The organism is Corallococcus sp. AB038B, assembly GCF_003668955.1.
GTDB lineage: Bacteria > Myxococcota > Myxococcia > Myxococcales > Myxococcaceae > Corallococcus > Corallococcus exiguus.
The window spans coordinates 1,261,743-1,318,513 of the sequence record NZ_RAWO01000001.1 but is presented as its reverse complement, the minus strand read 5'-3'; the positions used below and the strand labels follow the sequence as shown (position 1 = coordinate 1,318,513).

The 56,771-nt window shown below is 70.2% G+C and carries 49 protein-coding genes (2 of these 49 cut by a window edge); 26 read left to right on the top strand and 23 right to left on the bottom strand.

Annotated elements, in window-relative coordinates:
- Nucleotides 1-15 carry the final stretch of a DNA repair protein RadA gene (gene radA, locus D7Y04_RS05485; protein ID WP_120597360.1) on the top strand. 1,347 nt of this gene lie to the left of the window's left edge, so the window shows 15 of its 1,362 coding nt (coding positions 1,348-1,362); the start codon falls outside the window, past its left edge; the stop codon is at nucleotides 13-15.
- A gap of 11 nt (nucleotides 16-26) precedes the next feature.
- On the opposite strand, the gene D7Y04_RS05480 is transcribed toward radA, so the two are convergent.
- Nucleotides 27-806: a hypothetical protein gene (locus D7Y04_RS05480; RefSeq protein ID WP_121758534.1), complete on the bottom strand. Its 780-nt coding sequence runs from the start codon at nucleotides 804-806 to the stop codon at nucleotides 27-29.
- A gap of 9 nt (nucleotides 807-815) precedes the next feature.
- Nucleotides 816-2,534 carry a hypothetical protein gene (locus D7Y04_RS05475; RefSeq protein WP_121758533.1) on the bottom strand — a complete coding sequence of 573 codons (1,719 nt, stop codon included), beginning with the start codon at nucleotides 2,532-2,534 and terminating at the stop codon, nucleotides 816-818.
- 235 nt (nucleotides 2,535-2,769) lie between these two features.
- Between D7Y04_RS05475 and D7Y04_RS05470 the strand changes: the two genes are divergently transcribed.
- Nucleotides 2,770-4,251, top strand: a complete 1,482-nt coding sequence (locus D7Y04_RS05470; RefSeq protein WP_121758532.1) for a HAMP domain-containing sensor histidine kinase — start codon at nucleotides 2,770-2,772, stop codon at nucleotides 4,249-4,251.
- Here the strand turns inward: D7Y04_RS05470 and D7Y04_RS05465 are convergent.
- From D7Y04_RS05465 to D7Y04_RS05455, 3 genes are all read right to left on the bottom strand, one after another.
- Nucleotides 4,202-6,049, bottom strand: a complete 1,848-nt coding sequence (locus tag D7Y04_RS05465) for a methyl-accepting chemotaxis protein (RefSeq protein ID WP_121758531.1) — start codon at nucleotides 6,047-6,049, stop codon at nucleotides 4,202-4,204. The two genes, D7Y04_RS05470 and D7Y04_RS05465, sit on opposite strands and share 50 nt — an antisense overlap.
- Nucleotides 6,050-6,153: 104 nt before the next feature.
- On the bottom strand, nucleotides 6,154-6,960 hold the full coding sequence (locus D7Y04_RS05460) for a TenA family transcriptional regulator (protein WP_120597365.1): 807 nt from the start codon (nucleotides 6,958-6,960) through the stop codon (nucleotides 6,154-6,156).
- A 225-nt stretch (nucleotides 6,961-7,185) separates the two neighbouring features.
- Nucleotides 7,186-7,758 (bottom strand): NUDIX hydrolase, encoded by a 573-nt coding sequence (locus tag D7Y04_RS05455; protein WP_121758530.1) that lies wholly within the window; start codon nucleotides 7,756-7,758, stop codon nucleotides 7,186-7,188.
- A 152-nt stretch (nucleotides 7,759-7,910) separates the two neighbouring features.
- Here D7Y04_RS05455 and D7Y04_RS05450 point away from each other — a divergent pair, with 152 nt between their 5' ends.
- Nucleotides 7,911-9,320, top strand: coding sequence for a sigma-54 dependent transcriptional regulator (locus D7Y04_RS05450; protein WP_120597367.1), 1,410 nt, complete (start codon nucleotides 7,911-7,913; stop codon nucleotides 9,318-9,320).
- A 200-nt stretch (nucleotides 9,321-9,520) separates the two neighbouring features.
- A complete protein-coding gene (locus D7Y04_RS05445) occupies nucleotides 9,521-10,567 on the top strand; it encodes a TetR family transcriptional regulator (protein ID WP_121758529.1) in 1,047 nt (348 codons plus the stop codon).
- Nucleotides 10,568-10,585: 18 nt separating this feature from the next.
- Here D7Y04_RS05445 and D7Y04_RS05440 read toward each other — a convergent pair whose 3' ends face one another.
- Complete coding sequence (locus D7Y04_RS05440; protein WP_171809940.1) at nucleotides 10,586-11,128, bottom strand: hypothetical protein; 543 nt, start codon at nucleotides 11,126-11,128, stop codon at nucleotides 10,586-10,588.
- 135 nt (nucleotides 11,129-11,263) lie between these two features.
- Between D7Y04_RS05440 and D7Y04_RS05435 the strand changes: the two genes are divergently transcribed.
- Nucleotides 11,264-12,319, top strand: coding sequence for a hypothetical protein (locus D7Y04_RS05435; protein ID WP_121758528.1), 1,056 nt, complete (start codon nucleotides 11,264-11,266; stop codon nucleotides 12,317-12,319).
- A gap of 22 nt (nucleotides 12,320-12,341) precedes the next feature.
- Here the strand turns inward: D7Y04_RS05435 and D7Y04_RS05430 are convergent, their stop codons facing one another.
- Nucleotides 12,342-12,656, bottom strand: a complete 315-nt coding sequence (locus D7Y04_RS05430) for a tetratricopeptide repeat protein (RefSeq protein WP_120581195.1) — start codon at nucleotides 12,654-12,656, stop codon at nucleotides 12,342-12,344.
- Nucleotides 12,657-12,717: 61 nt separating this feature from the next.
- Between D7Y04_RS05430 and rsfS the strand changes: the two genes are divergently transcribed.
- The 4 genes from rsfS (at nucleotide 12,718) to D7Y04_RS45060 (ending at nucleotide 15,713) form a co-directional block, all read left to right on the top strand.
- Nucleotides 12,718-13,263, top strand: a complete 546-nt coding sequence (gene rsfS, locus D7Y04_RS05425) for a ribosome silencing factor (RefSeq protein WP_171809943.1) — start codon at nucleotides 12,718-12,720, stop codon at nucleotides 13,261-13,263.
- Between the two features lie 4 nt (nucleotides 13,264-13,267).
- Nucleotides 13,268-13,732, top strand: coding sequence for a 23S rRNA (pseudouridine(1915)-N(3))-methyltransferase RlmH (locus D7Y04_RS05420; RefSeq protein ID WP_121758527.1), 465 nt, complete (start codon nucleotides 13,268-13,270; stop codon nucleotides 13,730-13,732).
- A gap of 77 nt (nucleotides 13,733-13,809) precedes the next feature.
- Nucleotides 13,810-14,955 (top strand): RNA ligase RtcB family protein, encoded by a 1,146-nt coding sequence (locus D7Y04_RS05415; protein WP_121758526.1) that lies wholly within the window; start codon nucleotides 13,810-13,812, stop codon nucleotides 14,953-14,955.
- A 56-nt stretch (nucleotides 14,956-15,011) separates the two neighbouring features.
- Entirely contained in the window at nucleotides 15,012-15,713 is a 702-nt protein-coding gene (locus tag D7Y04_RS45060) for a ComF family protein (protein WP_171813930.1), read from the top strand.
- Nucleotides 15,714-15,723: 10 nt separating this feature from the next.
- Here D7Y04_RS45060 and D7Y04_RS05400 read toward each other — a convergent pair whose 3' ends face one another.
- Complete coding sequence (locus D7Y04_RS05400; RefSeq protein ID WP_120599674.1) at nucleotides 15,724-16,560, bottom strand: Uma2 family endonuclease; 837 nt, start codon at nucleotides 16,558-16,560, stop codon at nucleotides 15,724-15,726.
- 216 nt (nucleotides 16,561-16,776) lie between these two features.
- On the opposite strand from D7Y04_RS05400, the gene D7Y04_RS05395 reads away from it, so the two are divergent.
- On the top strand, nucleotides 16,777-17,148 hold the full coding sequence (locus D7Y04_RS05395; protein ID WP_121758525.1) for a hypothetical protein: 372 nt from the start codon (nucleotides 16,777-16,779) through the stop codon (nucleotides 17,146-17,148).
- A gap of 4 nt (nucleotides 17,149-17,152) precedes the next feature.
- Here D7Y04_RS05395 and D7Y04_RS05390 read toward each other — a convergent pair whose 3' ends face one another.
- On the bottom strand, nucleotides 17,153-17,470 hold the full coding sequence (locus D7Y04_RS05390) for a DUF3817 domain-containing protein (protein WP_120599676.1): 318 nt from the start codon (nucleotides 17,468-17,470) through the stop codon (nucleotides 17,153-17,155).
- A gap of 226 nt (nucleotides 17,471-17,696) precedes the next feature.
- Between D7Y04_RS05390 and D7Y04_RS05385 the strand changes: the two genes are divergently transcribed.
- The 5 genes from D7Y04_RS05385 (at nucleotide 17,697) to D7Y04_RS05365 (ending at nucleotide 28,310) form a co-directional block, all read left to right on the top strand.
- Nucleotides 17,697-18,743 carry an SIS domain-containing protein gene (locus D7Y04_RS05385; protein WP_233601278.1) on the top strand — a complete coding sequence of 349 codons (1,047 nt, stop codon included), beginning with the start codon at nucleotides 17,697-17,699 and terminating at the stop codon, nucleotides 18,741-18,743.
- Nucleotides 18,743-19,915, top strand: a complete 1,173-nt coding sequence (nagA, locus tag D7Y04_RS05380; protein ID WP_121758524.1) for an N-acetylglucosamine-6-phosphate deacetylase — start codon at nucleotides 18,743-18,745, stop codon at nucleotides 19,913-19,915. The genes D7Y04_RS05385 and nagA overlap by 1 nt, the downstream gene beginning before the upstream one ends.
- A gap of 57 nt (nucleotides 19,916-19,972) precedes the next feature.
- The gene (locus tag D7Y04_RS05375) at nucleotides 19,973-22,009 is read left to right on the top strand and encodes a glycosyl hydrolase family 18 protein (protein ID WP_121758523.1); all 2,037 of its coding nucleotides are present in this window, start codon (nucleotides 19,973-19,975) and stop codon (nucleotides 22,007-22,009) included.
- Nucleotides 22,010-22,267: 258 nt separating this feature from the next.
- Nucleotides 22,268-25,930 (top strand): DUF3857 domain-containing protein, encoded by a 3,663-nt coding sequence (locus D7Y04_RS05370; protein ID WP_120595968.1) that lies wholly within the window; start codon nucleotides 22,268-22,270, stop codon nucleotides 25,928-25,930.
- A gap of 85 nt (nucleotides 25,931-26,015) precedes the next feature.
- A complete protein-coding gene (locus tag D7Y04_RS05365) occupies nucleotides 26,016-28,310 on the top strand; it encodes a hypothetical protein (RefSeq protein WP_171812311.1) in 2,295 nt (764 codons plus the stop codon).
- Between the two features lie 21 nt (nucleotides 28,311-28,331).
- On the opposite strand, the gene D7Y04_RS05360 is transcribed toward D7Y04_RS05365, so the two are convergent.
- Together D7Y04_RS05360 and D7Y04_RS05355 are read right to left on the bottom strand one after the other, a co-directional pair.
- Nucleotides 28,332-30,503, bottom strand: a complete 2,172-nt coding sequence (locus D7Y04_RS05360) for a bifunctional alpha,alpha-trehalose-phosphate synthase (UDP-forming)/trehalose-phosphatase (RefSeq protein ID WP_120595969.1) — start codon at nucleotides 30,501-30,503, stop codon at nucleotides 28,332-28,334.
- Nucleotides 30,504-30,516: 13 nt separating this feature from the next.
- Nucleotides 30,517-31,659: a hypothetical protein gene (locus tag D7Y04_RS05355; RefSeq protein WP_121758522.1), complete on the bottom strand. Its 1,143-nt coding sequence runs from the start codon at nucleotides 31,657-31,659 to the stop codon at nucleotides 30,517-30,519.
- Nucleotides 31,660-31,789: 130 nt separating this feature from the next.
- On the opposite strand from D7Y04_RS05355, the gene D7Y04_RS05350 reads away from it, so the two are divergent.
- The 3 genes from D7Y04_RS05350 to D7Y04_RS05340 all read left to right on the top strand — a co-directional run bounded on the left by D7Y04_RS05350 (nucleotide 31,790) and on the right by D7Y04_RS05340 (nucleotide 35,149).
- Nucleotides 31,790-32,659, top strand: a complete 870-nt coding sequence (locus D7Y04_RS05350; protein ID WP_121758521.1) for a DUF2381 family protein — start codon at nucleotides 31,790-31,792, stop codon at nucleotides 32,657-32,659.
- Nucleotides 32,656-34,470, top strand: a complete 1,815-nt coding sequence (locus D7Y04_RS05345; RefSeq protein ID WP_121758520.1) for a serine/threonine-protein kinase — start codon at nucleotides 32,656-32,658, stop codon at nucleotides 34,468-34,470. The genes D7Y04_RS05350 and D7Y04_RS05345 overlap by 4 nt, the downstream gene beginning before the upstream one ends.
- Before the next feature lie 247 nt (nucleotides 34,471-34,717).
- On the top strand, nucleotides 34,718-35,149 hold the full coding sequence (locus D7Y04_RS05340) for a cupin domain-containing protein (protein ID WP_120595972.1): 432 nt from the start codon (nucleotides 34,718-34,720) through the stop codon (nucleotides 35,147-35,149).
- Nucleotides 35,150-35,222: 73 nt separating this feature from the next.
- On the opposite strand, the gene D7Y04_RS05335 is transcribed toward D7Y04_RS05340, so the two are convergent.
- The 7 genes from D7Y04_RS05335 to speD are packed head-to-tail and all read right to left on the bottom strand — an operon-like array spanning nucleotide 35,223 to nucleotide 42,321.
- On the bottom strand, nucleotides 35,223-36,488 hold the full coding sequence (locus D7Y04_RS05335) for a low specificity L-threonine aldolase (protein WP_121758519.1): 1,266 nt from the start codon (nucleotides 36,486-36,488) through the stop codon (nucleotides 35,223-35,225).
- Nucleotides 36,489-36,514: 26 nt separating this feature from the next.
- Nucleotides 36,515-38,146: an FAD-dependent oxidoreductase gene (locus D7Y04_RS05330; protein WP_171812309.1), complete on the bottom strand. Its 1,632-nt coding sequence runs from the start codon at nucleotides 38,144-38,146 to the stop codon at nucleotides 36,515-36,517.
- A complete protein-coding gene (locus D7Y04_RS05325; RefSeq protein WP_121758517.1) occupies nucleotides 38,137-39,633 on the bottom strand; it encodes a polyamine aminopropyltransferase in 1,497 nt (498 codons plus the stop codon). Before D7Y04_RS05325 ends, D7Y04_RS05330 begins: the two co-directional genes overlap by 10 nt.
- A 13-nt stretch (nucleotides 39,634-39,646) precedes the next feature.
- Nucleotides 39,647-39,874: a DUF350 domain-containing protein gene (locus D7Y04_RS05320; RefSeq protein WP_014393984.1), complete on the bottom strand. Its 228-nt coding sequence runs from the start codon at nucleotides 39,872-39,874 to the stop codon at nucleotides 39,647-39,649.
- A complete protein-coding gene (locus tag D7Y04_RS45055) occupies nucleotides 39,874-40,035 on the bottom strand; it encodes a hypothetical protein (RefSeq protein ID WP_014393983.1) in 162 nt (53 codons plus the stop codon). The genes D7Y04_RS05320 and D7Y04_RS45055 overlap by 1 nt, the downstream gene beginning before the upstream one ends.
- Nucleotides 40,036-40,057: 22 nt before the next feature.
- Nucleotides 40,058-41,974 (bottom strand): DUF4178 domain-containing protein, encoded by a 1,917-nt coding sequence (locus tag D7Y04_RS05315; RefSeq protein ID WP_121758516.1) that lies wholly within the window; start codon nucleotides 41,972-41,974, stop codon nucleotides 40,058-40,060.
- The gene (gene speD / locus D7Y04_RS05310) at nucleotides 41,971-42,321 is read right to left on the bottom strand and encodes an adenosylmethionine decarboxylase (RefSeq protein ID WP_120577377.1); all 351 of its coding nucleotides are present in this window, start codon (nucleotides 42,319-42,321) and stop codon (nucleotides 41,971-41,973) included. Before speD ends, D7Y04_RS05315 begins: the two co-directional genes overlap by 4 nt.
- Before the next feature lie 75 nt (nucleotides 42,322-42,396).
- On the opposite strand from speD, the gene D7Y04_RS05305 reads away from it, so the two are divergent.
- Genes D7Y04_RS05305 through D7Y04_RS05295 form a run of 3 tightly spaced genes read left to right on the top strand, consistent with a single transcriptional unit; the run spans nucleotide 42,397 to nucleotide 44,268 of the window.
- Nucleotides 42,397-43,098, top strand: a complete 702-nt coding sequence (locus D7Y04_RS05305; RefSeq protein WP_121758515.1) for a peptidylprolyl isomerase — start codon at nucleotides 42,397-42,399, stop codon at nucleotides 43,096-43,098.
- Nucleotides 43,095-43,829, top strand: coding sequence for an alpha/beta hydrolase (locus D7Y04_RS05300; protein WP_120577375.1), 735 nt, complete (start codon nucleotides 43,095-43,097; stop codon nucleotides 43,827-43,829). Before D7Y04_RS05305 ends, D7Y04_RS05300 begins: the two co-directional genes overlap by 4 nt.
- Before the next feature lie 22 nt (nucleotides 43,830-43,851).
- The gene (locus D7Y04_RS05295) at nucleotides 43,852-44,268 is read left to right on the top strand and encodes a secondary thiamine-phosphate synthase enzyme YjbQ (RefSeq protein WP_120548280.1); all 417 of its coding nucleotides are present in this window, start codon (nucleotides 43,852-43,854) and stop codon (nucleotides 44,266-44,268) included.
- A 15-nt stretch (nucleotides 44,269-44,283) separates the two neighbouring features.
- Here the strand turns inward: D7Y04_RS05295 and D7Y04_RS05290 are convergent, their stop codons facing one another.
- The 5 genes from D7Y04_RS05290 to D7Y04_RS05270 form a co-directional block, all read right to left on the bottom strand.
- Complete coding sequence (locus D7Y04_RS05290) at nucleotides 44,284-44,667, bottom strand: hypothetical protein (RefSeq protein WP_147477037.1); 384 nt, start codon at nucleotides 44,665-44,667, stop codon at nucleotides 44,284-44,286.
- An 81-nt stretch (nucleotides 44,668-44,748) separates the two neighbouring features.
- Nucleotides 44,749-46,452: a L,D-transpeptidase family protein gene (locus D7Y04_RS05285; protein ID WP_233601277.1), complete on the bottom strand. Its 1,704-nt coding sequence runs from the start codon at nucleotides 46,450-46,452 to the stop codon at nucleotides 44,749-44,751.
- Nucleotides 46,453-46,662: 210 nt separating this feature from the next.
- Complete coding sequence (locus tag D7Y04_RS05280; protein ID WP_120595980.1) at nucleotides 46,663-48,024, bottom strand: sigma-54 dependent transcriptional regulator; 1,362 nt, start codon at nucleotides 48,022-48,024, stop codon at nucleotides 46,663-46,665.
- Nucleotides 48,021-49,436: an ATP-binding protein gene (locus D7Y04_RS05275; RefSeq protein WP_121758513.1), complete on the bottom strand. Its 1,416-nt coding sequence runs from the start codon at nucleotides 49,434-49,436 to the stop codon at nucleotides 48,021-48,023. Before D7Y04_RS05275 ends, D7Y04_RS05280 begins: the two co-directional genes overlap by 4 nt.
- 73 nt (nucleotides 49,437-49,509) lie before the next feature.
- Nucleotides 49,510-49,971 (bottom strand): hypothetical protein, encoded by a 462-nt coding sequence (locus tag D7Y04_RS05270; RefSeq protein ID WP_120577369.1) that lies wholly within the window; start codon nucleotides 49,969-49,971, stop codon nucleotides 49,510-49,512.
- A gap of 336 nt (nucleotides 49,972-50,307) precedes the next feature.
- Here D7Y04_RS05270 and D7Y04_RS05265 point away from each other — a divergent pair, with 336 nt between their 5' ends.
- The 5 genes from D7Y04_RS05265 to D7Y04_RS05245 form a co-directional block, all read left to right on the top strand.
- Nucleotides 50,308-50,565, top strand: a complete 258-nt coding sequence (locus D7Y04_RS05265; protein WP_126934640.1) for a hypothetical protein — start codon at nucleotides 50,308-50,310, stop codon at nucleotides 50,563-50,565.
- Nucleotides 50,566-50,835: 270 nt separating this feature from the next.
- Entirely contained in the window at nucleotides 50,836-51,132 is a 297-nt protein-coding gene (locus D7Y04_RS05260; protein WP_121758512.1) for a hypothetical protein, read from the top strand.
- 242 nt (nucleotides 51,133-51,374) lie between these two features.
- Nucleotides 51,375-51,959: a GAF domain-containing protein gene (locus D7Y04_RS05255; RefSeq protein WP_120581614.1), complete on the top strand. Its 585-nt coding sequence runs from the start codon at nucleotides 51,375-51,377 to the stop codon at nucleotides 51,957-51,959.
- Nucleotides 51,960-52,130: 171 nt separating this feature from the next.
- Complete coding sequence (locus D7Y04_RS05250) at nucleotides 52,131-54,005, top strand: serine/threonine-protein kinase (protein WP_121758511.1); 1,875 nt, start codon at nucleotides 52,131-52,133, stop codon at nucleotides 54,003-54,005.
- Between the two features lie 85 nt (nucleotides 54,006-54,090).
- Nucleotides 54,091-56,771: the 5' portion of a tetratricopeptide repeat protein gene (locus D7Y04_RS05245; protein ID WP_121758510.1), read on the top strand. 1,096 nt of this gene lie beyond the right edge of the window; the window shows 2,681 of its 3,777 coding nt (coding positions 1-2,681); the start codon lies at nucleotides 54,091-54,093; its stop codon lies beyond the right edge, outside the window.

Here is a 56,771-nt window from a genome sequence, read left to right as displayed (position 1 = left end):
GCGATGTTCGACTGACGTCTGGGGCGTCAGTGTTTGTGCAGCATCCAGGACACGTCCGGCACGCGCGTGGGCTTCGTGAGGGTCGGCAGGTCGAAGAAGGACTCGCGGCCCAGGGTGGCGATGAGCTGGCCTTCCGCGGCGTCGCCTTCCGGGGTCATGGCGTGGGTGGGGAGCTCATAGGGCTGGACGAGGACAAGTCCGCCGTCGAGTGACTGGCGCTGGGACGCGGGGATGGCGTCCAGGCGCGGGCCGAAGAGGTCCACGAAGGGGGCGCCGAAGACGTTGCGCCAGTAGAGGCCGGAGAGGCCTTCGCTGTAGTCGCGCACGTTGAAGACGCGCTCGGAGCCGATGCCGTACTCGGTCGGCACCAGGCGGTAGTTCTTGCGCTCGAAGTCGTCATCGAGCCCGGACTGCGCGAGAGGGGAGCCCAGCAGCTGCATGATTTCGACGATCTGCCGCAGCTGGGCCTCGCGCCAACCCACCTTCCGGGCATCCACGACAGAGGTCATCCAGGCGAATGACCCGGCGAACGGATACTTCCCAAAGCGCTCAGGGGCGAAATGAATGAAGTCCCGATCCGTCTTGGCCCCGATGAAGAGGTATTTGAACTCGTCGTAGAAGGCCGCAGGGGCATCCGGATTGAAGGGGCCAGGCTCCAACAGTTCATCCATGCCGACGCTTCCGTAGCGTACGGGGTGAAACCAGAGGCCCTGCGAAAAGAACCGACTGACGAGTTCGCGGATGATGTTCGCCGGGGGAACGCCGGGAGGCAGCGCGAAGAACGTGTTCAGGTATCGAATGGCCACGAGACGTTCCTATGGGAAGGAGATGATTCTCGCGCCACCTTTCTCTCCGAGGGCATCCAATTCCCTCTTCAGAGACCCCGTAAGCCGTGTCGCGCCTTCGGGATGTTTGGCGGAACGGATCCAGAGTTCGATGGAACCACCGTATTGCTTCACATAGTCGATCATGGCCTTGAGGTTCCCGGTGAGCGCCAACTCCGCACACCCCTTCACCTCCACAAGATCGTAGGGGCTGCCCCAGAACAGGTCGCCTTTGTGTCCCGTGACGGAATCGGGGACGAAGCCCTGGGCCTTGCTGCCGGGTGGCGGCAACAAGAGGTCCGTGTTCTTCGGCAGCTTCCGGCTCTGGAGCACGGACTGTTCGAACGCACTGCCCGCGCCCTTGTTCTTGATGACCGTCTGGTAGAGCCGCTCCCACTCCGGATCCACGGCGTAGTTGAAACGCGGGTACTTGCCCGGGTGACGGAACTGGTAGTCCACCCACGCCTGAGCCAGGTGCTCCGCGCTGCCCGGCACCAATCGCGCGCCCTCCGCTGTCGCACGTGAGCCCACCAGCGCCACGCGCTTGCCCCGGGCCAATACGCGCCCCGCTTCCGCGAGCGGCGCCTCCAACCTCTTCGCCAAAGCCCGCAGCTTCTCCACATCCTCCACGGACACGGACTCACCGCGTCCCGCCGCGCGCAGCACCTGGCGAAGCTCCTGGGCCTCCAGCGGCGACAGGTGCTGCACCACCCGCTGCAACACCTGCACCTCGCGCAGGCTCCGGCCCGTGAGCAACGCGACGCGCTCCGCCCCCTGCACGCCTTCCGACAGCAAGCGCCCTGACACCACCGGCAGCGCCACGCCCACCGCGCACAGCAGCCGCTCGCCGTCGGTCAACGGGTGTCCCAACAGGCTCAGCCCCAGCACCACGCCGCTCACGTCCCCCGTCTCGCCGGTGACGGGCAACAGCCCCAGGGCGATCTCCAGCACCACCTCTTCCGGAGGGATGGGCGGAGGCTCAGGGGCTGGGTCCCAGACCGGAGGCGCGAAGCGGCCCGCCTCCACCGCCGATGCGAGGAGGCTGTCGCGCGCCAGCAGGTAGAGCGCCACCTCACTGGGGCTCTTGCGCGGGAAGTCCGGGTCCTCCGTGTGCGTGTAGGCCCAGTCCAGCACCGCCTCCAGCAACGCCTGCTGCGTCTCCTCGTAGAGCGCGCTCTCGGTGAGCAGTCCGTCACTCCCGAGCCGGCGGAAGTGCGCGTCCGCCAGGACCTGACGGCGCGCATCCGCCCAGCGGTGGAACTCCTCCAGCTTCGCCTCCGCCCGCGCGGACCGCTTGCCGTCCTCAAGGAGCGCCTGCGCGTGCTTCGCCTTCAGCCGCAGGTACACCTCCAGCGGCTCGTCCTTCGCGAGCTCCTCCTCCGTCCGCGCGGACGCCCAGAGCATCAGGTCGTTGAGCGCGGCCTGGCCCACCTGACGATCCGTCTCCATCACCGCGGGCTGCTTCAACGCGGCTCGCTTCTGGTGGATGAACGCGAGATAGCGGCCCAATTCCTCTCCACCCACGGTGCCGTTCGAGCCCGCGCCACCCCAGGCGGAGTCGCGCGTGAACGAAGCCGGGGATGCACTGTGATAGCGCCCGTAACCGTGCATCCCCACCGGCAGGGACCGGGAGCCCGGCGTCCCGCAGGCCGTGAGCGACAGGACCAGCACCAGCCCCGCGCTGAATCGTCCCAGCCATCCTGTCAGCATGACGCGCCCCCTCAATCACTCATCACATCTACCAGCCGTGTCTGACGTGTTTCGTGAGCCGCTTCCTGACGCGCATGGGGCCGCGCACGCCCCTCCAGTCACGGAGCACGGACAACGAGTTCCAGCGGCAGGTTCCACGGCATGTGCCCCACCTCCTCGCGCGGCTCGCGGAACGAGGACTGGCCACGGACGGGGGCATGCCGTTTGATGCGGGGGTGTCAGGAGCACCGCCCGGATGACGCATCGCCCCCATTCCTCCCGTCTGCGGGACGCGCTGGGCTCCCTGTCCGCGCGGCTGCTGCTGGCGTTCCTCCTGCCCACCCTGCTCTTCCTGTCGCTCGCGGGCGCCTCCATGTACGCGCTGGCCCGCGCGAGCCTGGAGGACGAGCTGGGCGCGAGCCTTTCCGCGCTCGCCGCCGCCACCGCCAGCCAGGTCAGCGGAGAGCGCATGCTCACCATCGAGCCCGGCGACGACGTGTCCGGCACCCGCACGTGGCGCAACCTGGTGCGCCTGCTGGACGGCGTGCGCACCGCGAGCGGCGTGCGCCGGGTCTACGCCGTGGACGCGCGGGGCCGCGTGCGAGCGGACGCGGGCGGCAGCCTGCCCGTAGGCACGGAGCTCCCGGACCTCGCGCGCGACCGGCTGGAGCTGACGCGCGTCCTCGCCGGCAAGCGCGCCGCCAGCCAGGTGCTCTTCACCGGCTCCGATGGGCTGCTCTACAAGACAGGCTACGCCCCCGTGGTCCAGGACGGCCAGGTGGTGGGCGCCATCGGCGTGGAGGGCAGCGCGGCCTTCTTCGGACCGCTGCGGCGGCTGTGGCGCACCTTCGTCATGGCCAGCGCCGTGGCGCTCGTCGCGCTGGCCATCATCGCCGTCATCACCGCCCGGGGGCTGGCCCGTCCGCTGCGGCGACTGATGGACTCCGCGCTGAGAATCGGCCGGGGAGACCTGACCACGCCCGTGCCGCCGGAGCCCACCCGCGAAATCGGCGTGCTCGCGCGCGAGCTGGAGGTCATGCGCGGCGCACTGGAGAGCCGGGACCGACAGCTCAAGCTCATGCTCGCGGGCGTGGCCCACGAGGTGCGCAACCCGCTGGGCGGCATCGCGCTCTTCTCCGGCCTGCTGCAGGAGGACCTGCGCGCGGGCGCCCACGCGGACGCGAACAGCCACGTGGACCGCATCCAGCGCGAGGTCGCCTACCTCCAGCGCATCGTCGAGGACTTCCTCGCCTTCGCCCGCGAACAACCGCTGGCGCGCGCGCCCATGGAAGCGCCCGACCTGGTCTCCAACGCGTGCGAGCTGCTCTCCGCGGAGGCGCACAACAAGGGCGTGGCCCTGGACATGGCCGCCTCGCCCGCGCACCTGGAGGCGGATGGCAGCCTGCTGACCGCCGCGCTCGTGAACCTGGTGAAGAACGCCGTGCAGGCCGCGCCCGCCGGAAGCCACGTGCGGATCCGCGGCGCGCTGCGCGACGGGCGCTATGCCATCGACGTCCAGGACTCGGGCCCAGGCGTGCCCGAAGCCGAGCGCGAGCGCATCTTCGAGCCCTTCTTCACCACCCGCGAGCAGGGCACAGGCCTGGGCCTGCCGCTCGCACGGAAGATCGTCCGCGCCCACGGCGGTGAGCTCTCCCTGCGCTCCACGCCCGGCGAGACCGTCTTCACGCTCACGCTGCCTTGCCCTGCCCCCGGAGCCGTGGCGGCACCGGAGTACTGACGGACTCCGCCTCCTGGACGTCGAACTGCAGCGCCATCTGCCCCACCTCTCCAGAGACGACCTGCAGCGTCCGCGTGGCCTCCTGCGTGGAGGACAGCCGGTGCAGGGTGCCGTCCATCAACTGCGACAGGTCCGCGATGGCGGTGGTGATTTGCGAGAAGGCGGCGTTCTGCTGCGTCACCGCGTTGGCGATCTTCCGCGCCGCCTCTGAACTCTCCTGCGAGCTGTGCGACAGCGCGCGCAGGGACTCGCCGGAGGCGCGCATCTGGTCCAACCCGGCGGCCACCTGACGGCCACCCTGCTCGCTCATGGACGCCGCGTCGCGGATGCCCTGGCTGATTTCCGCGAGGATGTTGCGGATGCGCCGGGTGGCCTGGACGGACTGGTCCGACAACCCGCGGATCTCCTTCGCCACCACCGCGAAGCCCCGCCCCGCCTCGCCCGAGCGCGCCGCCTCGATGGCCGCGTTGACGGCGAGCAGGTGGGACTGGTCCGCCAGGTCCTTCACCGCGCCGGTGATTTCTCCAATCTGCACCGTGCTCTCTTCCAGACGCGACAGCCGCTGCTGGATGCCGGACACCGCGCTCCGGATGGCCGACAGTCCCTCCAGGCTCAGGACCACCGCGGCCTCGCCCTGCTGCCCCATGGTCTCCGCGCGGCGGGCCACGCGCAGGACCTCCTCCGCGGAGTCGGCGGCGATGCGCGACGCCCGCCGCAGTTCTTCCGAAGTCACCTGCGCCTCGTGCAGCGCCGCTGCCTGCCGGGTGAGGCCCTGCTGCTGCTCTTCGCTCGACACGCGCAGCTCCGTTCCCGCCTGGCCCAGCCGCTGCGCGGAGGTCTGGAGCAGCCGGGGAAACCTCCGCAGCCGGGACAGCGCCCCGTTCATCCCCGACGCCAGGTCGCCCATTTCATCCGTGGACACCCAGCGCGGTGAGCGGATCCGCCCGGACGCCAGTCCGGAGATGGCCCCGTGCACCGCGCCCGCGCTCGTCGCCTGCCGCCTCGCCAGCATCCACGTGGTGAAGGCCGGCAGCACGAACACCAGCGCGCCCACCCAGGGCAGCGCGAAGCCCAGGTCCGCGAACAGCGAGCTGCCCACGTCATCCAGCCGCGCCGCGGCCTGCGTCGCCCCATCCGCCAGCAGCGCCTCCTTCAACTGGGCGCGCACCCCCAGCAGCTTCACCCCCACCACACACGAGCTCAGCACCACCGTGGCGAAGATGGTGGACAGGAACGTGAGCGGTAGGAACCACGACTGCCGCGGCCAGAAGAGGCCCGAGCCCGCGGGCGCCGTCTCCGGATGCGCGTCCTGTTCGCGCAGCGCCCACGGCAGCACCAGCCGCTCCAGCCCCAGCGCGATGGGGAACGCCACCACCACGCCGAAGCAGAACGCGATGAGCGTGCCCAGCCCCAGCCGGAACCAGTCCTTGCCGAACCACAGACACACCGGGAGGCTGAAGAAGAAGCCGCCCAACGTCCACGCCGCGCAGGTGGTGAAGACCATGGAGCGCCAGGGCAGCTCCAGGACGCGCCGCAGCCGGTCCCCCGGTCCGTCCCCAGGGCGACGCCGCAAGGCCCGGCTCGCCAGCCACCGCAGCGTCACATAGGGGTGCAGCAGCCCGAACACGAGCACGATGAACGGCAGGACCGTGGCGGTGACGAGCAGCCCCTCCTGGCTCGACAGCCCCATCGCCATCGCGATGAGGTAGGCGCAGACGATGGAGGGCGGCAGGACCCACCGCAGGAACAACCACATCCCACGCCAGGCCAGCTCCCGGATGTCTTCTGTTTCATTCATGTGCGTACGCCCCCCCCGTCCGGTCCAGCGGAAGGCCGGACCGGCGTGCATCGCGACTGTGTCGTCACCACCGATGAAACGGCTGCTTCAACCCGCGCGGGGGCTCACGCCTCGCAGCAGGACTCGAACACGCGAGCCAGCAACATCAGGGACCGGTGCGCCGCGACCTCCACGCGCACCGGCTCTCCCGCCGTCACGTCCGTGGACAGCTTGATGATCTCCAGCGCCTCGTCCGGGTGCGCGTCGTCGTAGCGGGCATGTGCCCGGAGCCAGCGCAGCGCGTTCGCGTCCACGCGCACGCCGTCCCGGGCATACGCGGTGAAGGGCTCCACCACGGCGCGCGTCCAGACGCCTGTCACACCCTCGATGGCCCAGTTGGACGCGGCGATGCCCTCCGCCAGCGTCCCACCGAGGCAGGTGGCCAGCAGGTGCTGGTGGAGCGCCCGGACGTCCGGCGTCAGCGGCGTCTCGAAGGCCCTGGGGGCGTCCACGCCCGACGCCTGCATCCAATCAATCCACCACTCGGCGTGACGGGCCTCCACGCCCAGGTTCTGCAAGAGCCAGCGGCGGATGCTCGCGTCGCCCGGGCGTACGCCGTAGGTCGTCTTCGCCAGGGACAGCCCCATGTACTTGGGGAAGTTCTCGACGATGGGGAAGCAGCGCTCCAGGAACCGCTGCCAGGCGCGCAGGGGCGGATGCCGTCCCTCCGCCGTCTCCCGGAACAGCGTGGGCGCGCAGGCCGCGTCCCACGCGGGCTTGAGCGCCCCCAGCATCGTCTCCATCCAGGGAGGGTGCGGCGTGCGCTTCAAGGCGGCGGGCTGATAACGCCGGAAGACCTCCTCCTGTCTCATTGACGAAACAGGAAATCCCTCCACGGCGGCGCCCTGGGACACTGCGACCGGAGACGACATGAGACGTGCTCCTGCTCCCGGGTGGACGACAAGCCGTCATGGCCGCCCCCCTCCACCCTGAGCAGCGTCAGGGTGACGGGATGTCTGTGTTTCATCCAGTGCCCCCTGAAAAATGAAGCGAGCCTCAAGCCTTTATTTGTCTCAAATCTCGCGGTTTACATTCCCCGCATTCAGGATTTCAGCCCTTGGACGTTCATCCAATAGACACTCCCAGTTTTTGGTCAATCAAGACCCGGAGTGAACGAGTGTGCGGGCCTTGAGCAGCATGCGGCGCAGCGGCGCTTCATCCGCGCGCGTCAGCGCTTCGTCCCAGCCCAGCCACTGGATGCCGAACGACTCCGCCGGATCATGCGCAAGCGCCTCCGGGTCTTCCGCCACCACCAGGTAGCGGACATCCAGGTGGCAGTGCTCCGGCTCGTCCTTGCGCGCGGGGATGACGTGCACGTCCACGTCCAGCGGGCGCGGCGCGGTGGGATGCAGGTGCACCTGGCAGCCGGTCTCCTCGCGGGCTTCGCGCAGCGCGGTGGCCTCCATGTCGCCTCCGTCCGTGGCCTCCGCGTGGCCCCCCGGCTGCAACCAGCGCTTGAGCTTCGCGTGGTGCAGCATCGCCACCCGTTCGCCCGCCGCGTCCACCACCACCACGCTGCCGGTGAAGTGCGCCTCCGCCTGCGAGCGGGAGAAGGGCTCCTTCAGCGACGTGGCGAAGTGGCGCATGCGCGAAAGGTCCTCGCGCTCCTTGTCGTCCGTGGGGACGTGGCGCGCGAGCAGTTCAATGAGGGCAGCGGAGACGGGAGCCATGCGCCGGATAGACACCCACCCGGCCCGTGACGCCAGCCCTTTCACGGCAGGCCCCACCTCCACCCCGGCGGGTCCGGTGTAGGGTGGCCTGGCGTGTGCATTCCGCCGCCGTCCCACCGGTGGCACCCCACCCTTCCCTTCCGAGCAGGCGCATGGCCCGCATCCTCGTCATCGACGACCACGACACCCTCCGCGAGGGCATGACTGTCACCCTCACCCGCTCCGGCCACACCGTGTCCGCGGTGAGGAGCGGGGCGGACGGGCTCGCCGCGTACAAGAAGGGCCCCTTCGACCTGGTCGTCACGGACCTGAAGATGGACGGCATGGACGGCATCGCCGTGACGCGCGCGCTCAAGCAGGCGGACCCTGGCGCCGTCGTCATGGTGGTGACGGCGTTCGGCACCATCGAGACCGCCGTGCAAGCAATGCAGGAGGGCGCCTACGACTTCATTACCAAGCCCTTCCCCCCGGACGTGCTGCGCGCCAAGGTGGACAAGGGCCTGGAGCTGTCCGCCACGCGCCGCCAGGTGGAGCGACTCACCGCCCGCACGGACGCGCACGACGCCGACGCCGCCCTCACCCACCGCGACCTGGTGGGCGACAGCGAGCCCATGCAGAAGCTGCTCACCCAGGTGCGCAAGGTGGCCGCGAGCGACGCCACCGTGCTGGTGCGCGGCGAGAGCGGCACCGGCAAGGAGCTGGTCGCGCGGATGATCCACCAGCGCTCGCCTCGCAAGGACGGCGCCTTCGTCGTGGTGCACTGCGCGGCCCTGGCGGAGACGCTGCTGGAGAGCGAGCTGTTCGGCCACGAGCGCGGCTCCTTCACCGGCGCGGTGAAGCGCAAGCTGGGCCGCTTCGAGCTGGCCGATGGAGGCACCCTCTTCCTGGACGAGATTGGAGAGATTCCCGCCTCCGTGCAGACCAAGCTCCTGCGCGTGCTCCAGGAGAAGGAGCTGCAGCGCGTGGGCGGAGAAGAGACGCTCAAGGTGGACGTGCGCGTGGTGAGCGCCACGCACCGCGACCTCCAGGCGGAGGTGAAGGCGGGCCGCTTCCGCGAGGACCTCTACTACCGGCTGCACATCGTCCCGCTCACCCTGCCGCCCCTGCGCGAGCGCCCCGAGGACCTGCCCGCGCTCGCCCGTCACTTCGTGGCCAAGCACGCGCCCAGGGTCAACCGGCGAGTCACCGGCATCGACGACGCGACGCTGCACGCGCTCACCCGCCACGCGTGGCCCGGCAACGTGCGCGAGCTGGAGAACGTGATGGAGCAGGCGCTCGTCTTCGCCGAGGGCGAAACGCTCACCCCGCAGGATCTGCCCTCGCACCTGGCTGGCCAGACGCCGCGCATGGACGCGGGGCTGCCCGTGCCCCAGGGGGACCGCCCCCTGCCGGACATCCTGGAAGACCTGGAGCGCCAGCTCATCGCCCGCGCCTACGAGAAGGCGGGCGGCGTGAAGACGGAGACCGCCCGTCTGCTGGGCATCAAGACCTCCGCGCTCTACTACAAGCTGGAGAAGTACGGTTTCCTGCCGCGCGGCGAACGCCCAGAGGAGGCCTCGTAGGCAAAGGAGCGGTGCCCGTGCCTGGGGGGCCTCGGAAATCCGTCACCCGCGCCCCGGCCCCGTGACTTTCCACCGTCCGGCCCACCCACCCCGTCCCACCCTGCCTGTGCAGGTGCCCGGAACCAGGGCGCTTTCCGTCGGGCCTGGGAACGGGGTAGGAGGAAGGGACTGGCATCCGCCTTGCTGACGGTGTTCCCCCGATGATGTTGCGTGCCCTCCCCCTCCTCCTGTGCCTGTTCGTGGCCGCTCCCGCCGGGGCGGCGTCCGGCCTGGAGCAGGCGCGCGCGAAGGCCCAGTCAGCGCGAACGGAGGCACGCACCCTGCGCACCCGGCAGCAGGGGCTGCGCGACGAGCTCAACGGCGTGGCCGCGCGCATCGAAGCGCTCAAGGCCCAGCGCCAGGGGAAGCTCACGGCGGGCGGAGAGCTGGAGTCCGCGCTGCGCCGTTCGCAGGAGCTGAGCGGAGAGCTGACGGGGCTGGCGCAGTCGGTGTCCGGCGCGGACGGCGAGGTGGAGCGCGCGCACCTGGCGCTGCACGGCGCGCTGTCCCAGGAGCTGACGCGGCTGCGCGCATCGTGGGACGCGACGACGGACCGGACGGAGCGGGCGCGGCTGGTGGAGCAGATGCGCTCCGTGCGCGGCGAACGCGAGGCCGTGCGCGCGGCGTTGCCCGCCTCTCAGGTGCCGGCGCTGGATGGTTCGGCGCGCGGAGATGATCCAGAGGACCTGCTCGCCCAGGCGGACGCGCTGCGCGACTCCCAGGACAAGGTGCGCCAGCGGCTCCAGGCCCTGAAGGCACGCATCACCGAGGTGCGCGAGGAGCGCGACCTGGACCGCCGCATGAACGACTTCCTGGGCGAGGAGTCCATGTTCGATGACCAGGACCGCCGCTTGCGCCTGCGCTCGATGGGCAACCAGGGCCTGCAGGTGGCCCCCACCCAGCGAGGCGGCCGGCTGCCGGAGGTGATCCCGGGCGACGCGATGGTGGAGACGCCGGACTACGCGAGCGACCCGACCAAGGGTCCGGGGGTTGGGGGCAATCCCACCGCGGGCGGTCCGTCCCTGTCCGCCACCGCCAGCGACCGGCGGCCCCAGGTGGACCCGGTGCGCGCCCAGGCGCTGGCCGCGGGTGGCCTGGAGGACCTGTCCTCGCTGGAGCAGGAGGCCGCGCGGCTGGAGTCCCTGGCCAGCGAGCTGGACGGGCGTGCGGGCGCGCTGGAGCGCCGCGCGAAGACGCTGGCCCCCTGAAGCAGCGACGGGTGGCCGCTACAGCAGGCCGCCCTCCACCTCCAGCACCACCGTGGCCTGCACGCGCACCTCGCGCTCCGGCAGGCGTCCCGTGCCGCGCAGGATGATGGACATGCTGGGCGCGGCCACATAGGGCCGCAGGTCCACGCTGCCGTCCGTGTTCAACCCCACCGTAGGGTTGGGCGCGTTCAAGCCCAGGCCCGCGATGCCGTCCCGGGCCGCGAAGCGCGACTCGGAGTTGCCCGCGCGGGCCACGGCCTCCATCGAGTCCAGGAAGCCGAAGTCCTGGTCGTTGGGGCTCAGGACCTTGAGCCTCATCGACGTCACCTGCACGCGCGTCACCTCGTCCTTGGTGACGTCGCGGTTCTTGAAGTCCTGGTTCTCGTTGAAGTCCAGCGCGGAGAAGCTGCTGATGGAGGGAAAGGCATTGAGGAGCGTGGAGGTGCCAGCGGGGTTCGCGGGCACCGTCGCCTCGCCCTGGACCTCCGTGGTGAAGGACGCCGGGGAACAGGCGACGAGCCCCAGACCGGCCACCGCCGCGAGGAAGGACGCGTAAGACATGGCCGCAATGTACCGGGCGGCCGGGTGCGCCGTCACCGACCGCGGGCACACCCCGGGTGTCCCGGGGACGACGCGGCCGCACGGGGCACTTGCGAGCGTGGGGATGCCAGCGGGCCGGAGTATGGTGCGCGCGTCTTGGACCGTCGCCTCCTCCCGCTCCTCCTGGCCCTCAGCCTCCCCTGGGGCGGAGGTGCGCGCGCGGCCGAGTGGCAGGGCTCGCTCCGGGGCACCGGCCGGCTGCTCGTGGACAGCAACGCCCCGCGCGACTTCTCCGACGGCGCGACGCCCGGCCCCGGCGCGGACCTGGCCATGAGCGTGCTGGGCGTGGCGGAGGGACGGGGTACCGGCGAGCGGGCCCAGGTGGTGGGCCGGTACGAGCTGGGTGCGCGCAAGTACCTGGACTACGACAACGAGGACACCCTGGTGCAGGCGGGCGCGCTGGAGGGCTCGCTCGCCCTGGGCACCGAGTGGGGCGTGGGCGCGGAAGGCCACGCCAAGGACCGGCGGGGCGGCAGCCGCGCGTACTCTGACCTGGGCACCAGCCTCTTCGCTGAGTACGCCCCGGACGTGCGCCTGGCCCTGCGCGTGCGCCTGGGTACCCGCCGCTTCGTGTACCGCCCGGACCACACGGCCGACTTCGGCGGCCCGGAGGTGGGCGTCCTGGGCCGCTACCGGTTGAACCCACGCCACACCCTGAGTGTGTTTGGCGAATGGGGTTCGCGCCGCTACGGCCCCTTCGCCCGGCCCTTCCCGGGCATCAACTCGGCCCCCGTGCGGCGGCAGGACGGCGCGCTGGTGGCGGGGGCGGGCTACACGTACCGGGGGCCGGTGAAGCTGTCGCTCAGCTATGCCTTCCAGGAGGTCAGCTCCAACAGCTTCGGTGAGACGGCCTTGCGCCACCGGCTCGTCGGCAGCGCCGGGGTGCGGCTGCCGTGGCGGACGACACTGCTGGCGCAGGGGACGCTGGGCCTGGCGCGCTACCCGGACGGCATCTTCCTGTCGCCGGAGATCATCCTGGTGGAGGAGGACGAGGGGCAGAACTCGCTGTCCCTCAAGCTGGCCCGGCCCGTCTCCGCCCGCGTGGACGTGGAGGTGTCCTGGGGCCTCTGGAGCACGCGCCTGCCGCGCAATGATTTGCGATACACGCGCCAGGTGTTCGGCGTGGGCTTCACCTGGCGGGACCAGGACTAGGAGCCCAGGCGCTGGAGCACCGTCAGTCCAGGTCGGCGATGCGCTCGTCGATTTCCTCGGCCAGGCTGGGGTGCTGCTGGGCGAGCGCGTGGTCCCGGGCGGTGGTGAGCACCTGCTTCGCCTTGTCCGTCTGGCCGGCCCCCGCGTAGGCATCCCCCAGGGAGACGAGGGCGGCGGCGTACTTCGGGTCCAGGCGGACCGCGGACTCCAGGCTCTGGATGGCGCTGTCGTATTCCTTGCGTTCCAGGTGGAGCTTCCCCAGGGAGAACCAGGCCATGGGGGCATCGGGGAACTGGGCCACCATCTTCTTGAACTGCTCCAGGCGGGCGTCGCTCATGGACGGAACCCATTAGAGGAGCGCTGGAAGCTTGCCAAGGGTGCGATAGGGTATCCGCCACATGGCCACGAAGAAGAAGACCCCTGCATCCAAGAAGGCGAAGGCGAAGAGCGCGACCCGGGCTCCGGCCCGCAAGAAGACGGCCGCCAAGAAGGCGAAGCCGGGCCTGCGTCCGCCGCCGCGCAAGAAGACCGCCGCCGCGCGCAGGAAGGCGCCGAAGCCCGCCCCTCCGCCGCCGTTGCCCAAGCCCGCGGAGAACGCGAAGGCGCGCGAGCTGGCGCGCCGCATCGGCGACCTGCTGCTGGACAAGAAGGCCACGGACGTCGTCATCCTCGACATGCGCGGGATGACGTCCTACGCGGACTACATCGTCATCGCCTCCGGCGAGAGCGACCGTCAGGTGAGCGCCATGGCGGAGAACGTCCAGGTGCAGCTCAAGCAGGAGCAGCAGCCCCTGCGTCCCATCAGCACGGAAGGCCTGGAGACGGGCCAGTGGGTGCTGCTGGACTACGACGACGTCGTGGCCCACCTGTTCAACGGCGAGGTGCGCGCCTTCTACGACCTGGACGGGCTGTGGGCGGACGCGCCCCGGGTGAAGCTGTCCTAGTCCCGTGAAGGTCCGCCTCCTCTCCATCGGCAAGGACCGCTCCGGGCTGTTCGAGCCCGCCGTGCAGGAGTACGCGCGGCGGCTCGAGCACTACACGCGCTTCGAGCTCTTGGAGCTGACGGAAGCGTCGGGCCGCAAGCTCAAGCCCGGTGAGGCGAAGTCCGCGGAGGCCGCCGCCATCCTCGGCAAGCGCAAGCCGCAGGACTGGATCGTGGCGCTGGACGAGCGCGGCACCCTGCTGGATTCGGTGGAGTTCAGTCGCTACGTCGCCAAGGCGCAGACGGGCTCGAAGGACCTGCTCTTCGTCATCGGCGGGGACGAGGGCCTGGACGACTCGGTGCGCGGCGCGGCGCATCAGGTGATGTCGCTGTCGCGGATGACGCTGCCCCACCGGCTGGCGCGGGTGGTGCTCATCGAGCAGCTCTACCGTGCGTTCACCATCCTGAAGGGCGAGCCCTACCATAAGTAGGCGGCCGGGCGGCCCGCCCCAAGGTGCTGGGAGCCCGGCGTCAGGGCGCGTGAAGGGGCTGCGTCGGAGCGGCCATCATGAACACGCCCTCTTCTGAAACCTCCACGGCCGCCACCGTGCGCATCATCGCCTCGCCCCAGTCATGGGTGGAGGGCGAGGCCGTCCGCCAGTTGGAGGCCGTGTCGCGCCTGCCCGGGATGAAACTCGCGGTGGGCTTGCCGGACCTGCATCCCGGCAAGGGCGCTCCGGTGGGCGCGGCCTTCGAGTCCGAGGGCTTCCTCTATCCCTATCTCGTGGGCAGCGACATCGGCTGTGGCATGGGGTTGTGGGACGTGGACCTGCTGACGCGCAAGGCGAAGGCGGAGCGGTGGGCGGCGAAGTTGGACCTGGAAGGGCCGTGGGTGGGGGACACGAAGGCGGTGCTCGAGGAGCACGGCGCGCGCGGCATGGGCTTCGAGTCGGCGCTGGGTACGGTGGGCGGCGGCAACCACTTCGCGGAGGTGCAGCGGGTGGAGGAGGTGCACGACACGCGCGTCTTCGAGGCGCTGGGCCTGCGGGAGGAGCGGTTGCTGTTGCTCGTGCATTCGGGGTCGCGCGGGCTGGGGGAGTCCATCCTGCGCAAGCATGTCGACCGGCATGCGGCGGGCGGACTGGCGGCGGATTCGGACGAGGCGCGCGAATACCTCCAGCGGCATGACGGCGCGGTGCTGTGGGCGAAGGCGAACCGGGCACTGGTGGCGCAGCGGACGTTGGATGGGATTGGGGCGACGGGGCGGCGGGTGATGGACGTGTGCCACAACAGCGTGACCGCGCGGCATGCGGACGGACGCGTGGGGTGGTTGCACCGCAAGGGCGCGGCGCCGTGGGACGAGGGTCCGGTGGTGATTCCCGGCAGCCGCGGTGCCCTGAGCTATCTGGTGTTGCCGGTGGGCACGGGCGAGCAGAGCGCGTACAGCCTGGCGCACGGCGCGGGACGCAAGTGGACGCGCACGGCGGCGCGGGAGCGGCTGAAGGAGCGCTTCACGGCGGAGTCGCTGACGCGCACGTCCTTCAAGAGCCACGTGGTGTGCGAGGACCGGGACCTGCTCTTCGAGGAGGCGCCGCCGGCATACAAAGCCATCGACCGCGTGGTGACGGACCTGGTGGAGGCGGGGCTGGTGAGGGTGGTGGCGACGCTGGCGCCGGTGCTCACGTACAAGACGCGAGGCCGCACGGCGGAGTGAGCGGCACGGGGCTCGCACGAGGGGCACGGGATGCGCTGCCCCTGTGAGTGCCGGTGATGTGGAAGGCCCTGTTGGATCTGGTTTATCCGCCCATGTGTCTGGCCTGCGCGAAGGTGCTGCCGGGCGTGGGCGCGGTGTTCTGCGAGTCATGTGACACGGCGCTGGAGCGGCTGCCGCCGGTGTGTTGCCGGACGTGCGCGGAGCCCGGCGCGTTCCCGGGGACCACCTGTCTCCGGTGCCGGACGGTGCCGCCACCGTTCAGCCGGGCCTGGGCGCCCTTCGCGCATGAGGGGCCGGTGGCTCGGGCCATCCACCGGTTCAAGTACGAGGACCACCCGGACCTCGCGGCGCCATTGGGGGTGCTGCTCGCGGACGAGGCGCGGCGGTTCTTGAGGACCGCGCCCGGGTGCGTGGTGGCGTTGCCGCTGCACGTGCGGCGCTTCCGGAAGCGGCAGTACGACCAGGCGCATCTGCTCGCGAGCGAGCTGGCGAAGGCCACGGGGCGGACTGCGCCGGGGGATTGGCTGAAGCGCACGCGAGAGACGCGCAGGCAGGTGGGGTTGAGTGAAGCGGAGCGCGCGGGCAACGTGGCCGGAGCGTTCGTGGCGTCGCGGGCGGTGAAGGGGCAGGAGGTGTTGCTCCTGGACGACGTGTTCACCACCGGGTCCACAGCGCGAGCCGCCGCGATCGCTCTGCGGGAAGCGGGGGCCACGCGCGTGGAGGTGCTGACATTGGCGAGGGCGTTCACCCTCGCCTGATGACTGTGATTCAGCCCTGGGACTTCTTGAGCCGGGCGAGCTCGGCCTCGAGTTCCTTGGACCGGCGTTCGGCCTCATTCGCGCGCCGGGATTCTTCCTCCGCGCGCCGGGCCTCCTCGTCCGCGCGCCGAGCCTCCTCGTCCGCGCGCCGGGATTCTTCCTGGGCACGGCGTTGCAGGCTCATCGTCTGGTCTTCCAGGCGTTCGATGAACTCCTCGGAGACCAGCAACGGCGCGTTGCCCGCCCAGAAACGCACGTCCTCGCCCTCGACCTGGAGTTCGAGCCCCAGCACCTCCGAGACGAAGCGTCCGTTCCGGGACTCCATGCGCGTGTAGACGCGCGCATCCGGCGTCGCCAGTCGGTAGCCCTCCAGCGTGAGCCGTCCCCCATCGAAGATGAAGTACTCAGGGATTCCCAGGCGGGCATACCGCCGCACGTTGAACTCGGCGTCCTTCTTCCTGTCGCCCCCGACGTGGATCTCCATCACCCAGTCGAGCCCGTGCCCCTCGTGGCTGACCAGCCATTTCTTCCGGCGATGATTCTCGACGTCCAGCACGACCAACAGGTCTGGCGCGAAGCGCCGTTCCCCTGGGTAATACACAGGCAATTCCGCGACCACGTAGGCCTTGCGCCCACGGCGCTTGAAGTAGCCCCGGAGCGCCTCGCGCGCGAGCGTCTTGGGCTCCTGATGGCTGTCCCCCTCGGGCATCGCCATCTCTTCGTACGTCACCTCGCCCGGCAGTGTTGCCACCACCCGGTCCCGCTCCTCCTGCCCCATCCGATCCCACTCTTCCTGAGAAGGTGCCCGGGGGAAGGCATCTCCAACCTTGTCGGTATGACGTCCCATGACCCTCAGCCTGCGTCGGGCAGACCCTCGGGTCAATCGCCCCCGCGCGGGCCTTGAGCAAGCAACGCGCCAAGGAATTCTCGGACCGCCGTCTATGCTGCGCGGTGAATGACATCCACACCGGCCCCCATTCCTGGCAACGAGCCGAACGCGCAGCCACGGTGTGGCCCGCATTCCAGGGTCGCGACGGAGGAGTGCTCGCGCTGCGGCGGCTTCATGTGCCGGGCGTGCATTGCGCCGGACAGTGAGCCCAAGCACTGCCGGACGTGCCGGAAGCACCTGCTGGCGACGGGCGCCATCGTCCCCAGCAGCCACTCCACCCTGGGCGAATACCTGGCCCAGTTCAGCTGGTTGATTGCCTTCCTCACTGCAGCGGGCATCTACCTGGCGCGCAGGACGGACAGCGCCGGACTGTGGCTGATCATCTTCCGGGTCGGCTTCACGCTGGGCCTGGCCTGTGGCGTCGTGGCGCTCATCCGGGAAAAGGGCCGACTCAGCCCCGGGGTCGTCGTGCCCGCCGTCATCGGCATCGTGCTCAACACCCCTCCGTTCCTCTGGGGAATGCTGATAGCCGTGGCCGGCGTGTAGTGAATCAGCGCGTCTTCGCCGTCTCCAGCGCGAGCGCCTCACCGCGCAACTGAGCGTCCAGCCAGAACGTCCCGCCCGGCACGATCGACGCCATGACGGCCACGGCGATCCGCTTCACGCCCCAGCGGTATTCGATGACCGCCATCATCAGCGTGTAGAGATACGCCATGAACAGCACGCCGTGCGCCATGCCCACCACGCGCACGCCCAGGGGCATGTTCAGCGCGTACTTCAACGGCATGGCGATGAGCAGCAGCACCAGGAAGGACAGGCCTTCCCAGAAGGCGACAGCGCGGAAACGGCCCAGGGCGGTCTTCAGCATGACGTCCTCTCTCCTCCGCCCCTCTCGCACCGTCAAGGCGCGCGGCCCGCGCAGTATCGCCTCCGGTCGTCAGCGCGGTGAGCCCCGGTGATACCGGCCGGAGTGCCTGCCCGCTCCAGGTCCGGCCTGACGTCACGGCCTCCGGGCGGAGCAGCGGATGTCGGACGCATCACGCCCGGCGCCTTCCTCCACCCGTCCACCCCCGGAGGCTGTTATCCCCCTGCGCGTGGACTCCACCCCGAAGAACCCTTCCCTCCCCGCCCTCGCACGCGAGGCCGCCGAGTCTCCAGCCGCCGCCCGCCGCCAGCTTGAGCGCTGCCGCGACACCTTCGCCTACCTGGGCGCCCGCCTGCGCCGCACGCCACCTCGCTTCGTCGTCACCTGCGCCCGGGGCAGCTCCGACCATGCGGCCGTCTTCGGCAAGTACCTCATCGAGACCACGCTGGGCCGAGCCGTCGCCTCGCTGGGCCCCAGCGTCGCGTCCGTCTACAACACGCGCTCCCTGGACCTGCGCGACGCGCTCTTCATCGCCGTGTCCCAGTCCGGCCAGAGCCCCGACCTCCTGCGAATGACCGAGGCCGCCCGCGCGGGAGGCGCAGTCGTCCTGGGCTTCATCAACGACGAAGCCTCGCCGCTGGCCGCGCTGTGCGACGTGCACATCCCGCTGTCCGCCGGCCCCGAGCACAGCGTCGCCGCCACCAAGTCCTATCTGCTCTCCGGGCTCGCCTTCCTCCAGCTCGTCGCGCACTGGTCTGACTCCGCGGAGCTGCATGACGCCGCCCGGCGGTTCCCGGACGCGCTGGAGGCCGCAGGCAAGCTCGACTGGTGGCCCGCGCTCTCAACGCTCAAGGACGCCAGCAGCCTCTATGTCGTCGGCCGGGGCAGCGGCCTGGGCGCCGCGCTGGAGATGGCCCTCAAGCTCAAGGAGACCTGCCGTCTGCACGCGGAAGCCTTCAGCACCGCGGAGGTCCTCCATGGTCCGCTCGGGCTCGTGCGGCCGGGCTTCCCCATGCTCGCGCTGGGGCAGGAGGACAACGCCGCGCAGGGCACTCGCGAAGTCGTGCAGCGCATGGTCGAACTGGGCGCGAACGTCCACACCGCCCTGCCCGTCCCCGGCGCGCAGGCCCTGCCCACGCTGCCGGACCTCCCCGCGGCCATCGCTCCGCTCTGCCAGGTGCAGAGCTTCTACTTCGCGGTGCACCAGCTCGCGACGGCGCGAGGCCTGGACCCGGATGCGCCCGCGCACCTGCGCAAGGTCACGGAGACCGTGTGATGACGACCGTCCTCCAGGGCGCACGCGTCTTCACCGGGGACCAGGTCCTCGAAGGTCACGCCGTCGTCATCGAGGACGGCACCGTCCGCGCCGTGGTGCCCCAAACCGGACTCCCCGCTGGAGCCACCGTGCACACGCTGCCCGGTGACACACTCCTGGCCCCCGGCTTCGTGGACGTGCAGGTCAACGGCGCGGGCGGCGTGCTCTTCAACGACACGCCCACCGAGGAGGCCGCGCTCGCCATCGCCTCCGCCATGCGCGCGTGCGGCACCACGGGCCTGCTCCCCACCTTCATCACCGACGACGCAGCCCGCATGCGCGAAGCCTGCGAGGCCGCGCTCACCGCCACCGCGCGCACCGACAGCGGCGTGCTCGGCATCCACCTGGAAGGCCCCTTCATCAGCCGCGAGCGCGCCGGCGTCCACGTGCCCTCGTTCATCCGCACGCCCGACCCTCGCGACCTCGACTACCTCACCGCCCTGCCCCGCCGCTTCGCCGCGCACGGCGGTCGAGTGCTGATGACGCTCGCTCCCGAGTGCGTGGACGATGCCACCCTGCGCCGCCTCACCACCGCCGGCGTCGTGCTCAGCGCGGGCCACACCGCCGCCACCAGCGAGCGCACCACCCAGGCTCTAAACGCAGGCGCGCGAGGCTTCACCCACCTGTTCAACGCCATGCCTCCGGTGATGAACCGCCAGCCCGGGCCCGTCGTCGCCGCGCTCACCCATGACGACGCGTGGTGCGGCGTCATCGCGGACGGTGTGCACGTGCACGCGGACAACCTGCGCCTGCTCCTCAAGGTCAAACCGCCGGGCAAGGTGTTCCTCGTCACGGACGCCATGCCGCCCGTCGGCACGCCCGTCACGTCCTTCACCCTCCAGGGACGCACCATCCTGCGCCGCCACGGCCGGCTGGAGACGGAGGACGGCACGCTCGCGGGCGCGGACATCGACCTCACCGCGGCGGTGCGCCACTGCGTCCATGTGCTCAACGTGCCCCTGGAAGAGGCACTGCGAATGGCCTCGCTCCATCCCGCCACCTTCATGGGACTGCACGGCCACCGGGGCCGCATCGCCCCCGGCCATCGCGCGGACCTGGTGCTGTTGAAGCCGGACCTTTCCGTCCACAGCACCTGGGTGGGCGGGCAGACGAAAAGCATTCACAGCGATTAACCCGGAAAAATGGGTGCGTGACTCCTTCCGCGTGTACCGCAGGCGAGGAGAACACGAATGCGTCGTAGCAAGTGGATTGTGGGCCTGGTGGCGTCCGCGCTGACCGTCGCCGGTTGTGGCCAGGAGTCCTTCGCGCCCGAAGCCGGGGGCCCGGGCAGCGTGATGAAGGCACCGCTGGATGCCGCGTGGGCCGTGGGCGTCGCCTACTCCGTGGGCACTCGCGTCACCTTCGAAGGTCGCGTCTATGAGTGCCGTCAGGCCCACACGTCCCAGGCGGACTGGACGCCGACGGCCGTGGCGGCGCTGTGGCTGGACGTGGGCCCCGTGACAGGCGGTGGCGACACCACTGCGCCCGTCGTCACCGCGTCGAGCAGCAGCACGAGCGTCACCGCCGCGGGCTCCATCACCCTCTCCGGCAGCGCCACGGACAACGTGGGCGTGACGAAGATCGAAATCCTGGAGAACGGCGCGCTCGTCGCCACCGCGTCCTCCTATACGCGGAGCTTCTCCGGCTCCGGGCAGAACGGCACGTACACGTACACCGTGAAGGCGTACGACGCCGCGGGCAACGTGGGCTCGAAGACCGTCACCGTCAACGTCGCCATTCCCTCCAACGGCGACGTCATCGCCCCCGTCGTCACCGCCAGCACCAGCGCGTCGCGCATCACCGCCGCGGGCTCCGTCACCGTCTCCGGCAGCGCCACGGACAACGTGGGCGTGACGAAGATTGAAATCCTGGAGAACGGCACGCTCGTGGCCACCGCGTCGTCGTTCACTCGCGCGTTCTCCACGTCCGCGCAGAACGGCACGTACACGTACACCGTGAAGGCGTACGACGCCGCGGGCAACGTGGGCACCAAGACCGTGAGCGTCGTGGTGGAGCTGCCCGGCACGCCTCCTCCGGGTGGCAAGCGCATCGTCGGCTACTTCACCGCGTGGGGCATCTACGCGCGCAACTACCAGGTCTCCAACGTCCCGGCGTCGAAGCTCACGCACATCAACTACGCCTTCTCCAACATCACTCCGGACGGCAAGTGCGTCCTCGGGGACTCGTTCGCGGACATCGACAAGGGCTTCGGCTTCCCCGGTGAGTGGGACCCGGGCGCGCTGCGCGGCAACTTCCGCGCGTTCAAGGAGCTGAAGAAGACGAACCCGAACCTCAAGCTGCTCATCTCCATTGGCGGCTGGAGCTGGTCCAAGTACTTCTCGCAGGTGGCCGCCTCCGCCGCGTCGCGCACCGCGTTCGTGAAGTCCTGCGTGGACCTGTACGTGAAGGGCCAGTTCCCCGGCGTCACCCCGGCCAACGGCGTGGGCGTGTTCGACGGCATCGACGTGGACTGGGAGTACCCCACCGGCGGCGGCCTGCCAGACAACATCAGCAGTCCCGCGGACAAGGTGAACTACACCCTGCTCATGCAGGAGTTCCGCACCCAGCTGGCCGCAGTCACGGCGCAGACGGGCCAGCCCTACCTGCTCACCATCGCGTCGGGCGCGTCGCCGGACCTGCTCGCCAACAAGCAGGAGACCGTGAAGCTGGCCGGCATCCTCGATTGGATCAACGTGATGTCCTACGACTACCACGGCGCCTTCGAGAGCACGGTCAACTTCCACTCCGCGCTCGACCGCGTGACGGGTGACCCGGGCGCCACCGACGGCTTCTACACGGACGGCTCCATCGCCAAGATGCTCCAGTTGGGCGTGCCCGCGTCCAAGATCGTCGTGGGCGTTCCGTTCTACGGCCGCGGCTGGGGCAACGTGCCCAACGTGAACAACGGCCTGTTTCAGTCCGGCGTCCCCACCAAGGGCACCTGGGATGACGGCCAGTCCGGCCTCACCGGCGTGTTCGACTACAAGGACCTCAAGGCCAACTACGAGCGCGCGGGCTCCGGCTACACGAAGTTCTTCCACCCGGAGAGCAAGCAGGCCTACGTCTACAGCCCGTCCACGAAGGTGTGGGTGGCCTACGACGACGTGCAGAGCATCAACGCCAAGTCGGACTACATCCTGTCCAAGAGCCTGGGCGGCGCGATGTTCTGGGAGCTGAGCGGCGATGACGGCAGCCTCGTCAACGCGCTCTACAACAAGCTCCACTGACGCCCGTCCCCAAGTCAGGGACACCCACACCGGGGCCGGCACGGGCATCACGCCCGCGCCGGCCCTGTGCGTTTTCGTGCCCCGGCCTTCACGGGCCCACCCCGCCCCACACCGGTCCGGCATAGAGTGGGAAGTGGATTGGTTGCCTGCCCGCCGTCCGGGGCCACATGCAGGGGAAGGCCGTGACGGGTCCGCCTGTTCACTGGCGTCATCGCCCCCTGCCTGCCCCCGGGCGCCGTCGAACTTCGAGGAGAACGGATGTCGCGTTTCACATCGCTGGCCGCACTTGTCGTGCTCACCTGCCCCGTGCTGGGGCTCGCGAAGCCGAACGCGGACGACCGGGCCCGCGAGTACGCGGCCGAGGCCGTCAAGGCCGCCAACTCGCCACGCGGCGGCGCCGCGCTCCTGCGCATGCACGCGCTGGTGGATGACGTGGAGGACCTCACCCCGCTGGTGAGCACCTACCAGCAGATTGCGTCGCGCCGCACGTCGGACGCGAACACGCGCACCACCGCGCAGCTGCTGCTGATGGACGCGGAGCGCTCGCGCGGCCGGATGGTGCGCGCCAACGAGGTCCGCCAGTGGCTGGGCTTCGTCAACGACTACTACGTCGTGGGCGGCTTCGAGAACGAGGGCAAGGCCGGCTGCGACACGGACTTCGGTCCGGAGGCCGCCAACCTGGACCTCACCGCGCGCTACCCCGGCGCCAAGGGCCACGAGGCCACCTGGCGCAAGCTGTCCGTCACGTCCGCGGACGGCTACGTGGACCTGGCCACCGCCGTGCGCCCCAACAAGGAGTCCGTGGCGTACGCGCTCACCTGGCTGGAAGTGCCCCAGGACACGCGCGTGGGGCTGGGCCTGGGCACCTCCGGCGGCTACCGCCTGTGGGTGAACGGGCAGCTCGCGTCCAAGGAGGACCGCTACAACCTGCCGCGCCCGGACCAGACGCGCGTGTCGGTGAAGCTCAAGAAGGGCCTCAACCGCGTGCTGGTGAAGGTGTGCCAGGAGTCCGGCCCGCTGGGCTTCTACCTGCGCTCGGAGTCCGCGTCCGCCCGCGCCTCGCTGCCCGCCAAGGCCCCCGCCCTGGAGCGCATGCCCGCGCCCGCGCCGCAGCCTTTGCCCACGCTGACCTCCTCGCTGCGCGCGCTGGTGGAGAAGAGCCCGGACGACGCGGCCCTGCGCGGCGACTACGCCCAGGTGCTGTCCTTCTTCCGCGCGTACGACGAGCGCGAGCACACCGCCAGCGCCGAGGCCGCGCTCGCGGCGGAGAGCGCCCCCAACGACGCGCGTCTGCAAGTGCTGGCCGCCAACACCCAGACGGACGACCTCAACGAGCGCCGCCGCTTCCTGGAGGCCGCCGTGAAGGCGGACCCCACCTACGCCCCGGCGCGCCTGGCGCTGGCGGACCATGAGATGGACCGCGGCCACCCGGAGCGCGTGCAGCCGATGCTCGCTCCCATCCTGGAGGTAGAGGACGGCCGCAACGTGCCGGGCGCGCGCCTGCTGCTCGCCCGCGCGGCGGAGGCCCTGGGCGAGCGTGCCCGGGCGCACGCACTGATTGAGGAGGCCTTCCGCCAGCAGCCGCGCGTGCCCCGCGTGGTGCGCGTGGCCGCCGCGGCGTCCCGTCAACTGGGCCGCGCCCAGGAGGCCATGGACCGCATGCGCGTGGTGCTGGCGCTGCGCTACGACGACTCCAACACCCGCCGCCAGCTGGCCTCCATGCTCGCGGACGCGGGCAAGGTGGACGCCGCCGAGCGCGAGTACGCGAAGCTCACCGACCTGAACCCCTTCGACAACGGCAGCCGCGTACGGCTGGCGGAGCTGAAGGCCGCCAACGGCGCCGCGGAGGAGGCCACCGTCCTCTTCACCGAGGCCAAGGCGCTCTCCCCGGATGAACCGGAAGTGTATGAGCGCGAGGGCCGCGCGCTGCTCGCCGCCGGTCAGCGCGAGCCCGCCCTGGCCGCCTTCGAGAAGTCGCTGGTGCTGCGCCCGCAGAACCCCGGCCTCAAGGAAGCCCTGCGCACGCTCAAGGGTGAGTCCGAGAGCGCGGGCACCCAGTACCTGGTGGACTCGAAGCCCCTGTCCAAGGAGGCCGAGGGCTACATGAACGAGGACGCCCTGTACCTCGTGGACAACACCTACGTGCGCGTGCAGAAGAGCGGCCTGTCCAGCCGCATGCAGCAGATGGTGGTGCGCGTGTACAACCAGCGCGGCGTGGACGCGTTCCGCAGCGTGCCGGTGACGTACTCGCCGGACCGCCAGGAGGTGCGCGTGCTGCGCGCCCGCGTGACGAAGCCGGACGGCTCCGTGGTGGACAGCTACGGCGACGCGGACCGCAACATCAACGAGCCGTGGACGGGCATGTACTACGACGCCCGCGCGCGCATCCTGTCGTTCCCGTCGCTGGCCGCCGGTGACACGCTGGAGCTCACCTACCGCCTGGACGACACCGCGCAGGACAACCTGCTGTCGGACTACTGGGGTGACGTGGAGAGCGTGCAGGGCGTCTACCCGAAGGTGCGCTTCCAGTACGTCGTGGACATGCCCAAGGAGCGGCCGCTGTACTGGAACAAGAGCCGCCTGGCCGGCGTGGACCAGCAGCAGGAGGCCCCCGAGTCCGGCCGCACCGTGTACCGCTTTGGCGCGAAGCACGTCTCCAAGGTGGTGCCGGAGCCGGGCATGCCGGGCTGGGCGGAGGTCGCCCAGAACCTGCACATCTCCACGTACAAGACGTGGGACCAGGTGGGCCATTACTGGTGGGGCCTGGTGCGCGACCAGCTCCAGCCCAACGCGGAGCTGAAGACCACGGTGGACCAGGTGCTCACCGGCGTGGACCGCAAGGACCAGCTGGCCGTCGTGCGCGCCATCTACTCCTTCGTCGTCACCAACACCCGCTACGTGGCGCTGGAGTTCGGCATCCACGGCTTCAAGCCCTACCGCGTCGACCGCGTGCTCGCGCGCCGCTTCGGCGACTGCAAGGACAAGGCGAGCCTCATCCACTCCATGCTGAAGGTGGCGGGCGTGGACAGCCGGCTGGTGCTGCTGCGCATGCGCAACCTGGGCGCGCTGGACGCGGAGCCCGCGTCGCTGGCGGCCTTCAACCACGCCATCGCGTACGTGCCGAAGTTCGACCTGTACCTGGACGGCACGGCGGAGTTCCACGGCGCCAAGGAGCTCCCCTCCGCGGACCGCGTGGCCAACGTGCTGGTGGTGGACCCCAACGGGACGAGCAACTTCCTCACCACGCCGGAGGCCAAGGCGGAGGACAACAAGACGACGCTGGCCATGGACGTGGCGCTGCGGCCTGACGGCGGCGCGGACGTGAAGGGCCAGAGCAGCGTGTCCGGCCAGTCCGCGCCGGACTACCGCCGCGCCTACCGCCCGGAGTCCACGCGCAAGTCCACCTTCGAGCGCGCCTGGGCCCAGAGCTTCCCCGGCCTCACCGTGCGCGAGGTGAAGCTCAGCGACACCACCCGTCTGGACGACGACGTGACGCTGGACTTCAACATGGGCATCCCGCGCTACGCGGAGGTGCTGCCCGGCGGCAGCCTGCGCTTCCTGCCCTTCGGCACGGGGCGCACCTACCAGCAGGCGTACGCGTCGCTCGCCGAGCGCCGCTTCGACCTGGTGATGTCCAGCCCCTGGGTGAACACCTTCAAGCTGCGCTACACGCTGCCCGGCGGCTACACCGTGGCGGAGATGCCGCAGGCGGTGGAGGAGACCACCCAGTTCGGCCGCGTGAAGCTCAGCTACCGCGTGGAGAACGGCGCGCTCATCGCCGACGGCGAGGTGGCCCTCTCCGTCGCCCGCATCAAGGCGGACGAGTACCCCCAGTTCCGTGAGTTCCTGGGCCGGGTGGACCGCGCCTTCGGCCGCCGCATCATGCTGCAGGGGCCGGGGCAGAAGACGGCTTCGCGGTAATCGCGGACACTCGCGGCGCCTGCCTGGTGTCGCATGAGCACGGAGGGCTTGACCCGGACGCGGCCCTCCGTGCTTAAGCAGATGCATGCACCCTGCACGCGCGCTCGTCCTTGGCTGCCTGCTGGTGGCGACGGTCGCCACCGCCGCCACCCCCGTCGTCCAGCTCCCCGAAGGTGGCCGGGCGGTGGAGGTCATCCCCAAGGGCGTGCTGTGCGGCCCCGTGCGCGGCGGCTGGGTGCTGGAGGGCCGCACGCTCAAGCCCCCCACGCGCGCGGATGACGCCAGCCGCACGCTGGAGCTGAAGGTCGCCGCGGACGAGGCCTCCTGCGCCACGACCACCGAGACCGTGGTGGTGGTGGCCACCGGGCCCTTCCCTCGCATCGACAGCGCCGCCACCACGTTCTACCCGGACGACGGGCGCCTGGAGCTCAAGGGCACCGGCCTGAAGAACGTGGCCATCGCCTGGTCCGGCACACCCCGGGGCGTGGATCCGAAGACGGCCTCCGTGGACGGCCAGGATTTCTGCCTGGAGCCCAACGCCCCCAACGAGTGCGCCGTCCCGCTGACGCCCGGCCTGCCCACGGACGCGACGCTGTCGTGGATCCCCGCCTACGGCCGCCGGGGTGCGGGCGTGTCGACGTACGACGCCAACGGGCGCTTCCTGGACGACGAATACTTCCGCCTGCGCCCCGGCCGCACCGTGCTCACGCGGCCCCTGGTGCAGTCCTCCGGCGTGGACCTGTCCAAGGGCCCCGGCTACGCGGCGGTGACGCACTCGGAGGCCATCGCGTCCGTGGACTGCGGCACCGCGCGCTGCGAGGTGACCGAAGGCGCCGTGTCCATCCGCAACGTGCCGGGGCTGAACCCCACGGTGAGCTTGCGCCTGCGGCTGGTGCCGCGCGTGTTCTTCGCGAAGGGCGACGCGCTGGAGACGTCCTTCTCCGAGACGCTGCCCGTGCTCGCGTGCCCCATCACCGCGGTGGATGGCACGGTGCTGCGCGACGCGGAGGACTCCGGTCTGGTGATGCGCCTGGACCCGGCCTGCGCGCACGACCCGCGCGGCCTGTTGTGGACGGTGAACGGCGCGCGCGTGCGCGTGGAGCGCGTGGTGAAGGCGCAGGACGGAACCTACGTGCTCCTGCGCACCAGCGGCACCAACGAGCCGCAGGTGACCGTCACCGCCATCACCTCACGCGTGGACGGCACGGTGGTGGCGTCGGAGACGGCGGACACGAAGCCCGTGCCGGACCCTCGCGCGACGCTGGAATTGCCCGGCCACGGCAGCATCGACTTCGTGCCCACCAACCGCCCGGCGGAGGTGACGGTGGCGTCCAATGGCGGCCTGGGCCGCTTCGTGCTGCGCCCGCTGGGCGGCGCGTACACCGTGACGATGCGCGAGACCACGACGCTCATCCAGGGCGAGGCCACCGCGGGCGGCTTCGTGTCGCTGCGCTTCGCCTACCGGCTGCCCACGCTACCCGCGGAGCTGGCCACGTCCGACCTGTTCGTCACCAACGAGCGCGTGCAGCGCGCGGTGCGTGAAGCCAGCGTGCCCACCAACGTGGAGAACCTGGTGGAGTTCATCTGCGCGGACAAGGAAGGCAACGACGAGAAGCTCGCGCCCAGCCGTCCTCACCGGCTGGAGTACGGCATGCGCAACACCTGCCGCGTCATCATCCACCGCGAGCGCCTCACGCTGGAGGAGGGCAACCAGGAAATCACCCTGCGCATCACCGTGACGAAGTCCGACAACTCCGTCCGGGGCGAGAGCAGCGTGGATCAACGCCTGTTCCTGCGGCCCAAGGGCGAGGTGCGCGTCATCCCCGTGCAGGGCAACCTGGGCCAGTACGACCGCATCCTCGTGCAGGTGGCGCACGTCGCGGACGAGTCCCGCTACGCCCTCTCCACGGTGGACCGCACGGGCCTGCCGTCCGCGCAGTGGACCGCCATCGTGCGCGGCGGCATGTTCCGCCTCTACACCATGGCCACCATCCCCGCGGGCCTCTACCGCGCGACGCAGCCCACGGGACAGCTGGCCATCAACTTCGGCGTGCTGTCGCGACTGGCGCTGCTCAACAACGAAGGCCAGGAGCGCCTGCTGGGCATCGAGATGGGCCTGATGGGCCTGGGCCTGGTGCCGCAGTCCGGAGACATCCAGTTCCCGCCCACGCTGGCGGCCGTGCTGGGCCTGGGGCTGCGCGTGCCCATTGGCCCGGGCGCGGCGGTGGGTGCCAACGCATGGATTGCCCGCGAGTTCCGGGGTGACATCACCCGGCGCACCAGCGGCGACCCCACCACCGACACCGTGGTGCCCTCCAGCAAGTGGTCCTTCATCTTCGGACCCAGCATCTCCGTGGGCAACGTGGGCTTCAATCTCTGAAGCCCACGCCGCGCCCCGCGGCTACTTCCCGAGCAGCGCCTTCAGGAACCGCCGCACCTCCGGCGGCCCCTCCACGCGGTACGCCGCGCACGTGTGCTTGTTGCCCGCGTGCACGGTGATGCCGCCCGGGGGCACCGCGGCGAAGAGGTCCTCGTCGGTGACGTCGTCGCCCAGGGCCACCACGCGCACGTCCGGCCCCTCGTCCTTCAGAACCTCCGGCACCACGCGGCCCTTGTTGACGCCCCGGGGCCGCACCTCCACCACGCGGTCTCCGGGCAGGATGTGCATGGGCTCCTGGGAGAACTTCTCGTAGAGTAGCAGGCGCAGCTCGCGCGCCTGGAGCGCTCCGAACTCCGCGTCCACCTTGCGGTAGTGCCACGCGAGCGACGCCGTCTTCTCCTCCACGAACGAGCCCGTCACCCGCGCCGCGAACGCGTCCAGCACGGGCTTCACCTTCGGCTTCCACTCGAAGGACACGCCCGGCAGCGCCTGCCACGGCTGGCCCCGCCGCATGCGCGACCACAGGCCGTGCTCCGCGTGCAACCCCACGGGCAGCTCACCGAACCACGCATCCAGCGTCTCACGCGGGCGGCCGCTCACGATGTGCACGGAGATATCCGGCCGGGCGCACAGCTCCTGGAGCAGCGTCATCAGCTCCGCGTCCGGCGCGGCCATCTCCGGCATGGGAGCGAAGCCCACGAGCGTGCCGTCGTAGTCCAGGAACAGCACCTTGCGGCCCGGCCCCTTCAGCTTGTCCAACGCGAGCATGCCGTCCGGCAGCGGCGGCTTCTCCGCCACCGAGGGCAGCCCCTGGAGCCGGTCCAGGAAGCTGGCCACCCACCAGTGCACGTCCCGCGTCTTCACGCCCGCGCGCAGGCAGTGCATGCGCTCCTGGCGCTCGGACCGGGGCATCTCCAGCGCCTGTTCGATGGCGTCCGCCATGCCCTCCACGTCGTAGGGGTTCACGAGAAGCGCGTCGCGCATCTCCGCCGCAGCGCCCGCGAACTCGCTGAGCACGAGCACGCCGTCCTCGTCCGGACGGGCCGCGCAGAACTCCTTGGCCACCAGGTTCATGCCGTCGCGCACGGGCGTCACCAGCATCACGTCCGCGCCCCGGTAGAGGCTCACCAGCTGCTTCTCGTTGAGCGAGCGATAGAGGTAGTGCACGGGCGTGCTGTGCACCGTGCCGTAGAGGCCGTTGATGCGGCCCACCAGTTCGTCCACCGTCTCGCGGTATTCGGCGTACGCCTGCACCTGCGTGCGGCTGGGCACGGCCACCTGGATGAAGCGCAGGCGCCCGCGCAGGGCCGGCTCCCGCTCCAGCACGCGCTGCACCGCGAGCAGGCGCCGGGGAATGCCCTTGGTGTAGTCCAGCCGGTCGATGCCCACGAGCAGCCGCTCTCCGCGGGCTCGCTCCTGCAGCGTCTTCACCTCGTCCAGCACCGCGGGCTCGCGCGCCAGCGTCTCGAAGGCGGTGGCGTCGATGCCCATGGGGAAGGCGCCCACGCGCACCTCGCGCCCCTGGAAGAGGACGCGGTCGATGTCCGTGTCCAACCCCAGGTGCCGCAGCAGCGTGCCGGAGAAGTGCCGCACGTAGCTCACCGCGTGGAAGCCGATGAGGTCCGCGCCCAGCAGGCCCTTGAGCAGCTCTCCGCGCCGGGGCAGCGTGCTGAAGATTTCGGACGACGGGAACGGGATGTGGTGGAAGTAACCGATGCGCGCGTGCGGCAGGCGCTGGCGCAGCATCCCGGGCACCAGCATGAGCTGGTAGTCATGCACCCAGATGGTGTCGCCCGGCTGATAGTGCTTCGCGGCCAGGTCGGCGAAGCGCTCGTTCGCCTTGCGGTAGGCGTCCCAGTCCCGATCCTGCCGGGGGACGCGGTCCAGCATGTAGTGACACAGCGGCCAGAGCACCCGGTTGGAGTAGCCCTCGTAGAAGCGGCTGACCTCGCTGGCGGACAGATACAGCGGCACGCAGCGCAGGTCCGCCAGCTGCTTCTCCACCTGCGAGCGCTGGGCGTCCGTCAGCCGCGAGACATCCCCGGGCCAGCCGATCCACATGCCTCCAGAGCGCTCATGCGGGCGGCTGAGCCCGGTGGCGAGCCCTCCGGCGCTGCGCACCACGGAGACGACATCCTTCTCCGCCTTGACGGTGACGGGAAGACGGTTCGAAACGAGCAGGAGTCGAGCCATAGACCCACTAGCTCTATTCACCCCCTCCGGGAATGGCTACCACCTTGTGCGCCTGGCTGACGTTTGAGGGCCCCTGCCCCGCCCGTGCCCAACCGAGCCGGACCAGCAACGCGGGCTCCCTCCCTGCCTTCCAGATGAAGGCGTCCAGCACGTAGTGCGTGGCCTGCGGCAGCGCAAGCAGCGGCACCACGAGCGCCAGCATATCCGCCTCCAGGACAGGACCACTGTCGCCGAACAACACCGGGCGGTCGTGCCACACCAGCACGTCCCACAACCCCTCTTCCAAGAGCGCCAGTCCCGCGAGGAACAGCAGGAAGCCCGGCAGCCCCGCACGCAGGAGCACGCCCAGCTCGCCGAAGCCCCCTTCCGCGTGGCGTCCGCGTGCGTAGCGGAACAACAGCGCGAAGTACGGCACGCCGTGCAGCACCACGTTCATCACCGTGAACGCGAAGTCGTCCCGCGCGAGCACGATGCCGCCGAACCACGCCACCCACGTGGCCACGACCAGCAGCACCTTGCCGGCCTGCACGCCTTCGCCCCGCGCGATGCGCAAGCACTGGAAGCCCACCCACAGCGTGAGCACCGCCGCGTGCGCGCCCAGCGCCGCGGTGCCCATCCACTGCGGGAGGCCGGAGATGAAGTCGTTCTCCACGAACCACCAGAACGAGCGAGGCAGGTTCGCGTGCCACCACACAACGGGGCCCAGCGTGGCGGCGTAGATGGCCGCGGCGTCCAGGCGCCGCTCGAAGGCGGACACGCGCGCCTTGCGGTCGTAGAGCGCCATCCAGCCGTACTGCTGGCGGATGAAGTGGAACAGCGCCACGTACGCGAACAGGCTCCAGAACGTGCCGGGAGACACCATGTACGCGAAGACGCCCGCCGTGTACGCGGCGAGCGGCGCGCCCACGTAGAGGCCCGGGCGGCGCGATACCTCCTCGCCGTCCAGGTACGTGCGGAACAGCGTGGACCAGACGTGCGCCACGTCCACGCCCACCACGAACAGGAGCCACGCCCACGCGGGCGTGTCCCCCACCGCTCCCAACCACGGCGCGGCCAGCACGAAGACCACGGACACGAGCGCGCTGCCGGCGAACACGGAGAGGTCCACGCCAGGGCCGAACAGCCAGGCCTGGGCGGGCGAGAGGAGACGGGGCATCGGGCCCTGGAGCCTACCAGCCCTCCCGCGTCCCCGGACGAAGCCTCACCTGGGAGCTGGAGTGGCCCCGAGAGTGGCCCTGAGCAGGTATTGGCGATGGTAGCGTCCCCATGTGGGAGGTCACGCATCCTTGTTCCAACCTTTCAGATTGGCCCTGGTGCTCGCGCTCGCAGGGGGAGCGGCGGCGCACGCAGAGGCGTCACCTGGGGGCCGTATCAGGCGGGAGCGGCCCGTCACCGTCGCGAGGATCGCGGGTGAACCTCTTCCAGTGGTCCACGTCACCCAGGACACACCGACGCTGCTTCTGTTTCCCTCACCCATTCAGCGGAAGTCCCTCACCTTCGACGAGTCGCGGATCCGCGTCCTGGATGCAGGGGAGCGGTCGGTCATCGTCCAGGCCGTGTCGGACCTCCGGGAGGACGAACGGCAGGTGATGGGTGTCTTCTTCGCGGACGGCAGCGCACCCGCGAGAGCCGCCTTCTCGCTGGTGACCGTCCCGTCCGAGGTCGACACGCGGATCGATGTGCAGCGGCCCCAACCGCCGGACGTCGCTTGCCAGAACGGACCTCAAGCCAGGGTGCCGCAGCCGGAGGATTTCGTGTTGCTGGGCTACGTGGACGGGATGGGCGTCACGACCTCCAAGGTCAACGCGGTCAAGCCCGGCTCACAGGGGCTTTCTTCCGCCAAGGCCATGTCCTTCCGGGGCAAGGGATGGGTGCTGGTGGATGTCCGCGTCTTCAACGAGGCTGACCGGCCCGCCTGGACGCCGCGAGAAGCACTGTTGGTAGGCCGGATGGGAGGCCCCCTGAGGGCACGGATCGTGAACGTCCAAGAGGGCGCGATTCCGCCAGGAGAGGAGCGTCGGGTGCTCGTGATCGTGAACACACAAGAGGTGGAGCCCAGCCTCACGTTCACCCTGGAGGTACGCGGGGACGGGGAACGTACCCTCACCATCCCCGAGGTGCGCTTTCCAAGACCTGCTCCAGGGGAAGCTCAATGACCGCGACCCTGCTCAGGCTGCCGTCGGGCGCCGTCGTGGACGGATGGCGCGTCTTGGGCGAACTCGGCAATGGAGGGTTCGCCGTCGTCTATCTCGTGGAGAAGAGCGGCAAGCAAAGCGCGCTCAAGATCGCGCGCCACCGTGAATCCAGCGGGGACTACAAGCAGACCCATGCCCGCATGCTGCGCGAGTTGACGGCGCTCCTCTTGCTGGACCATCCCAACATCATCGGGCACAGGGGCTACGGATACGCGGAGAGTGGCAACGCCTACATCGCACTCGACTACGCGGAGGGCTGGACGCTGGCGGAATGGAAGGAGCGCAAGCACCCCACGGTGCGTGAGCTCATGCAGGTCTTCGAAAAGCTATGCGCCGCGCTGTCCTATATGCACGGCCGGGGCGTGCTTCATCGCGACTTGAAGCTGAGCAACGTCCTGGTCCGCAAGAGCGACGGTGAGCCCGTCATCATCGACTTCAGCTGTGCGACCTACACGCTGGCCGAAGAGCTGACGGACGGGGGGCTGCCTCCGGGAACAGACCGCTTCCGGGCGCCAGAGCAGTTCCAGTTCCTGCGAGAGCACAGGAATGAACAGCGGGCACGGTACGCCTTCAAGGTGGCGGACGAGATCTTCGCGGTCGGCGCCATGATCTATGAGCTGCTGACGGATCCGCGCCCGACAGAGTTCAACGGGCGCTTTTCGCTGAACAGCCCCGTTGCGACGCCGCCCGCTGCGCGTACGGTCAATGCCCGCGTTCCCGAAGCGTTGAGCGATCTCGTCGAGGATCTTCTCTCGCGCGACCCCAAGCGGCGCCCGGTCGACACCGAAACGCTGCGTCGCGAATTCGCTGAACTGCTTGCCTCGCCCGGCGACGATTACGACATGCCGGCGCATGCACCCTCGGAGCAGCGTCAGGTTGAACCGATTGACCGCGCCTCTCCTACCGGCATGGCGCCGCCGCCACATGCGTCTCCACACGAGCGGCACGTCAGCCTGAGGCCAGGCTCCCGCCATAGGGGGCGAAGGCTCGCGCTCGTCGTCGCGGGCATCGCGCTCGCCGCCGCTGTGGCCTATGGGTTTCGTCCCGGAGCATGGCCCCCGCACGCGCCGCCCGCCGTTGCCACGCCGCCGGCCTCCGGGGCCTCGCGTTCCGCGCCGTCCAGTCTCGCCGCCCCTGGTATGTCACCCGCCGGCGGGACGCCCGTATCCACACCGGCTCCCGCAGTCACCGCCGCCCTCAAGGAAGGTTCACCCGTGAAGACCCCGCCACTCGAAGCGACAGACCCAGGACGCACCTCTCGCAGGCAGAAGCGCCCTCTCGGGGCCGTCGAGTGCTCCTCCCTGTCGCTTGTCGCGGCGCTGGCGGCGGGTTGCCCTGGTTCCCAGATTCGCCCCGAGGCGTTCACGTGCCCAGCCGGTGCGGAACGGGCCATGCGGGAGGAACTTCACTGGGAAGTGGGCGAAAGCTTCCTGGTCATCGCGGACGACCGCTACACCACGAGTGACTCCCCCTGGATGACCGTAGGTGCACCGGTGGTGGCTGTTGTTCCCAAGGGTGCGGTTGATCCGCGACAGGTGCAGGTGGCTCCGGCTGGGACACGTTTCCGGGGGACGGCGTACTACCTGTCCGACAAGATGGGGCGCTCGGAAGGACCGGCGGCCGTCATCCGGTATGACCGCGTGAAGCTGCCAGGGCAGGAGGAGCAGCCCGTTTGCTTCGTGGTGGAGATTCCCTCCGAGGGTTTCAAGGATGGCCGAGTGAAGGCCCAGCAGAACATCATTCGCGGTGACGTGGTGGACCGCTGGCCCTGAGCAGGACGAAGGGGACGCCCTCCCATGCGGTTTTCCACATGGGTCCACAATCACCGGATGCTTGCTGCCTGATCAGAAAATGCGACCGGCAGCGGCGCTGGCGGACAGCCGTCGTGGAATCTTCCTGAGACAAAGGGGTGGTTTAAAGACAACAACCCGACACGTGAGACTAACTTGCAAGGTTTTCCTTCCTGGGCGTTATCATGGTTGAAGACACACAGACGCAGGGCTGAGCGAGGAGGCTGTCATGTCCGGAACGGCGATGATGAATGGACTGGTTCACACCGCGGACCTCGAGTGGAAGCCGCTCGGTCCTGGAACGTCCTACCGCCTGCTGCGCGTGAGCGCGGAGACGGGTGTGTGGAGCGCCATCCTGAAGATGGAGAAGGGCGCCGTCTTCGCGCCGCACAAGCACCTGGGCCCCGCGGAGATCTTCATCCTCTCCGGCTCGACGCAGGACCGCCTGGGCATCACCCGCGCGGGCGACTACGAGTTCGAGCCGCTGGGCGCCGAGCACCCCGCCACCACCGCGCTGGAGGAGTCGCTCGTGCACTTCACCGCGCACGGCCCCATCGCGTTCCATGACGACAAGGGCCGCATCGTGATGCTGCTCGACTCGGAGTTCTTCCTGAAGGCGCAGGCCGAGGAGCCGCAGTACAGCATCAAGAAGGCGGCCTGACGCACTGCAAGGCTGTGTTTCACACGTCGGGTGTCTGACTTTGACACCCGACGTCACGGCAGGCGGCCAGGTATCAGGCCGCTTCCAGCAGGCGTAGGAAGGCGCGGGCCGCGTCGGCATCGCTGATGGAGCCCAGCCCCTCGCTCACCTGCAGCTCCGTGGACACGACGCCGGGCACGCGCGTCTGTCCGAAGCCTCCCGCCACCCAGACCCGGTCCTCGCGCGCGATGCGGTCGCGCTGCTTGCTGTAGGCCTGGGGTGAGCCGCGCAGGAACACGTGGAACATGTTCGTCTGCACGGGCTGCGGCAGCACGGTGACGCGGGAGTCCGCCGCGATGAGCGTGGTGAGCGCCTTCGCCCGCTTCACGTAGCCGGGGATGACGGTCAGCGCCGCGTCGAAGCGCATGGCGGCGGAGGCCACCAGCGGGGCCAGGTGGAACAGGTTGCCGCCGTGCCGGTGGCGCCACACGCGAGCCTCCTTGATGAAGTCGCGGTTGCCCACCAGCATCGCGCCGCCAATGCCGCCCACCATCTTGTAGAAGGACACATAGACGGAGTCGAAGCCCTTGCAGATGTCCGCGTAGGAGCGGCCATAGAAGGGCTGGCTCTCCCACAGCCGCGCGCCGTCCATGTGCAGCTTCACCTTCTTGTCGCGGCACGTGCGCTTGAGCTCCTGGAGCTGCTCCCACGTCTGGAGCTGCCCGCCCAGCCAGCGCACCGGCAGCTCCACGCTGACGCTTCCCAGCGTGTCGCGAGCACCGGTCACGTCCTCCGCCAGCAGCGGCCGCGTCCACGGGCCCAGGTTCACCGCGCGCAGCTGGTGCAGCACGGAGTAGGCGTCGTCTTCATGCTGCACGTGGTGCGACGACGGGTGCACGCCCACCGTGCGCACGTTGCTCGCGTCCGCGTAGATGCGCAGCGCGATGAGCTGCGCCATGGTGCCCGTGGGCATGAAACACGCGTCCTCGAAGCCCAGCAGGTCCGCGAGCTTCTTCTCGAAGGCCTGCACGAAGTCGCCGTTGCCGTAGAAGTCGCTGGTCAGCTTCTGGCGCTGCATCCACTCGCCAATGCGCACGTACTCCGCGCCGTCGTCGGACGTGGAGCTGACGGGCAGCGACGCGGTGCAGCCCTTGCGCAGCTGTTCGTACTCGGCTTGCGAGACCGGCTTGGGAGCCGCCTCCGCGGCGGGGACACCTTGAAGTCCCGGCGACTTGGTGGTGCGCAGGGACGGCGTGCCTCCGTCCGGAGCCGCCTGGCTCCGGGTCGGGAACAGCGTGGAGCCCGCGAGCAGGCTGGTGAGTCCGAGGAACTCCGCCCGGCTGAAGCGACTGTCCTTCATGTGCCCTTCCCTCCCGCTTCGGATGCCTACAACCAACTGGCGCTCTTGAGCCCCATTCCCGCCAGGGCCCGCTCCGCGGCCTGCACGCCGAACCAGTTGGCCTCCTCGAAGAGGGCCATGCCGCCCAGGTCCGTGTGCGCGAAGTGCAGGTGCCGCCCCAGGCTCTGTTGCGCGGCGCGGCGAGCTTCGCCCCAGATGAAGCCCGGCTGGGGCCGCACCATGGCGTGGCCCCAGCGCTGCACCTCCAGCCGCTGCGCGAGCGCGCCCACCCCGGGGTGCGCCGGCAACAGGTCCGCCATCACCAGCGCCTCCCAGTCCCCGTACGTCGCGGAGAGGGCCTGATTGCGTTCCGCCTTCACGTCCGCGCCGGCCATGGGCAGGTACCAGGTGAGCACCGTGGGCCCGCGCGAGTCCTGGCGCAGCGACTGGTGCGTGGACACCACGTAGCCCAGGCTCCGGCTCTCGTAGAAGACGTTGTCCCAGGCCAGCGGGAAGCCCCGAGACGCCGGTGGCGCGGACACCGTCAGGTTCGCCACCACCCACGGACTGTAGACGAAGGCGTCCATCCACGCGGGGCGCGCCTCGCGCCACGGCGCCACCACGTGCGCGGCGACGAAGCGCGGGCACGCCAGCACCACCTGCCGCGCACGAAAGGCCCGGGGCGCCCCGGTGCGCGCATCCAGCGCGTGCACGCGGCAGCCGTCCTCTCCCGGCTCCACCGTGTGCACCAGCACCTGCGTCTCCAACTGACGCGGGCCCAGCGACGACGCCAGCTGCTTCACCAGCCGGCCGTTGCCCTCGGGCCAGGAGAGGAAGCCGTCGCTGCGCTCACCCTTCCCGTTCTGCCGCGCGGCGAAGTACCAGATGCCCGCCCAGGCGGAGACGTGCTCGGAGGTGGTGCCGTAGTCGTCGCGGCACGCGTAGTCCACGAACCACTTCAGCCGGGGCGAGCGGAAGCCCTCCGCCTCCATCCACCGCGCCATGCTCAGCGCATCCAGCGCGGTCCACTCCGCGTCGTCGCTGGAGAGCGCCACTGGCACCGCGAACGCCTTGCGCCCCTTCGCGTCGCGCGCGGCGGCGAAGGTGTTCATCCGCGCGTCGAAGCGCTCCAGCTCCGCCAGGTCCTCCGGGCTCGCGCCCGCACGCAGGTACAGCCCTTCGTACCAGTGGCCCCTGTAGAAGACGCGCTCGTCGGGCTCCTGGATGAGCAGCTCCTCCGCGAACGACGGATGGCCTTCCGCGTCCACGCCGGTGACGGCGTCCATCTCCCGCAAGAGGCGCATCACCGGCCCTTTGTCCTCCAGGGGGGATGGCAGGTAGTGCGCGCCCCACGGGAACGCGGACACGGCGTTGCGGCCCGAGCGGGACGTGCCCCCGGCCTCCGTCTCCAGCTCCACCACGCGCAGGTCCTTCACGCCCGCGGCGGACAGGCGCCACGCGGCGGACAGCCCGGCCGCGCCCGCGCCGACAATCAACACGCCCACCGGCTCGAAGTCCTGCGCGCGCGGCAGCGGCCCTGTGCGCAACTTGTGACCGGTGTCCACCGCCCGGTCCACGATGGCGCCCGGCACCGGCGCGCGAGCGGCCTGCCGCGTACAGGCGCTCGCCACGGAGGCGCCCAGGAACGCGGCCACCAGCTCGCGCCGCGTCAGTTCCACCGGCGCCACTCCTCTTCGTAGTAGTGCACCAGCACCTGGTTGTTCAGCCGGTTCACCTCCGCCGGCAGCGGGGACATGTCCGGAGAGAAGCGCGTGAGCCCCTCCAGCGTGTCCTCGTCCAGGAACGCCAGCCCCTCCGGCAACGGGCGGTAGCGGCCGGGCCGGTCCTGCGCCACCAGCACGTAGCCCCACTCACCGAAGGACGGCACCAGCGCGTGGTACGGCTGCGTCCAGAAGCCCGCGGCCTTCAACGTGGTCTCCACGCACCAGAACGAGCGCCGCGCGAACAGCGGGCTGGTGCTCTGGATGACCGCCACGCCGCCCGGCGCCAGGTGCCTCTTGAGAATCTTGTAGAAGCCCGTCGTGTACAGCTTCCCCAGCGCGAAGTTGTTGGGGTCCGGGAAGTCCACGATGACGACGTCCCAGGCGTTGGCGCCTTCCGCCAGGAACTGCATGGCGTCCGTGTTGATGACGCGCATCTTCGGGTGCGTCATGGAGTGGTGGTTGAGCGCCGCCAGCTCCGCGTAGTTCGTCGCGAGCCCGGTGATGGCGGGGTCCAGGTCCACCAGCGTGACGGACTTCACGTCCGGATACTTCAGCACCTCGCGCGCCGCGAGCCCGTCCCCGCCGCCCAGGATGAGCACGTTCTCCACCTTCTGCGCGCGCACCATGGCCGGGTGCACCAGGGACTCGTGGTAGCGGTACTCGTCGATGCTGGCGAACTGGAGGTTGCCGTTGAGGAACAGCGAGAAGCCCCGCTTGCCGCGCGTGACGATGATGCGCTGGTAGGGGGAGCTCGTGGCGTGGACGACGTCATCCGCGTAGAGCTGATCCTCGTAGAACGTGGTGAGCCGGTCCCCCATCGCGAAGCACACCAGCAGCCCCGCGCACAGCGCCACCGCCTTGATGCGCAGGCGCACGGGGTTGGCCAGCACGGGCGCGAGCAACCACGTGCTCCACAGCCCCACGCCCGCGTTGAGCAGGCCGAAGAGCAGCGACGTGCGCACCAGCCCCAGCTTCGGCACCAGCAGCAGCGGGAAGGCCACGCTGGCCGCGAGCGCGCCCAGGTAGTCGAACGTCAGCACCTGGCTGACCAGGTCCTTGAACTTGAGCTGGTCCTGCAGGATGCGCAGCAGGAGGGGGATCTCCAGCCCCACCAGCGTGCCGATGAGCAGCACGCTGCCGTACAGCACCACGGGGAACATGCTGGTGAGCGTGAAGGTGAGGAACAGCATCGGCGCGCACAGCCCGCCGACCAGGGCCACGGCCAGCTCTATCTCCACGAAGCGCTGGGCCACCCCGCGCTCCACGAAGCGCGACAGGTAGCTGCCAATGCCCATGGCGAAGAGGTAGCCGCCAATGACGGTGGAGAACTGGGTGATGCTGTCCCCCAGCAGATAGCTGGCGAGCGTCCCGACGATGAGCTCGTAGATGAGCCCGCACGTCGCGATGACGAGGACGGTGAGGAAGAGCAGCGTCTTGTTCAAAGCGTCACGTGTTTCAGCCGCTGATGGCCGCCGCGATGATGATGGCCAGGCCCAGGATGAACGAGCCGATGACGATGCCCAGGGCCGTGTTCTGGTCGACCTCGATTTCCTTGTGCACGTCGTACGGCAGGATGAGGCGGATGACGTAGAAGCCGGCCACGAACACCACCAGGCCGATGAGCGAATAGATGACGCTCGCCAGCACTCCCTGCAGGGTGACCACCACTCCGAGCAACAGCATCACTTGCCTCCCATGAATCCACCGGTCCACAGCAGCACGCCGCCGGGACCGCGCTTCACGTCGCCGGTCACCCGCCCGCGCTCCTCGTCACTGAATGGGGCCCAGCCCGTATAGGTGGCCCACGCGTACGCCACGAGCACCAGTCCGCCCAGGTACTTCATCGTCCACCTCCCAGCCCGCGCACTACAGGTTGCTTTCCTTCCAGCGCTCGGTTTCGAAGCTGTGGGCGCTGAAGAACGACAGCGCCGGAATCAGCAGCAGCAACACCAGCGCGATGACGAACCAGCTCTCGTTGGGCGTGTCGTGCGTGAGCAACACCTGGTAGCTGAGCACCGGCCCCAGCGAGGGGCCCGTGAGCTTCAGGTTCGGGTCGAACGACGTGGTCGTCCGCAGCACGTACTTCCCCTTGGGCAGCGACGACAGGAACACGCTGCCGTTCTGGCCGCCCTCGCTCCAGGAGCCGTCGCTGTCGCGCCCGTGGTAGTAGCTCACCTCTTCGTAGAAGCTCACCACGTCCTGCGTGTCCTGATCCACCAGGTCGCCCTGCACGCCCACCCACGAGTTGTCGAGCGACTGCGACATGTGGATCTCGGCCCGCACGTTGCCGTCCCGCAGAAGCTCGAAGGGCTCGCTGAAGTGCATGGCGTCCGGGGAGCCGGAGGTCGCGGTCCGGGGCAGCGTCACTCGCAGGTCCAGCACCCGCGCGTTGAGCGCGCGCGCGTGGAGCAGACCCGCCAGCGCGAACAGGCCCAGCAGCCACACCGCGGACCAGCGCAGCGTGCGCATCATCGACTCGCGGCGCAGGTTGGGCTGGCTGGGCGCGATGCCCCGGGGCCTGGGCAGCGGCTCCTTCAGCCTGAACGCTTCGCGCACCTTCTCCGGGGAGAGGTACTCGCCATGCGTGTACGTGACTTCGTTGTCGGTGGCGTCCTCGTTCACCGAGTACGGCGGCGCGACGTACTCCGTGGCGCGCGCCTTCTCGCCCTGGAAGACCTTCCAGTAGAACTCGCCCACCACCGCGTCGGTGACGGCGGTGACGGACTGGAAGGCCTTGTAGCGGCGGCGTTCGTAGAAGGCGGACACCTGCGGCACGACGCTCGCGTCACCGGCGGCCATGGGCGTCAGGAACACCCAGTGGCCGTTGGACTCCATCAGCCAGGTGAAGCCGCGCGCCGCGTTGTAGAGCAGGTACTCCATCCACGGGTAGCGCGTGCCCTCCACCTCGCACGAGCGCTCCTGGTAGCCGATGCAGATCCACTCCGTGCCGTCGAGCGTGCCCTTCTGTCCCAGGGCGATGGCCGCCGGCAGCTCCGGCTTCTGGAGCAGCTTGAGGAAGGCCAGCTTGCCCTGCGTCACGCTCATCAGCGCGCCGCAGTACGGGCACGCCAGGCGCATCGCCTGGTCCGGCGCGCGCAGCTCCAGCGGGCCGTTGCAGTTGGTGCAGCGCGCCTGCTGGAGCTGGGCCTTGCGCACGCGAGGGCGCAGCTCGCCCGCGGGGATGCCCAGCTGCTTGAGCTCCAGCCGCTGCCCCAGGAAGACCTCCGGGTCGCGGTCGCGCCTGCCGAAGTCCAGCGTGACGAACAGGCCGCGCGGGCCGGTGGCGTCCACGTAGTAGCTGTCCGCTTCCGGATCCACGTCGCTGGGGAGCTGGCCCTCCGCGGCGACGACGCGCCCGTGGCCGCGCTCCTCCACCACCAGCGGACGGTTGCGCAGGCGCAGGCGGTCACCGGGGTGGAGGTGCTCCAGCTCGATGCCCTCCTCCACGCCCGCGTCGGAGAGCAGGTGGAAGGCGCCCTCGGACTCGCTGAGCCAGCCGGTGCGGCCGTCGGCCATCTCCACGTACCACTCGTCCCAGGGGCCGGAGCCGTGGTCCTTCTGGAGGTGCCCGACGATTTGATACGAGGTGCCGTTGACGCGGCCCTCCAGCCCCAGGCGCAGCGGAGAGTCCGTCTCTACGATGCGGGCCACCCTGCCGTGGTCCTCCAACTCCGCGCCCACGCGGGCCACCATCGTCTGACAGTGGCCGCACACCACGACCTGCGCCGACCCGGCGGAGAACTCCACGCTCGCGCCACACGACGGACACGCCCCCTGCGTCACGCCTCCACCCCTCTCGACAGCTCGCGCACGCGGCACGACGTGGCGCCCAGATGCTTCGCCGCCAGCGCGGCGAAGTCCGGACGCGCGCGGGTGCGGCAGCAGTAGACGTTGAGCGCGGCGAAGCCATGCTCCGGGAAGGTGTGGACGGTCAGGTGGCTCTCCGCGAGGAGCGCCAGGCCGGTGACGCCGCCGGGCTCCGGGAAGACGTGCCACTGCGGCTGGCCCACGACCTTCAGGTCCATCAGGACGACCAGCTCCTCGAAGAGTGCCGCCAGCGCGGCCGCGTCCTTGAGCCGCTCCGGCGCGCAGCCGCTCGCGTCAACCAGCCATTCCTGTCCGGTTGTCACAGGGGAAACCTCCGGGAGTAGAGACCCTCTTTAACACGCTGGAGCCGGGTCGAAAGCCGCTAGGATGCCCGCCCCATGCGCACCCGATTCCTGACCGCTGGACTCCTCTGCCTCGCCCTGACCGCGTGCTCCAAGGACAAGGAGCAGCCGCCCGCGGCGAAGGCCCCCGCCGCACAACCGGCCCCCCGCACGGTGAGCCTGCAGACGGACGTGGCCTCCGCGAAGGGCTTCCAGAAGAAGGCCCTGGAAGGCCAGGACCTCTGGGCCACGATGGAGACGAGCGAAGGCACCATCGTCATCAAGCTCTTCTCCAAGGACGCGCCCAAGACGGTGGCGAACTTCGTGGGCCTGGCCACGGGCGAGCAGCCGTGGATCAACCCCAAGACGGGTGAGCGCGAGGAGGGCAAGCCGCTCTACGACGGCGTCATCTTCCACCGCGTCATCCCGGACTTCATGATCCAGGGCGGCGACCCCACGGGCACCGGCCGTGGCGACCCGGGCTACCGCTTCGGGGACGAGTTCAAGAGCAACCGGGACTTCGACAAGGAGGGCCTGCTGGCCATGGCCAACGCGGGTCCGGGCACCAACGGCAGCCAGTTCTTCATCACCACGTCCATGCCGCAGTTCCTCAAGGGCAAGCACACCATCTTCGGTGAGACGGTGAAGGGCTACAATGAGGTGGTGAAGAAGATCGCCGGCGTGGAGCGCAACCGACAGGACCGGCCGTTCACGGACGTGAGCATCAAGCACATCACCATCAGCGACACGCAGCCGTGAGCCTCCGTCCGCGCCACGTGCGCACGAAGCTGGGCGAGCTGGACTGCCACGTGGTGGACGCGCTCCCCGAGGGCGCGACGCCGGAGCTGGTGGTGGTGTTGAGCCACGGCTTCGGCGCGCCGGGCACGGACCTGGTGGCGCTGGCGCCCGAGCTGATGATGGCCGCGCCCCGCCTGGCGCAGGGCGTGCGGTTCGTCTTCCCGGAGGCGTTGCTGTCACTGGACGCCCTGGGCATGCCCGGGGGCCGCGCGTGGTTTGAAATCCCCATGGCCATCCTGATGGGCCAGGGACGGGACTGGCCGCAGTACTCCCAGACCGTGCCGCCGGGGATGCCCGCCGCGCGCCGCGCGCTGATGAGTGTGGTGGCGGCGCTCCAGGTGCCCCTGAACCGCGTGGTGCTGGGAGGCTTCAGCCAGGGCGCGATGATGTCCACGGACGTGGCGCTGCGGCTGGAGGAGTGCCCCGCCGGCCTGTGTCTGCTGTCCGGGGCCATGGTCGCTGGCAAGGAGTGGGAGCCCAAGGTCCGCGGCCGTCCATCCCTGCCGGTGTTCCAGGGACACGGCCGGCAGGATCCGGTGTTGCCCTTCCAGGAAGGCGAGCGCCTGCGCGACCTGCTGACGGGCGCGGGGCTGCCGGTGGAGTTCCTGCCATTCGACGGTGGGCACACCATCATCACGGAGGAGCTGGAGCAGCTGGCGGCGTTCCTCGTGAAGCAGCTGGACGGGCGCTGACCCACGGGACGGAGGGTTTCGCGTGTATCAGGCGAAGGAGCTGACGGTGTCCACGCGAGGCCGAGGCCTGGTGGACATCACCGGTGAGGTGCAGAAAGCGGTGAAGGGCACGGGCATCCGCGAGGGCCTGTGCACGGTGTTCCTGCACCACACCAGCGCGTCGCTGATCATCGGAGAGAACGCGGACCCCGTCGTCCAGCGCGACCTGGAGGCCTTCTTCTCCCGGCTGGTGAAGGACGGGGATCCGCTGTTCCAGCACGACGCGGAGGGCCCGGACGACATGCCCGCGCACGTGCGCACGGTGCTGACGCAGCTGTCCCTGAGCATCCCGGTGAAGGACGGCGAGGCGGACCTGGGCACGTGGCAGGGCGTCTACGTCTGGGAGCACCGCACGTCGCCGCACCGCCGCCGCGTCACGGTGTCCGTGCTGGGCGGCTAGGCCGTGCGCTTGGGGTCAGCGCCGGGGATGGATCTTCCTGACGGTCAGCGAGGGAGCGATTGAGGTTTCGACATCGCCCTTGAGCGTCACGACATACTCCATCCGTGGCTCCAGCTGCGGAGGGCGGTAGGTGAGCGCCAGGTCTCCGCTCCTGCTCTCCAAGAGCCAGTCCCCAAGCCTCCAATATCCAGTGGCGTCCAAGCGGGGCTCGGCTGGAACCGGCAGCGCCTCAATGAACTCTCGGGAGAGAGAGGACGGAATCTCCCCTGCCTTGATGGCTTGAAGATGCTTGAGAGAAGACTCGTAGGCAGCACGCGCGAAGGCCTGGTTCGGTCTGACGGGTCCTTGCTCCGAATCAAGCTGAGCGATCCGCATGTCTGGAGAATCGGGCGTGCTCATCGATGGCGCTTGCTGTCGCGCACAAGAAACGACCAGGGCGGCCAACAGGATCGACAGTCCGTAACGCATCCCTTCATTCTCTTAGAGGTCGCGGACGGTGGCGACGACGGGGGCGCCCTTGCGGCGCTTCTTCGGCGCCTCATGGGCCTGGCCTCGGATGCGCACCCAGGTGCCGGGGTCGTCCGGCATCGCGTGGGCCATGGACCAGCCGGTGGGCACTTCCGGCGTCGTCCATCCGTAGAGGGCTCGCGCGTCCTTGGGGGCCAGGTTGATGCAGCCGTGGCTCACGGGTTCGCCGAAGCGGTCGTGCCAGTAGGCGGTGTGCAGGGCGAAGTCGCCCTCGAAGAACATGGTCCACGGCACGGTGGCCACGCGGTAGCTGGCCTTGCCCATGCTGCCCGTCATGTCGGCCTCCGCGAACTTCACCCAGATGCGGAAGAGACCTTCTGGCGTGTCGGTGCCGGGTTTGCCGGAGGAGATGAGCGTGGCGTAGACGGGGCGGTCGCCCTCGTAGGCGATGAGCGTCTGGGCCTCCAGGTCCACGTCCAGCCAGCGCGCGCCGGGCTCCACGATGGACGGTGACGCCAGCGACCACGCGACGTGCAGGTCGTCGCGCGCCACCCAGTGGTCCTCGGCGATGCGGACCCACTGGCCGTCGGGGGACAGCTCTCGCACGGAGACGAGCGTGCGCGGCGGGAGGGTCGTCTCTCGTTCCGCTCGCGCATCCGGGGCCTTGCGCACCACCACGTCGGTGCGGGGCGCGGCGCGGGACTGGGCCCAGCCGAAGGGCATGGGCAGGGACGCGAGCGCCTCCGCGTCCAGGCCGCTGAAGTCGGAGGGACGGTGCTCGCGCAGCACGCGCGCTTCGAAGTACTGACCGTCGGAGGTGCGCCAGAAGGTGCGCCGGCCGACCTTCACCTGGCCCAGGAGCTTCACGGTGACGGAGCCCTTGAGCAGCACGCCCTGCTTCTTCCGGCGGGCGAGCGCGAGGCTCGGATAGGCACGCACGCGGTGGCCCACGACGCGCGCGTAGACGCCGGGGGTGAGCGAGCCCTCTTCCACTCGGGGCAGCGGGCGGACGCGGGGCTCGCGGAAGTTCTGTTCCAGGTAGCGCTCGCAGACCCAGCCACGCGGTTGCAATTGCACCCAGGTTTCGCAGTCCGGCCCGCGCATCGCGCCCTGCCACTTCACGCGCATGTCCTGGGCCACGGTGCCCAGTGAAGGCGAGTCCTGCCGGGGCTCGGAGCGCACCGCGATGGAGCGGCGCACACGCAGCGAGCCCGCGTCCGGCGCGTACGGGATGGCGTAGGGCTCCATGCCGGCATCGAATTCCGTGAGCGGTGTTTCGGCGACCGCGTCCTCATCACCGTCGACGCCCACGACGACAACAGCACTCCCACCGTCCGGAGCCTGCGCGATCGCGTCGTCGTCCGCGTCGATCAACGGCTCACCGTCCGGTCCCAGCTCCAGCACTGGGACCTCGGACTCGGTGATGACCTGGGGCTCCTCTTCGCCCGGCAGGGCTTCGGTGTTCGCGCCGACGGAGATGGATTGCGCCAGCGAGGGCTCCAGCGATAGCGCACTGCCCGCGTCCTCCGAATCCTCCATGACGTCCAGCAACGCAGGAGCAGCTGCATGCGTGACGCCACCGTCATCAGAGGACTCGGGCGCGGTGGCCTGCCATGCGGAGTGGAGCGCCTGCGCGGACTCCGCCGGCACGGCCTCCGCCTCGGGCGCGGGGGCCTGCGCCGTCACGGTGCCCGCGTCCACCGGTGCGGCGGGCACGGGGGGCTCCACCGGAGCGCACGCGAAGAACAACAGGGGGAGTCCGAGGGGGAACCAGCGGCGGCGCATACGGGCCGCAACGGTACGGGTCCCCGCTGACATCCTCAACGTCGGCTCAGGTGCGATCTCCTGCGCGCGGAAGCGCGTGGGTGGGCAGGGCTTGCGCCCTGAACGGCGATTGCCACGAACGGCGGAAACCGCCGCCGCGGATCAGCTCCGCCCCTCCGCGGGCGGAATCCCTTCGGGCGACTCCGGCGCCTCCAGGAGCTTGTAGAGCGTCTTGCGGTCCACGCCCAACAGGCGCGCCGCTTCGCTCTTGTTGCCGCCCACGTGCTGGAGCACGTGCGCCGCGTAGCGCCTCGACAGCTCCGCGAGGCTCGGCAGGTCTCCCGCGAGTCCCGTCAGCCGCTTGGGCGCGTCACCGATGGGCTCCGGGAAGTCCGGCGGCCCCAGCACGCCCGTCACGTTCAGCGCGAGCGCCCGCGCCATCACGTTCTCCAACTGCCGCACGTTGCCCGGCCAGTCGTACACCGTGAGCCGCGCCATCGCGTCCGCCGTCACCACCGGCCGCACCCCGCCCCTCGCGTGCAGCGACGCGAAGTGCTCCACCAACGCCGGGATGTCCTCGCGCCGCTCACGCAGCGGCGGCAGGTGCAGGTGCACCACGTCCAGCCGGTACAGCAGGTCCTCGCGGAACAGCCCATCCGCCACCCGCGCCTTCAAGTCCTTGTTCGTCGCCGCCAGCACCCGCACGTCCACCTTCACCGGGACGCTCTCGCCCACGCGGCGGATCTCCCCCTCCTGGAGCACGCGCAAGAGCTGCGACTGGACCTTCATCCCCACGTCGCCAATCTCGTCCAGGAACAGCGTGCCGCCGCTGGCCTCCTCGAACAGGCCGCGCCGCGCGCCCGACGCCCCCGTGAAGCTGCCCTTCGCGTGGCCGAACAGCTCGCTCTCCATCAGCGACTCGGTGATGGCGCCGCAGTCCACCGGGATGAACGGCCCGGACGCGCGCGCCGAGCGCTTGTGCAGCGCCCGCGCCACCATCTCCTTGCCCGTGCCCGTCTCACCCGTAATCAGCACCGGCACGTTGCTGGTCGCCGCGCGGGCCACCTGTTTGTAGACCTCCAGCAGCGCCGGGCTGCGGCCCACCAGCGACGTGCGCTCCACCTGCTTGCGCAGCGTGCGGTTCTCCTCCACCAACCGCTTCTGCTCCAGCGCGCGCTTCGCCACCCGCATGATGGCGTCCACGTCGAACGGCTTGGACAGGTAGTCGAAGGCGCCCAGTTGGATGCTGTCCAGCGCGCCCTCGATGTTGCCGAACGCCGTCACGACAATCACCGGCGTGTCCGGCAGGTTCGACTTCACCGTCTGGAGCACCTTCAGGCCGTCGCCCGGGTCGGGCATGGCCATGTCCGTGAGCACCAGGTCGAAGGACTGCTCGCCCATCCGCTCCGCCGCGCCCTTGGGGTCCGGCGCCTGCGTCACCGGCCCCAGCACGCCCAGCAGGCGCTGGAGCAGGTCCCGCGCATGCGGATCATCATCGACGACGAGGATTCGGGCTGTGCTCATGAGGCCTTGCGGATGGAGTGGGCGTCGGACTCCACCACAAGCGGCGCCGGAGTGCGCGTCACTCGTGCGAACCGCACGCGGATCCGCGTGCCCTTGCCCTCTTCTGAATGAACCGTGAGCGTGCCGCCGTGCGCCTCCACCACGCGCCGGGTGGTGGCCAGCCCCAGGCCGTGCCCCGGAATGCCCCGCACCTCCGCGGCCCGGAAGAACGGCTGGAACAGCGACGCCTGCGTCGCCGCGCTCATCCCCAGCCCGTTGTCCGTCACCTCCACCACCGCGTCCGCCCCTTCCGTCGCCACCCGCACCTTCACGCTCGGATCCGGCCGCCCCGCCGTGTACTTCACCGCGTTGGACAAGAGGTTGCGCGCCACCACCTGGAGCAGCTGCGCCGGACAATCCACCAGCACGCCCGGCTCCAGCTCGCGCTCCAGCGACACGCCCAGCGCCGTCGCCGTCTGGCTCACCTCCAACAAGAGCGTGCTCACCGCCGTGTCCAATTCCCCCATCGTCCCGTCGCCCCGAGTGCCCGCGCGGCAGAAGCGCAGCAGCGCTTCAATGAGTTCCCCCATGCGCACCGCGCTGGATTCGCACTGCGAAATCATCTCCAGCGCGCCCGGGTCCTTCACCGCGCCGGAGCGCCGGATGAGCGTCAGGTAGCCCTTGAGCGGGGACAGCGGGCCCATCAGGTCGTGCGCCACGCGCCGGGTGAACGCATCCAGCTCCTGGTTGTGCCGCCCCAGCTCCTCCAGCTGTCCCTGGATGGTGGCGTCCTGGCGCTTGAGCAGGGAGATGATGTGCCAGCCCACCAGCATGGACAGCAGGATGGCCAGCAGCGTGGTGGCCGCGCCCAGTGCCGTGTTGCGCACCCTGAGCGTGCCCAGCCGCCCCACCAGCACGCGCGCATCGGACGCGTTCTCCGTGGCCAGCTGGCCCGCCAGTTGGTCCACCTCCGCCGCCAGGGGACGGATGCTCTCCACCAGATGGCGCCGGGCGCGCTCCGCGTCGCGCTGCCGCGAGAACACCGCCGCCGCGCGCACCTGATCCGCCAGCCCCTGGCACGCGCCGTTGAAGCGCAGCCAGATCTCCTTCTCGCCGGGCGGCAGGTGGCGCATGTACGCCTCCGAGGACTGGCGGATGCTGCCCAGGATGTCCTCCATCACCGCGTCGGCTTCCTTGCGCTCGGCGTCTCCGCTGGAGCGCACATGCGCTTCGATGGCGGACTCCAGCGCCATCACGTCCACGCGGATGCGGCCGATGAGGCTCGCGCGCTCCAGGGCCTCCAACACCAGTGCGTCCACCTGACGCCCGGTGCGCACCTCCGTCAGGAGCATGAAGCCGGTGACGCCCGACAGGAGCATCACCACGAAGAAGAAACCCGCGCGGTATCCACGGATGGGGGTCCGCGAGTTCATCGCCACGGGAACGCTCCTTGGGTCGACAGAGGAAGAACCAGCGGGCGTCCCGTCACGGACGCCCACGCGAAACTCACGGCACCGGCCTGGCTGCCTCGGTGGAGGTGGCGCCCGGCAGGGGCGGCTGGGTGCGCCGCCGTGCGCGCTCCAGCGCGGACTCGTACCAGACGTCCGACAGCTCTTCGTGCAGCGCCGCCAGCTCGCGCTGCCGCGCCAACAGCTGCGCGTTGTGCTCCTCCAGCGAGTGGCGCTCCGTCTCCAGCCGCGCCAGCTCTTCCGTGGCGGTCGCTCGCGCCTGCTCCGCCTCCGCGCGCGCCTGCTCCGCCTCCGCGCGCTCCTGCGCCAGCTCCTCCAGCGCGGACTCCAACGCCGCCAGCTTCGCCGCCAGGACCTCGGTGCGCTCGCGCTCGGACTGGAACTCGCGCTGCCAGCGCTCCGTCTCCAACACCTGGGCCTGGAGGCGCTCGGGGGGAATGGTCGCGGCGCATCCCACTCCCAGCCACGCCACACTCCATGCCACCAGCAGGTGCCGCATACGCCATCTCTCCCGACACCTGGCCGCGCGACATGCACGACGAGGACGTCCGGGCTTCATGCTCCCCTTCATGTCCCGGCGCGTGATGCTCGGAACGGAAGGTTGCGGTGCAGCTTGCAGAAGAGCGCCGTTGCCGTCAAAGCAACGTGCGCCTGCCTGGGGAGCTTGCACCCATTGTTGCAATCGCAACTGAGGAGATTCTCCCCATGGCGGATCCGCTCCTACCTGGAGAACCCCGCGAAGTTGCTCAAAACCGGTGCTGGCACGGCGAGTGCTCAAGGGTCATGGCATCAACCGATGCAATTCAGCGTCGGCGTGTCGTCCCCGGAGCCATCCATGAAGACCGTCATCGTCGCCGCCCTCTTCGCCGCCACCACCGCGTTCGCCAACACCCCGGCTCCCGCCGCCGCCCCCGCCGCGCAGCCGGCTCCCGCCGTCGAGGCGAAGACCGAGGCCGCCGCCCCCGTCGAGGCGCAGGGTGAGGTGAAGACCGAGTCCAAGACCGAGACCAAGCACGAGGGCAAGGCCGGCAAGAAGGGCACGAAGACCAAGACCGAGAAGAAGACCACCACCGAGACGAAGACCGAGGGCTGATCCCTCGCTTCACTCGCGCCCTGTCCGCCTCCAAGGGACGGACAGGATGCGGTCCCGGCAGGGGCGCTCTCCTCACGAGGGCGCCCCTGTTGTCGTTTGTGCGTGAGAGCGGAATCGTTGCCACTCCAGCGGCCTTCAACCTGTTGCGTGTGAGCGGGCTCCACGTGACGGCGAGTGAATAAACAACCCCCCGCCCCCATCTAGAGCCGCGATGACGATGCCCGGCGCACTCCAGCGCGGGCCGACTGTCACGACTCCGAGCCCATCATCATGAAGACCTTCCTCGTCGCCGCCCTGTTCGCCGCCTCCGCCGCCATCGCCTCCCCGCCGCCCACCAAGGCGCCCACGGATACGCGGGGCCCGGTCAATCCCCCCGCGACCGGCACCCTCGAGACCCCCACCGGCGACGGCATCCAGGCCGACCCGCACGCCCCCGCGAAGACCGAGGGCAAGACCGAGGCGGCCACCGAGACCGCGCCCTCCGGCCGCACGGAGGCGATGATGCAGGGCACCGACGGCACCAAGAAGCCCGTGAAGGCCCCCGCCTCCAAGAAGTCCGCGAAGTAGTCCGCCGCCCTCCTCCAAGGGACGCACCACACGCCGTGCCCGAGCAGGGGCGCTCTCTTCACGAGGGCGCCCCTGTTCGCGTTTCCGGGCCCTGCAACGCTCCGACTCTCCACTTCTTGGGTTTCCAGTAAAACCACCATTTGACAGGAACAGAGGAATCCTGCATAACGGGACATGTGTGGATGACAGCTCATCCACGACAGGAAGGGGTGACCCCCTCCCCCCCTTCAAGCGAGACGGTCATGGTGGAAGCGTTCACGAAGGTGTCCGAAGCGTCGCGGTTGCTGCTGGACAAGGGCCTGTGCCCGGCCACCGGTTCGGATGCGCTGGGCATGGTGGCTCGCCCGATGAAGGTGGACCGCGCGTGCCTCTTCGAGAACCGGACCACGAACCTGGCGGGCCGGTTCCTCACGGACCTGCGCTACGCCTGGGCGGAGCCGGGTGTGGTGTCCCCGCTGGCGCACCCGGTGCTGCGCTCGCTGCCGATGCGCGACTACGCGATGGCGTGGGCGGACATGCTGGAGGCGCAGATGGTGGTCTCCTGCACCACCAAGGAAGCGCCCCCGATGATGCGCGAGCTGCTGGAGCGCCAGGGCGTGCAGTCCGTGCTGATGTGCCCCATCGTCCCGGCCAAGCAGTGGTGGGGCTTCGTGGCCTTCGAGGACTGCCGCCAGGCCCGCCTGTGGCGCCCGGAGGAGATTTCGCTGCTCAAGTCGCTGGCGCGGGCCATTGGCGCGTCGGTGCGGCACGCGAACATGCGCTCCTCGCTGTCGCAGGTGCGCACCAACCTCACCAGCGTGCTGCGCCCCGTCGCCGGGGATACCTGAGCCGACACCCGAGCCGACCTGGGAGGCCCATTTGGGGCTCCCACGGGAAGTGACATCACCCGGGTCATGGCCGCCCGCCCACCCGGCGAGCGGGAGGGGGCTGGAAGGGCAGCTGGGGAGCGGTAACGCGGCGCCCCGTTTCTGCTACCCTCACCGCCCTGTTCCCCGCCCATGTCCTCGTTCGAGCCCACCGCCATCAGTCGTTCCCGGCCTCCTGATCTCGTCAGCGGCTACCGCCTGGAGAAGCTCGTCGGCGCTGGCGGCATGGGAGAGGTCCACAAGGCCACCCAGCTGTCGCTCGGCCGCACGGTCGCGGTGAAGCTGCTGAATCCGGACCTGGCCAAGGATCCGTCGTTCATCGCGCGCTTCCAGAAGGAAGCCGCGGCGCTGGCGACGCTGAGCCACCCCCACGTCGTCGCCATCGTCGACAAGGGGAAGACGGACAACACGTACTACCTGGTGATGGAGTTCGTGGACGGGCCGTCCCTGCGCGAGCTCATGCGCAACCCGTCCATGGACACGCCGACGCTCCTGCGCCGGATGCTCGAAATCTGCCGGGCCATCGAGTACGCGCACGGCCGGGGCGTCATCCACCGCGACCTGAAGCCGGAGAACATCCTGCTGGATCAGCAGGCCGGCGGCATCGCGAAGGTGTCCGACTTCGGGCTGGCGTCCTTCCTGGACGACGCGTCCGCGGCGTCGCGCTTCGCGCTCACGTCCACGCACGTGTCCATGGGCACCATCTCGTACATGGCGCCCGAGCAGCGCGTGGACGCGAAGAGCGCGGACGCGCGCGCGGACATCTTCTCCCTGGGCGTCATCCTCTACGAGACCTTCACCGGCGAGGTGCCGCTGGGCACCTTTGATCCGCCGTCGCGCAAGCGCGCGGGGCTGGACTCGCGCGTGGACGCCATCGTGATGCGGTGCCTCAAGCCGGATCCGGACGAGCGCTATCCGTCCGTCGCCGCGCTCATCGCGGACCTGGAGCCGCTGGTTCCCGGAAGCCTGCTGTCCATGCCGCCGCTGAGGCTGACGCGCTGGCAGCGGGCGAAGGCCGCGATGCGCCGCGCCGCGCGCGTGACGGCGCAGACGGCCGCGGGAGTGATGGTGCTGGCCGCCGCGGGCGTGTTGGGCGTGGCGTACAACCGCAGCGGGCAGGTGCGCGTCCAGCCGCCGCTGGCCGGCAAGGCCATCATGGACCAGGCGCTGCGGGACGCGCCGCGCAACGGTCCAGGCCGGGTGGAGGACGTCACCCCGGACAAGCGCCGCGTGACCATGGGAGACGGTCCGGATCTGCCGCAGATGCTGGTGGCCGGCCGGACGCTGAACTTCGAGAACAAGACCCTCGTCTTCCCTCCCGTGGACGACAACGAGGCGTCGCGCGTGGGCCGCGCGCGCGTGGACGTGCTGGGGCTGGTGGGCGGTGTGGCCCGGCTGACCGCGCGCGTGCGCGCTGAAGCTCCGCCGACCACGTGGAAGCGCCGCCTGAAGGAAGTCTGGGACGGCCCGCCGCCGGAGCCGGTGGCCTCGCTGGGGCTGATGGGCCGGGACGGCCGCTACGTCACGCTCGTGCACCACGGCGCGGGCGCGCCGCTGACCCTGGAGTGGTCCCTGGGCGAGCGCGGTGGCGCCATGCTGGGCCTCGCGTCCCCGGAGGGCGAGGTGCGGCTGGAGCTGTTCGTCACCGAGGACGGCGTGATGCAGGCCTTCGTCGGCCAGGGGAAGGACCAGCGCCCCATCGCGGAGCCCCTGAACCTGGGCCCGGACTGGCAGGCCCACTTCGGCGAGCCCCCCGTGCCGGCCATCGGCTGCATCGAGGGCACGTGCACCGTCGAGGGACTCACCTACACGGTGGACAAGCCCGCGCCCGTGACGGAGACCCCGTCCACGCCGGTGGTCGTCGTCCCGCAGGCGCCGGTGCGCACGGTGGCCGCCAACACAGTGCCGGCGAAGGCGGTGGTGGCCAAGAAGCCCGCCCCGCCGCCCCCGCCCAAGCGCCAGCCGGTCAAGGCGGCCCCCGCCAAGCCCGCCCCGAAGCGTCGCTAAGGGACACAGCCGGGCTGGCTCCGGACAAGCACCTCAAGGGGAATATGGCCTCGCCGAGGGGATTGCATTATCCCTCGGCTCCCCTATGCGCACCTTTCGCAGCGGCCTGACCGCGCTCGCCCTCGTCGCCGGCCTCACCGGCTGCCCCCGGCCCTCCTCCGTCGTCGCGCCCCACGTGCTCGAGTCCGCCGCGGAGCGGGCCGGCCAGGCTGACGCGGAGGCGCGCACGCTCGCGTTCGCGGGCTTCCACGCATACCTCGTCGCGGGCGACGTGAAGCTCGCGCAGCAGCGCTTCGACGCCGCCGTGCAGAAGGACCCCGGCGACCCGTACGCCCTGCAGGGACAGGCGCTGCTGGCCCGGCGCAATGGCCAGTCCGACCGCGCGCTCGCCGCGTCGCTGGAGCTGGTGAAGCGCGCGCCCCGCCACCCGGTGGCCGTCATCGCCGCGCGCTACGTGCTGGACCGCGTGGGCACCTCCCGCGCGGAGGACGACAACATCCTCAAGGGCGTGGACGCCGCGCTCACCGCGGGCGCCCGGGGTGAGACGGCCTACCTGCTGCGCGCCGCGCGCCTGTCCGTGGCGAGCCTGCGCGCGGACACGGCCACCCAGGCCCAGACGCTCAAGGACCTGGGCGGCGCGAGCGAGGCCACGCTGGTGGGGCCCTTCTCTCCCTTCCACGTGCTGGCCATCGACGAGCCCATCGCGCCGGAGAAGGACGGCTCCTTCGCGGGTCCCTTCACGGGCGCGTACGGCCCGCTGACGGCGCGCACGCTGCGCTCGCCGGACGGCCGGCTGGACCTGGGCGGCGAGCCCGGACACGGGGACATGTACGCGCTGGGCATCGACGCGGAGGTGGCGCAGGCCGGCGTGTACGTGCTGCGCACGGTGAGCCAGACGTCGCACCGCGTGCTGATGGACGGCGCCCCCGTGCTGGAGCGCCGCGACTGGGCGCGCACCGCGTCCACGGTGAGCGTGCGCGCGCTGGAGCTCCCCGCCGGCAAGCACCGCTTCGTGGTGAAGATGTCCCGCGACAACACGCAGGGTGGCCTCTCCTTCGCGCTGATGAAGGCGGACGGAAGCCCCTCCGGCGCGCGCCTCACCGCCGCCACCGGGCCCGCGCCGCGCTGGAACGCGAGCGCCCCGGGCGAGGTGGAGGCCCCGGACATGTACCCGGGCGCGGAGGACGTGGCTCAGGCGCTCCAGGGCGAGGCCGGCGAGACGCTGAGCAACTTCCTGGCGGTGCGCGACGGCCTGGCGCGAGACCTGGACGGCACCCACCGGCTGATGGCGAAGCTGGAGGCGACGACGCCCGCGCTGCTCACCCTGCGCGCGGAGCAGGCCGCGCAGGACCGCGGCATCCCGTCCAAGGTGGCGCGAGGCCGGGCCACGCGAGACCTGGAGGCGGCGCTGGCGAAGGACCCGGGCAACGTGGCCGCGCTGCTCTTGCGCGCGGACCTCTTCCTGGATGACGGCCAGCCGGCCACGGCGCTGGACACGCTGAAGACGGCGCGCGACGCGGTGAAGCCCGCGGGCTTCCCGGTGCACATCCTCCAGGCCCGCGCCGCGCTGGCGCTGGACGTGGACGCGCAGGCGGAGGTGGCCCTGGCCTCGGCGCTGGAGGCCCAGCCGGGCCTGTGCGAGGCGCTGGGGTTGCAGTCCTCGCTGGCGCGCCGTCGCGACGCGGTGACCCGCACCGACGAACTGGTGAAGGCCCAGGAGGGCTGCCCCGGCGCGGACGCGCGGCGGGTGGACCACCTGCGCACGCGCGGCGACCTGGACGGCGCGGCCAAGGGCTACATGCAGCTGCTCTCACAGGACCCGGACAACCTCACCACCGCGGCGGCGCTCTCCGGCGTCTACGTGAGCCAGCGCCGCTACGACGACGCGGCGAAGGTGCTCCAGACGCTGGCCGCCGTGTGGCCGCGCAACGCCGAAATCCTCAAGCGGCTGGCGGACGTGCGCGAGTACGCGGGCCAGGGCGCGGAGGCGCTGAAGCTGCGCGAGCAGGCGCTCAAGCTGGACGGCACGGACCTGTCGCTGCGCCGCGCGGTGGAGCGCGCCAAGACGGGCAAGGAGGTGCTGGCGGCGTACGCCATCGACGGCAAGGAGGCGCTCAAGGCCTACGAGGCGGCGCCCGTCACCGGCGGCAGCGCGGCGGCGTACGTGCTGGACGCGGCGGCGGTGCAGGTCTACCCGGACGGCTCGATCGTCAACCGCATCCACACCATCCAGAAGGCGCTGGAGCAGTCGGGCGTGCAGGAGATCGCGGAGGCGAACATCCCCCGCGGCGCCCAGGTGCTGGCGCTGCGCACGCTCAAGGCGGACGGCCGCGTGCTGGAGCCGGAGAACATCGAGGGCAAGGACACCATGAGCCTGCCCGGCGTGCAGGTCGGTGACTCCGTGGAGGTGGAGTACCTGCTGCCCGAAAGCGACCGCGGCCCCGCGCAGCCGGGCTTCACCGCGTCCGCGTTCTACTTCCAGATCGCCAACCAGCCGAACGCGTGGAGCACGTACACGGTGGTCGCGCCCAAGGGCAGCGGCATGAAGGTGGACGCGCACGGCATGAAGGCGCCGCCGCCGGAGGTGAAGGGCGACGTGGAGGTGTTCCACTACGACGCGCGCCGCGTGCCGCCGTTCATCCCGGAGCCGGACGCGCCGCCCTCTGGCAACGAGTACCTGCCCTTCGTGATGGTGGGCGCGGGCGAGACGGGCAACGACGGCCTGGCGCGCGTGTATGGCGACGCGTTCCAGGACCGGTGGATCCG

Bases quoted from the DNA above. Each gene is read 5' to 3' on its own strand.
- D7Y04_RS45060 (WP_171813930.1), top strand. From the start codon at position 15,012: ATGTGGAAGGCCCTGTTGGATCTGGTTTATCCGCCCATGTGTCTGGCC.
- D7Y04_RS05475 (WP_121758533.1), bottom strand. From the start codon at position 2,534: ATGCTGACAGGATGGCTGGGACGATTCAGCGCGGGGCTGGTGCTGGTC.
- D7Y04_RS05440 (WP_171809940.1), bottom strand. From the start codon at position 11,128: ATGTCTTACGCGTCCTTCCTCGCGGCGGTGGCCGGTCTGGGGCTCGTC.
- D7Y04_RS05340 (WP_120595972.1), top strand. From the start codon at position 34,718: ATGTCCGGAACGGCGATGATGAATGGACTGGTTCACACCGCGGACCTC.
- D7Y04_RS05455 (WP_121758530.1), bottom strand. From the start codon at position 7,758: ATGGCTCCCGTCTCCGCTGCCCTCATTGAACTGCTCGCGCGCCACGTC.
- D7Y04_RS05270 (WP_120577369.1), bottom strand. From the start codon at position 49,971: ATGCGGCACCTGCTGGTGGCATGGAGTGTGGCGTGGCTGGGAGTGGGA.
- D7Y04_RS05445 (WP_121758529.1), top strand. From the start codon at position 9,521: ATGATGTTGCGTGCCCTCCCCCTCCTCCTGTGCCTGTTCGTGGCCGCT.
- D7Y04_RS05305 (WP_121758515.1), top strand. From the start codon at position 42,397: ATGCGCACCCGATTCCTGACCGCTGGACTCCTCTGCCTCGCCCTGACC.
- D7Y04_RS05345 (WP_121758520.1), top strand. From the start codon at position 32,656: ATGACCGCGACCCTGCTCAGGCTGCCGTCGGGCGCCGTCGTGGACGGA.
- D7Y04_RS05450 (WP_120597367.1), top strand. From the start codon at position 7,911: ATGGCCCGCATCCTCGTCATCGACGACCACGACACCCTCCGCGAGGGC.
- D7Y04_RS05265 (WP_126934640.1), top strand. From the start codon at position 50,308: ATGAAGACCGTCATCGTCGCCGCCCTCTTCGCCGCCACCACCGCGTTC.
- D7Y04_RS05320 (WP_014393984.1), bottom strand. From the start codon at position 39,874: ATGCTGTTGCTCGGAGTGGTGGTCACCCTGCAGGGAGTGCTGGCGAGC.
- D7Y04_RS05465 (WP_121758531.1), bottom strand. From the start codon at position 6,049: ATGAATGAAACAGAAGACATCCGGGAGCTGGCCTGGCGTGGGATGTGG.
- D7Y04_RS05255 (WP_120581614.1), top strand. From the start codon at position 51,375: ATGGTGGAAGCGTTCACGAAGGTGTCCGAAGCGTCGCGGTTGCTGCTG.
- D7Y04_RS05360 (WP_120595969.1), bottom strand. From the start codon at position 30,503: ATGGCTCGACTCCTGCTCGTTTCGAACCGTCTTCCCGTCACCGTCAAG.
- D7Y04_RS05470 (WP_121758532.1), top strand. From the start codon at position 2,770: ATGACGCATCGCCCCCATTCCTCCCGTCTGCGGGACGCGCTGGGCTCC.
- D7Y04_RS05430 (WP_120581195.1), bottom strand. From the start codon at position 12,656: ATGAGCGACGCCCGCCTGGAGCAGTTCAAGAAGATGGTGGCCCAGTTC.
- D7Y04_RS05395 (WP_121758525.1), top strand. From the start codon at position 16,777: ATGTGCCGGGCGTGCATTGCGCCGGACAGTGAGCCCAAGCACTGCCGG.
- D7Y04_RS05415 (WP_121758526.1), top strand. From the start codon at position 13,810: ATGAACACGCCCTCTTCTGAAACCTCCACGGCCGCCACCGTGCGCATC.
- rsfS (WP_171809943.1), top strand. From the start codon at position 12,718: ATGGCCACGAAGAAGAAGACCCCTGCATCCAAGAAGGCGAAGGCGAAG.
- D7Y04_RS05375 (WP_121758523.1), top strand. From the start codon at position 19,973: ATGCGTCGTAGCAAGTGGATTGTGGGCCTGGTGGCGTCCGCGCTGACC.
- D7Y04_RS05370 (WP_120595968.1), top strand. From the start codon at position 22,268: ATGTCGCGTTTCACATCGCTGGCCGCACTTGTCGTGCTCACCTGCCCC.
- D7Y04_RS05275 (WP_121758513.1), bottom strand. From the start codon at position 49,436: ATGAACTCGCGGACCCCCATCCGTGGATACCGCGCGGGTTTCTTCTTC.
- D7Y04_RS05365 (WP_171812311.1), top strand. From the start codon at position 26,016: ATGCACCCTGCACGCGCGCTCGTCCTTGGCTGCCTGCTGGTGGCGACG.
- D7Y04_RS05290 (WP_147477037.1), bottom strand. From the start codon at position 44,667: ATGAGCACGCCCGATTCTCCAGACATGCGGATCGCTCAGCTTGATTCG.
- D7Y04_RS05335 (WP_121758519.1), bottom strand. From the start codon at position 36,488: ATGAAGGACAGTCGCTTCAGCCGGGCGGAGTTCCTCGGACTCACCAGC.
- D7Y04_RS05460 (WP_120597365.1), bottom strand. From the start codon at position 6,960: ATGTCGTCTCCGGTCGCAGTGTCCCAGGGCGCCGCCGTGGAGGGATTT.
- nagA (WP_121758524.1), top strand. From the start codon at position 18,743: ATGACGACCGTCCTCCAGGGCGCACGCGTCTTCACCGGGGACCAGGTC.
- D7Y04_RS05390 (WP_120599676.1), bottom strand. From the start codon at position 17,470: ATGCTGAAGACCGCCCTGGGCCGTTTCCGCGCTGTCGCCTTCTGGGAA.
- D7Y04_RS05250 (WP_121758511.1), top strand. From the start codon at position 52,131: ATGTCCTCGTTCGAGCCCACCGCCATCAGTCGTTCCCGGCCTCCTGAT.
- D7Y04_RS05355 (WP_121758522.1), bottom strand. From the start codon at position 31,659: ATGCCCCGTCTCCTCTCGCCCGCCCAGGCCTGGCTGTTCGGCCCTGGC.
- D7Y04_RS05400 (WP_120599674.1), bottom strand. From the start codon at position 16,560: ATGGGACGTCATACCGACAAGGTTGGAGATGCCTTCCCCCGGGCACCT.
- D7Y04_RS05280 (WP_120595980.1), bottom strand. From the start codon at position 48,024: ATGAGCACAGCCCGAATCCTCGTCGTCGATGATGATCCGCATGCGCGG.
- D7Y04_RS45055 (WP_014393983.1), bottom strand. From the start codon at position 40,035: ATGAAGTACCTGGGCGGACTGGTGCTCGTGGCGTACGCGTGGGCCACC.
- D7Y04_RS05260 (WP_121758512.1), top strand. From the start codon at position 50,836: ATGAAGACCTTCCTCGTCGCCGCCCTGTTCGCCGCCTCCGCCGCCATC.